This is a genomic window from Bartonella sp. MU37NMGALS (genome assembly GCF_042194015.1).
In the GTDB taxonomy this organism is placed as follows: domain Bacteria; phylum Pseudomonadota; class Alphaproteobacteria; order Rhizobiales; family Rhizobiaceae; genus Bartonella; species Bartonella grahamii.
This window is the reverse complement of record NZ_JBHIML010000010.1, coordinates 1-57671: the sequence shown is the minus strand read 5'-3', so window position 1 is coordinate 57671 and position 57671 is coordinate 1. Positions and strand designations below refer to the sequence as shown.

At 37.7% G+C, this 57671-nt stretch carries 48 protein-coding genes and 1 pseudogene (1 of these 49 running past the window's edge); 16 read left to right on the top strand and 33 right to left on the bottom strand.

Annotation, left to right across the window (positions count from 1 at the left end; genetic code table 11):
• From pyrF to ACFIJP_RS06600, 3 genes are all read left to right on the top strand, one after another.
• Positions 1-362 carry the 3' end of an orotidine-5'-phosphate decarboxylase gene (pyrF, locus tag ACFIJP_RS06610; RefSeq protein WP_375626423.1) on the top strand. The gene continues 484 nt to the left of window position 1, outside the view, so the window shows 362 of its 846 coding nt (coding positions 485-846); its start codon lies beyond the left edge, outside the window; the stop codon is at positions 360-362.
• A 536-nt stretch (positions 363-898) separates the two neighbouring features.
• Complete coding sequence (hisS, locus tag ACFIJP_RS06605) at positions 899-2386, top strand: histidine--tRNA ligase (protein WP_375626421.1); 1488 nt, start codon at positions 899-901, stop codon at positions 2384-2386.
• Positions 2387-2957: 571 nt separating this feature from the next.
• Complete coding sequence (locus ACFIJP_RS06600; protein ID WP_375626419.1) at positions 2958-3503, top strand: replication protein; 546 nt, start codon at positions 2958-2960, stop codon at positions 3501-3503.
• A gap of 619 nt (positions 3504-4122) precedes the next feature.
• Here the strand turns inward: ACFIJP_RS06600 and ACFIJP_RS06595 are convergent.
• Entirely contained in the window at positions 4123-4644 is a 522-nt protein-coding gene (locus ACFIJP_RS06595) for a peroxiredoxin (protein ID WP_375626417.1), read from the bottom strand.
• A gap of 216 nt (positions 4645-4860) precedes the next feature.
• On the opposite strand from ACFIJP_RS06595, the gene ACFIJP_RS06590 reads away from it, so the two are divergent.
• Positions 4861-6489 carry an alpha-D-glucose phosphate-specific phosphoglucomutase gene (locus tag ACFIJP_RS06590; protein ID WP_375626415.1) on the top strand — a complete coding sequence of 543 codons (1629 nt, stop codon included), beginning with the start codon at positions 4861-4863 and terminating at the stop codon, positions 6487-6489.
• A gap of 1056 nt (positions 6490-7545) precedes the next feature.
• On the top strand, positions 7546-7881 hold the full coding sequence (locus ACFIJP_RS06585) for a zinc ribbon domain-containing protein YjdM (RefSeq protein ID WP_375618296.1): 336 nt from the start codon (positions 7546-7548) through the stop codon (positions 7879-7881).
• 1139 nt (positions 7882-9020) lie between these two features.
• On the opposite strand, the gene ACFIJP_RS06580 is transcribed toward ACFIJP_RS06585, so the two are convergent.
• From ACFIJP_RS06580 to murJ, 4 genes are all read right to left on the bottom strand, one after another.
• Positions 9021-9599: a NifU family protein gene (locus ACFIJP_RS06580; protein WP_015856727.1), complete on the bottom strand. Its 579-nt coding sequence runs from the start codon at positions 9597-9599 to the stop codon at positions 9021-9023.
• A 59-nt stretch (positions 9600-9658) separates the two neighbouring features.
• Positions 9659-10150, bottom strand: coding sequence for a universal stress protein (locus ACFIJP_RS06575; RefSeq protein ID WP_375626412.1), 492 nt, complete (start codon positions 10148-10150; stop codon positions 9659-9661).
• A 62-nt stretch (positions 10151-10212) separates the two neighbouring features.
• Positions 10213-11283, bottom strand: a complete 1071-nt coding sequence (gene trpS / locus ACFIJP_RS06570; RefSeq protein ID WP_375626410.1) for a tryptophan--tRNA ligase — start codon at positions 11281-11283, stop codon at positions 10213-10215.
• A 60-nt stretch (positions 11284-11343) separates the two neighbouring features.
• The gene (murJ, locus tag ACFIJP_RS06565) at positions 11344-12915 is read right to left on the bottom strand and encodes a murein biosynthesis integral membrane protein MurJ (RefSeq protein WP_375626433.1); all 1572 of its coding nucleotides are present in this window, start codon (positions 12913-12915) and stop codon (positions 11344-11346) included.
• A gap of 334 nt (positions 12916-13249) precedes the next feature.
• Between murJ and ACFIJP_RS06560 the strand changes: the two are divergent.
• Positions 13250-13481, top strand: a pseudogene (locus ACFIJP_RS06560) (integrase); the annotation flags it as partial.
• Positions 13482-13770: 289 nt separating this feature from the next.
• Here the strand turns inward: ACFIJP_RS06560 and ACFIJP_RS06555 are convergent.
• The 23 genes from ACFIJP_RS06555 to ACFIJP_RS06445 all read right to left on the bottom strand — a co-directional run bounded on the left by ACFIJP_RS06555 (position 13771) and on the right by ACFIJP_RS06445 (position 39185).
• A complete protein-coding gene (locus tag ACFIJP_RS06555) occupies positions 13771-14361 on the bottom strand; it encodes a hypothetical protein (RefSeq protein WP_375626408.1) in 591 nt (196 codons plus the stop codon).
• Between the two features lie 33 nt (positions 14362-14394).
• Complete coding sequence (locus ACFIJP_RS06550; RefSeq protein ID WP_375626431.1) at positions 14395-14577, bottom strand: BID domain-containing T4SS effector; 183 nt, start codon at positions 14575-14577, stop codon at positions 14395-14397.
• 14 nt (positions 14578-14591) lie between these two features.
• Positions 14592-15224: a Fic family protein gene (locus ACFIJP_RS06545; RefSeq protein ID WP_375626429.1), complete on the bottom strand. Its 633-nt coding sequence runs from the start codon at positions 15222-15224 to the stop codon at positions 14592-14594.
• A gap of 263 nt (positions 15225-15487) precedes the next feature.
• Positions 15488-15823 (bottom strand): hypothetical protein, encoded by a 336-nt coding sequence (locus ACFIJP_RS06540; protein ID WP_375626406.1) that lies wholly within the window; start codon positions 15821-15823, stop codon positions 15488-15490.
• Between the two features lie 97 nt (positions 15824-15920).
• Positions 15921-16961, bottom strand: a complete 1041-nt coding sequence (locus ACFIJP_RS06535) for a Fic family protein (RefSeq protein WP_375626404.1) — start codon at positions 16959-16961, stop codon at positions 15921-15923.
• Between the two features lie 316 nt (positions 16962-17277).
• Positions 17278-19071 carry a BID domain-containing T4SS effector gene (locus tag ACFIJP_RS06530; RefSeq protein WP_375626402.1) on the bottom strand — a complete coding sequence of 598 codons (1794 nt, stop codon included), beginning with the start codon at positions 19069-19071 and terminating at the stop codon, positions 17278-17280.
• A gap of 209 nt (positions 19072-19280) precedes the next feature.
• Complete coding sequence (locus ACFIJP_RS06525; RefSeq protein WP_375626400.1) at positions 19281-20564, bottom strand: BID domain-containing T4SS effector; 1284 nt, start codon at positions 20562-20564, stop codon at positions 19281-19283.
• A 342-nt stretch (positions 20565-20906) separates the two neighbouring features.
• On the bottom strand, positions 20907-21737 hold the full coding sequence (locus tag ACFIJP_RS06520) for a BID domain-containing T4SS effector (protein ID WP_375626398.1): 831 nt from the start codon (positions 21735-21737) through the stop codon (positions 20907-20909).
• Positions 21738-22060: 323 nt separating this feature from the next.
• Positions 22061-23368, bottom strand: a complete 1308-nt coding sequence (locus ACFIJP_RS06515; RefSeq protein ID WP_375626396.1) for a BID domain-containing T4SS effector — start codon at positions 23366-23368, stop codon at positions 22061-22063.
• A 315-nt stretch (positions 23369-23683) separates the two neighbouring features.
• Positions 23684-25282 (bottom strand): BID domain-containing T4SS effector, encoded by a 1599-nt coding sequence (locus ACFIJP_RS06510; protein ID WP_375626394.1) that lies wholly within the window; start codon positions 25280-25282, stop codon positions 23684-23686.
• A 1154-nt stretch (positions 25283-26436) separates the two neighbouring features.
• Positions 26437-28353, bottom strand: a complete 1917-nt coding sequence (gene traG, locus ACFIJP_RS06505) for a Ti-type conjugative transfer system protein TraG (RefSeq protein ID WP_375626392.1) — start codon at positions 28351-28353, stop codon at positions 26437-26439.
• Positions 28354-28507: 154 nt separating this feature from the next.
• Positions 28508-30142, bottom strand: a complete 1635-nt coding sequence (locus ACFIJP_RS06500) for a BID domain-containing T4SS effector (protein WP_375626390.1) — start codon at positions 30140-30142, stop codon at positions 28508-28510.
• 10 nt (positions 30143-30152) lie between these two features.
• Positions 30153-30368, bottom strand: coding sequence for an antitoxin VbhA family protein (locus ACFIJP_RS06495; protein WP_015856714.1), 216 nt, complete (start codon positions 30366-30368; stop codon positions 30153-30155).
• Between the two features lie 65 nt (positions 30369-30433).
• Positions 30434-31504, bottom strand: a complete 1071-nt coding sequence (gene virB11 / locus ACFIJP_RS06490) for a P-type DNA transfer ATPase VirB11 (RefSeq protein ID WP_015856713.1) — start codon at positions 31502-31504, stop codon at positions 30434-30436.
• Complete coding sequence (virB10, locus tag ACFIJP_RS06485; protein ID WP_375626387.1) at positions 31501-32661, bottom strand: type IV secretion system protein VirB10; 1161 nt, start codon at positions 32659-32661, stop codon at positions 31501-31503. Before virB10 ends, virB11 begins: the two co-directional genes overlap by 4 nt.
• A complete protein-coding gene (gene virB9, locus ACFIJP_RS06480) occupies positions 32654-33520 on the bottom strand; it encodes a P-type conjugative transfer protein VirB9 (RefSeq protein ID WP_375626385.1) in 867 nt (288 codons plus the stop codon). Before virB9 ends, virB10 begins: the two co-directional genes overlap by 8 nt.
• A complete protein-coding gene (locus ACFIJP_RS06475) occupies positions 33517-34221 on the bottom strand; it encodes a virB8 family protein (protein ID WP_273788313.1) in 705 nt (234 codons plus the stop codon). The genes virB9 and ACFIJP_RS06475 overlap by 4 nt, the downstream gene beginning before the upstream one ends.
• Complete coding sequence (locus ACFIJP_RS06470; protein ID WP_375626383.1) at positions 34175-34477, bottom strand: type IV secretion system protein VirB7; 303 nt, start codon at positions 34475-34477, stop codon at positions 34175-34177. The genes ACFIJP_RS06475 and ACFIJP_RS06470 overlap by 47 nt, the downstream gene beginning before the upstream one ends.
• Positions 34478-34687: 210 nt before the next feature.
• Positions 34688-35674 (bottom strand): type IV secretion system protein, encoded by a 987-nt coding sequence (locus ACFIJP_RS06465; RefSeq protein WP_375626427.1) that lies wholly within the window; start codon positions 35672-35674, stop codon positions 34688-34690.
• Positions 35661-36182, bottom strand: coding sequence for a type IV secretion system protein VirB5 (locus ACFIJP_RS06460; protein ID WP_375626381.1), 522 nt, complete (start codon positions 36180-36182; stop codon positions 35661-35663). Before ACFIJP_RS06460 ends, ACFIJP_RS06465 begins: the two co-directional genes overlap by 14 nt.
• Positions 36179-38533, bottom strand: a complete 2355-nt coding sequence (locus tag ACFIJP_RS06455; protein WP_375626425.1) for a VirB4 family type IV secretion/conjugal transfer ATPase — start codon at positions 38531-38533, stop codon at positions 36179-36181. The genes ACFIJP_RS06460 and ACFIJP_RS06455 overlap by 4 nt, the downstream gene beginning before the upstream one ends.
• A 22-nt stretch (positions 38534-38555) precedes the next feature.
• Positions 38556-38864, bottom strand: a complete 309-nt coding sequence (locus ACFIJP_RS06450; protein ID WP_212112790.1) for a type IV secretion system protein VirB3 — start codon at positions 38862-38864, stop codon at positions 38556-38558.
• Entirely contained in the window at positions 38865-39185 is a 321-nt protein-coding gene (locus ACFIJP_RS06445) for a TrbC/VirB2 family protein (RefSeq protein WP_375626379.1), read from the bottom strand.
• Between the two features lie 399 nt (positions 39186-39584).
• Between ACFIJP_RS06445 and ACFIJP_RS06440 the strand changes: the two genes are divergently transcribed.
• Positions 39585-40325 carry a hypothetical protein gene (locus ACFIJP_RS06440; RefSeq protein WP_375626378.1) on the top strand — a complete coding sequence of 247 codons (741 nt, stop codon included), beginning with the start codon at positions 39585-39587 and terminating at the stop codon, positions 40323-40325.
• A gap of 1046 nt (positions 40326-41371) precedes the next feature.
• A complete protein-coding gene (locus ACFIJP_RS06435) occupies positions 41372-41608 on the top strand; it encodes an EexN family lipoprotein (RefSeq protein ID WP_375626376.1) in 237 nt (78 codons plus the stop codon).
• A 1030-nt stretch (positions 41609-42638) separates the two neighbouring features.
• Here ACFIJP_RS06435 and ACFIJP_RS06430 read toward each other — a convergent pair.
• The gene (locus tag ACFIJP_RS06430; protein WP_375626374.1) at positions 42639-42998 is read right to left on the bottom strand and encodes a helix-turn-helix domain-containing protein; all 360 of its coding nucleotides are present in this window, start codon (positions 42996-42998) and stop codon (positions 42639-42641) included.
• Positions 42999-44189: 1191 nt separating this feature from the next.
• Here ACFIJP_RS06430 and ACFIJP_RS06425 point away from each other — a divergent pair.
• The 3 genes from ACFIJP_RS06425 to ACFIJP_RS06415 all read left to right on the top strand — a co-directional run bounded on the left by ACFIJP_RS06425 (position 44190) and on the right by ACFIJP_RS06415 (position 47697).
• The gene (locus tag ACFIJP_RS06425) at positions 44190-45035 is read left to right on the top strand and encodes a TIGR01459 family HAD-type hydrolase (protein ID WP_375626372.1); all 846 of its coding nucleotides are present in this window, start codon (positions 44190-44192) and stop codon (positions 45033-45035) included.
• On the top strand, positions 45035-46036 hold the full coding sequence (locus ACFIJP_RS06420) for a bifunctional riboflavin kinase/FAD synthetase (protein ID WP_375626370.1): 1002 nt from the start codon (positions 45035-45037) through the stop codon (positions 46034-46036). Before ACFIJP_RS06425 ends, ACFIJP_RS06420 begins: the two co-directional genes overlap by 1 nt.
• Positions 46037-47448: 1412 nt before the next feature.
• A complete protein-coding gene (locus ACFIJP_RS06415; RefSeq protein ID WP_375626369.1) occupies positions 47449-47697 on the top strand; it encodes a hypothetical protein in 249 nt (82 codons plus the stop codon).
• Here the strand turns inward: ACFIJP_RS06415 and ACFIJP_RS06410 are convergent.
• Positions 47694-48023, bottom strand: coding sequence for a TIGR01244 family sulfur transferase (locus ACFIJP_RS06410; RefSeq protein ID WP_375626367.1), 330 nt, complete (start codon positions 48021-48023; stop codon positions 47694-47696). The two genes, ACFIJP_RS06415 and ACFIJP_RS06410, sit on opposite strands and share 4 nt — an antisense overlap.
• Before the next feature lie 339 nt (positions 48024-48362).
• Complete coding sequence (locus ACFIJP_RS06405) at positions 48363-48506, bottom strand: hypothetical protein (RefSeq protein WP_375626365.1); 144 nt, start codon at positions 48504-48506, stop codon at positions 48363-48365.
• A 478-nt stretch (positions 48507-48984) separates the two neighbouring features.
• On the opposite strand from ACFIJP_RS06405, the gene parA reads away from it, so the two are divergent.
• From parA to ACFIJP_RS06385, 4 genes are all read left to right on the top strand, one after another.
• A complete protein-coding gene (gene parA, locus ACFIJP_RS06400; RefSeq protein WP_375626363.1) occupies positions 48985-49611 on the top strand; it encodes a ParA family partition ATPase in 627 nt (208 codons plus the stop codon).
• Positions 49611-49841, top strand: a complete 231-nt coding sequence (locus ACFIJP_RS06395; RefSeq protein WP_015856697.1) for a plasmid partition protein ParG — start codon at positions 49611-49613, stop codon at positions 49839-49841. Before parA ends, ACFIJP_RS06395 begins: the two co-directional genes overlap by 1 nt.
• A gap of 1188 nt (positions 49842-51029) precedes the next feature.
• On the top strand, positions 51030-51212 hold the full coding sequence (locus ACFIJP_RS06390; RefSeq protein ID WP_375626361.1) for a hypothetical protein: 183 nt from the start codon (positions 51030-51032) through the stop codon (positions 51210-51212).
• 176 nt (positions 51213-51388) lie between these two features.
• Entirely contained in the window at positions 51389-51607 is a 219-nt protein-coding gene (locus tag ACFIJP_RS06385) for an EexN family lipoprotein (RefSeq protein WP_375626359.1), read from the top strand.
• A gap of 3341 nt (positions 51608-54948) precedes the next feature.
• Here ACFIJP_RS06385 and ACFIJP_RS06380 read toward each other — a convergent pair.
• Positions 54949-55377 (bottom strand): hypothetical protein, encoded by a 429-nt coding sequence (locus ACFIJP_RS06380; protein ID WP_375626357.1) that lies wholly within the window; start codon positions 55375-55377, stop codon positions 54949-54951.
• 38 nt (positions 55378-55415) lie between these two features.
• Between ACFIJP_RS06380 and ACFIJP_RS06375 the strand changes: the two genes are divergently transcribed.
• The gene (locus ACFIJP_RS06375) at positions 55416-55820 is read left to right on the top strand and encodes a flagellar protein FlgN (protein ID WP_273788300.1); all 405 of its coding nucleotides are present in this window, start codon (positions 55416-55418) and stop codon (positions 55818-55820) included.
• Positions 55821-56793: 973 nt separating this feature from the next.
• Here ACFIJP_RS06375 and ACFIJP_RS06370 read toward each other — a convergent pair.
• On the bottom strand, positions 56794-57671 hold an 878-nt coding region (locus ACFIJP_RS06370; RefSeq protein WP_375626354.1), incomplete at its 5' end, for a tyrosine-type recombinase/integrase.

The window sequence follows — 57671 nt, the reverse complement described above, 5'->3', positions numbered from 1 at the left end:
ATGCGCGCATTGGTGATCAAACAGTTTCTGTTCATTTGGCACAGCGTATTTTTGAATATAATAGCCAATCTTCAAGTCAATATCATCATGTTGGTCCTATTGGGGCAGTGATTGGAGCAACATTGGGCAATGAAGCAAAAGATACAATCGAACAGTTAGAAAATAACTTATTTCTCGTTCCTGGTATTGGGGCTCAAGGGGGAACAATAACACAATTAACTCAGCAGTTTCCTCAAAGGCTATGGCAGAATCTTATTCCTTCCATTTCAAGATCGATTACACAGGTTGGTCGAAATAGTGTTGATTTAAAAAATGTTATTCATGATTTTGCCGAGCAATCTAAAAATACGCTTCTATCTTAAAGTTTTTTGCTAAGTTATCAAAGAAAAAAAGCTCTTATAAAAAAAGCTCTTATGAAAGAAGGGGGCTTATCAAATTTTAAGTCAGATACTTCTTTCAAAAAGTGATTTGCTTTATCTAAAGTCAAGAGTTGTTTTTGATCTTTTCAAAAAGTGTTCATGTATTTCTTATTTTCTGTTGGGATTGGGAGGACCAAAAACGGGAAGCAAATGTTTGAAAAAAAATGCAGAAATCTTGAGAATATATGAACAATTGTTTTAATGAAGTCGGGATAAAGGAAGAAAATGCAAGAAATACCTGAACAGTGCTAAAATATGAGCCATCAGAGGGCTTAGAGAGTGTATTCGTTTTGGGGACGTTTTAGTTTAAAGGCTATGACTCATCTTAAAGGGTAGGCTCTTTGAGAATATTGTTTTTGTAAAATAAAGGACTCTAACATGTTATTAAAAGTTTCTAGGTTGATAAAGTCATTGCAGCGTTTGTTTCTATAAGATAGACACACGTTATCTGTGAATACATATTGTTGTTAGAGAATAACATGTCATTGAAACAAGAAAAAAACAAAGCCCGTTTACCCCGTGGTTTTATGGATCGTACAAGTGCACAGTTGTATGCAACTGAAACAATGATTACAAAAATTCGTGAAGTTTATGAACTTTACGGCTTCGAGGCACTGGAAACACCAATTTTTGAATATACGGATGTCTTGGGTAAGTTTTTACCTGATGAAGATCGTCCAAATGCGGGCGTTTTTTCGCTACAAGATGATGATGAGCAATGGATGTCTTTGCGCTATGATCTAACTGCTCCTCTTGCTCGTTATTTTGCTGAAAATTTTGAAACGTTACCAAAGCCTTATCGCAGTTATCGTCTTGGTTTTGTGTTTCGCAATGAAAAACCTGGACCAGGGCGCTTTCGGCAATTTATGCAGTTTGATGCGGATATTGTTGGAACACCAACGGTAGCAGCGGATGCCGAAATTTGTATGATGGCAGCAGACAGTTTGGAAAAGTTAGGGTTTCACCAGCATGATTATGCCATTCGCTTGAATAACCGAAAAATTCTGGAAAGTGTTTTAGAATTGATTGGTTTAGGGGAAAGGGAGCAGATTGAAAGGCGCTTAACTGTTCTTCGAGCAATGGATAAACTGGATAAATTTGGTCCTGAAGGCGTGCGTTTGCTCTTGAGCAAGGGGCGTTTGGATGAAAGTGGTGATTTTACAAAAGGGGCCGAGCTTAAGGATAAAGAGATTGAGTGTATTCTTTCTTTACTGACTGTAAATGCAAAAACGGCAGAAGAAATCCTTGATGTTCTCAGACAAGTCGTTGGTCAGAGTGCTCAGGGGCTTGAAGGGGTTCGCGAGCTTGAGGAAATGCAAGCAATCTTTGTCGCTAATGGTTATCACAATCGCATTAAAATTGACCCTTCGGTGGTTCGTGGATTGGAATATTATACGGGACCTGTTTTTGAGGCGGCATTGCTTTTTGATGTTCTCAATGATGATGGGCAAAAAGTTGTTTTTGGCTCCGTTGGTGGTGGTGGGCGCTATGATGGATTGGTGGCACGCTTTCGTGGTGAAAATATTCCGGCAACAGGTTTTTCAATCGGTGTTTCACGCTTGATCGCTGCTTTGCAAAATCTTGGAAAGTTGCCTATGAAGGACACAACAGGGCCGGTTGTGGTACTGAGGATGGATAAAGAACCAGAGGCGGTTGCTGGTTATCAAAAAATGGTGATGCAATTGCGAAATGCGGGAATTCGTGCTGAGCTCTATTTGGGGGCATCGGGAATTAAAGCGCAGATGAAATATGCAGATCGACGTCAAGCGCCTTGTGTGGTTATCCAAGGTTCACAAGAGCGTGAGAGCGGGAAAATACAGATTAAAGATTTGATTGAAGGAGCGCGTTTGTCTCATGAGATCAAAGATAATCAAACATGGCGTGAAAGCCGTCCTGCGCAAGTGATGATTGATGAAGAGCAATTGGTTCAAACAGTACAAGATATTTTGGCAGCCCAAAAACGATAATGATAAAAATTTTGTGAAAGAAATTGTTAGGAAAAGCTTGAACATTTCTTCTTCAATTTTCAGAATTTGTATTTTACTTGTTTAGATATTCTTAAAATCGTGTTATTTTTTTTAAAGTTCCTGCGGCATAAAAGCAATTTTTAAAGGTGAAAATGCTTTTGAGGACGCGAGGTAAGCACCTTCGTAAAGCAAAATACTGGACACTGAAGCATTTGAGGTCCTTGACGCAACCCTGTTTAGAAAAATTGATGATCAATAACAGAAACCCAATAGTTTATAGCAATATTGATCATCATTCATTCATATGGATTTAATTTTTGAATTCTCATTTGCTGATATCATATTTTCTACTGTTTTATTGTCGGCAGTCTACAATCTCACATCCATGAGAGATGAAAGAAATCTCAAGAGTTTTATTTTAGAAGATTTTTTTAGTTTCAAAAGCAACGAATAACTTAAATCAGACAATTTTTAAAGGAAAAATATGGGAGGCATTATAAGAGATTATAATGAAAACCATTTGAAATTATTCATTTATTATAACAAATCAATTTTTTACGGAGAAATGAAAATGGCCCAATATGATTTTACAGTGTTATATGAAAGAAATCCCTTTATTTTGAAAAAATCTGAAGATATTGGAAAATCATTTAAACTTCCTCCTTCAAATTTCGGATTTGAAGATCTTCCGCAAATTACGTTTTCAGGAGCGTCCGATAGCCGGCGTATGATTTTTGGGCTGTCATTTAGTGGTATGAAAGCATTTTTTGTGATGTTGTGGCAAGTAGGGAAAATGTCAGATGAAGATGATGTGGATTTATGGTTTGATCAGGTAAGATTAGATGAGGATACTCTCAATGAATTTTTGATTTGTGATCTTTCAATTCAAGAACCAGAATATCTTAATTTTGAAAGTTTTAAAGAAGGTATCAAAGAATTAGAAGAGAATAAAATTGTAGCGAAGGGGACAAAAAAATATTGTTATTTCATTAATCCAGATATTTTTGGTCTTCCTGAATGTGATGAAGATTTTGAGCTCGATGAAGAGGAAGAGATAGAAGAGGAAGAAATGAAAAAACACTTTATGGTAGAATATCCAAATAGACGCCTTCTTTAACTGTTTTTCTCTTAGAGAAAAATAAAAGCTTAGAATAAATGACTATTAAAACAGCAATGAATCTGTTTATTGTATGTGAATTGGAATGTTTACGGGATCTGTTTTTATTTAATATTCTTCATGAACGGTTATTTATGCAGAGCCGTTTTTATACCATATTTTTTTCTTGATGCTTTTGTGAAGCTTGCAGTAATGATGTTCATAGCTTTTGTGTTTTAGAGCGTTTATGAGACGCATTTATACTCTTTTTAACCGTTTATTCATATGCCAATCTCACGTGCTAATGAGCAAGAAAATAGTTTTAAGAGATTCAATATAAGAAGGGATAAAATAAAACAATCTTATGATATTCAGTGCCTCTCATTCGACATGAAAAATTATAAATTATCTTTATAAATCAAATTATTGTTTGACACAAAGTTTTTTCAAAGCAGTTAAAACGTGAAATACCTATTAAAAATTTATTGCTGGGATATTTTCTTACCGAAAACGCTCAACCAAATTATAGTGTCTGCTTTGACAAATAGATGTTTCAAAAAATACAAACGACACAAATTTTCTTTACTAAGGAAATTTGTGTCGTTAAATTTTGTTTAAATGGACGACTTTGGGGGCGGAATTAGCTTTTCAAAGCTTTTAAAACATTTTGTGGTGAAGAGACTTCGTAAGGATCTGTCATGCAATTGTCTGAAAAACCCGCTTCTTCAAACCATTGCTCAACCACACCATCATTAATAACGGCAGCATAGCGCCATGATCGCATGCCGAAACCAACATTGTCTTTTGCAACCAGCATACCCATTTTGCGTGTGAATTCACCAGAGCCATCAGGAATTAATTTCACGTTTTTGATATTTTGTGTTTTTCCCCAAGCGTTCATGACAAAAGCATCATTGACGGAAAGGCAATAAATTTCATCAATACCCGCTTGTTTAAATTCATCATAGAGTTTTTCAAAGTCAGGCAGCTGAAAGGTTGAGCAAGTAGGGGTAAATGCTCCAGGAAGAGAAAAAAGAATAACACGCTTTCCTTTAAAGTAAGAATCGCTGTTAACTTCTTGCCACCGATAAGAATTATTTTCACCCACTTCATCTCGGACACGTGTATGGAATGTTACATTGGGAACAGTTTTTTTCATCATAAGGATGCTCCTATATTTTTTACAAAAATTTCGTTTTAAAACAGCTTTTGTCTTTAAAAGCATATCGGAAAGAACGGTTTAAATAAAAGGGATTCTTTAAAAATTCTGACTTCTAACGAGTGTGCAAATATTTCACACTTCCGTCAAGTAGAATTAATGGTCGACTTTGGATACTCTTCACCTTAAAATTAAAGGAAAGAATATGAAGGTATTTACATGACCATAAAGACAGTTTTGACCACGGCTTTTGAGGGGCAAAAACCGGGAACGTCTGGTTTGCGCAAAAAAGTGTCTGTTTTTCAACAACCTCATTATGTAGAAAACTTTATACAGTCTCTTTTTGATAACATTGGACCTCTTGAAGGAAAAATGTTGATTCTTGGGGGCGATGGGCGCACTTTTAATCGTACTCTCCTTCAGATTGTGTTGAAGATGGCAGCGGCGCATGGTGTTTCTTGTGTTAAAATGGGAAGGGGCGGTATTCTTTCTACACCTGCTGTTTCGCATCTTATTCGTAAAACTCATGCCCATGGTGGACTTATTCTTTCTGCAAGCCATAATCCTGGTGGTCCAGAGGGAGATTGTGGTATTAAATACAATGTTTCCAATGGTGGACCCGCTTCTAATTCTTTATGTGATGCTATTTTTGCAACATCGCAACGTCTTTCCTTTTATAAAATTCTTGAAGCACCAGATATTGATTTAGATAGGCAAGGTACGATCTTTATGGGAGCCATGCGGATTGATATTATTGATTCTGTCGCTGATTATGTTGCTTTGATGCAGGAGCTTTTTGATTTTGACTGTATTGCCAAGGCCGTCGCTCGAGGTCTTACTTTACGGTTTGATGCTATGCATGCGGTAACAGGGCCTTATGCTCATGAAATTTTTGAAAAATGCTTAGGATTTTCTGAAGGGACGGTGGTTAATGGTATTCCTTTGCCAGATTTTGGAGGCGGTCATCCGGATCCCAATTTGGTTTATGCCAAGGCTCTTTATGATTTATTGATGTCAGAGCAAGGACCAGATCTTGGCGCAGCCTCTGATGGTGATGGAGATCGTAACCTCATTATTGGTCGTGGGCAATTTGTCTCGCCTTCAGATTCTTTGGCTATTATGGCTGAGCATGCACACCTCATTAAAGGATATCGAAAAGGTGTTGTGGGGATAGCGCGTTCTATGCCGACGGGACGTGCTGCTGATCTGGTTGCGGAAAAACACGGATTAAACTTTTTTGAAACGCCAACGGGATGGAAGTTTTTTGGAAACCTTTTGGATGCGGGGAAAGTAACCTTTTGTGGTGAAGAAAGCTTTGGAACTGGCTCTCATCACATCCGCGAAAAAGATGGTTTATGGGCTGTCTTATTTTGGTTAAATCTTTTAGCGATAACAGAAAAAACTGTCGCACAAATAGTTCAGCAGCATTGGTACACCTATGGGCGTTTTTACACGTTACGGCATGATTATGAAGAAGTCGAAGCAGATAAAGCTTTGGAACTTATAGAACATTTGCGTACGCACTTACCACATGCAGGAACTGAAATTGCTGGATTTTTCGTCAAAAAAGCAGATGATTTTACATATCATGATCCTGTTGATCAGAGCGTTAGCACGCGGCAAGGTATACGTATTTTTTTCGAGAACGGAGCACGGTTGGTGATCCGTTTGTCGGGAACAGGGACGCTAGGTGCTACTTTACGACTTTATTTTGAACAGTATGAAAGTGATCCGCGCAAACACAATTTTAATCCGCAAGAAGTTCTCCAACCTTTGCAACAGGTGGCACTAAAACTGTTAAATATACAACAAGCATTGGGGCGAGATCGCCCTGATATTATCACCTAAGATCAGTGGAATGTTTTTTGTAAAGGTATGATGATTGATCACATGAGGTATGTTTTTAGGGACGTGATTTTATTGGCCATAAGGCAGAGCTTCCATTTTCAAGCTCGCTTTGTTTTTCCTCTTTTACATATCAATCGGATTCTTAAAACTGCGGGCTTCTTAAAACCGAATACTGTAGGTAATTATAATTAGGCAGAATCGGGGAATTTATGTCCAATGGTTTCTAATGGTTTGGTAGAAATGTTTGTTTAATAGGGGGGGCTCATACACAACAAAATACGATCATTGTTACACATTTCATATGTTTGTCTTAAAGAAGCATCTCTCTCAAAACGCTAAAAACGTATCTTATGCGTGTTACTTTTGAAAGGGATAACCGGCCATCCATTGAGCAGCACCATTTTTATGCTTATGAGAGAGTAAGACCAGCACCATCATTCACTTTGCCCGCTTTCAATGTTGGCTCTTATATTTGAGAGTATTTAGTATTTTGAATAATTGTTTTACACGGCTCTTCCTACTTGTAACATGCAAGGAAAAGGCTTTGGTTTATTCAATGTAAAAGAGGTTGAGAGAATCTCAGCTTATTTATTGGCTCTCATTCAATATACAAAACCATTAACTATGATCATAAATCAGTTTGTTCTCTAACATTATGAATGCTTTACTTAAATAAAAGGTCAAGTTGAGTCTATCATTTTCTTGTTTCTCAGTTTTTAGCTTTTTGGAAGCGTTTTTATTCAGAGATGTTCCTTTTCTAATTGTTTTTTATTCATTCGTTAATTGTATTGGTGATGTATAAGAAAATGATTTTGATTCATTTATGAGAGAGAATGAAGTGAGTAAATTTTATGATATGCGGGGGCTTATTTAAGTTATATAATGATCAATCATTTTTATAAACCCATGTATGGTATGTGATGATAGCATTCATGAACACAGTTGGCAGATGAAGGTTAAAACAAAGGGAAATGTTTTTCTAAAATAATGGACAATAAGTACTTCTTGCTTTATGACCAGTCATAACAAATGATTTTTCTTTTAAAAGGGGAATTTATGACCCAATATCCCAAATGTCCTCGTTGTGATTGTCTTTATACTTATGAAGATGGTGAGAATTTTGTGTGTCCTGAATGCGCACATGAATGGCCACAAAAAAACGATGATACTGTTCTTGTCAATACTGTTTATGATGCCAATGGTCAGATTTTAACAAATGGAGATACCGTTATGGTGATAAAAGATCTGAAAGTAAAAGGCGCTTCATCTGTTTTAAAAGGTGGTACTAAGGTAAAGAATATTCGCTTGGTGGATGGGGATCATAACATTGATTGCAAAATTCCAGGGATTGGTCAGATGAGTTTAAAGTCGGAGTTTGTGAAAAAAGTTTAGGCATTTATCCCCTTGCAATTGTTTTTGCATTTCGCTGGTTTTTTATTTTTACATTCTTCTCGAATGGGCTTTTTTTGTTGTTTCACAGATTACACCAATCAGATAGAGGCAATATATTTTCCTTTATTGCAAAGCCATGTATCGCAGAGGAATAGTGGCTCTGTCTTTTCTTTTAATACGCAGTTATGGGTGAAGTTGGATGTTGACGTACATGCGACAGTAAAAGTATGTGCTTTATGAGAAGAACAATGCGGTAAAGCAGACAAACTTATTCCTGCTGGATTGAAGAAATATTCTCATTTTTTATTAGATAATTTCTCAAACAATCATAATAGATCTAGCTTAAATGTATTTATTTTTTACAGGTAATTCCACCGTTTGCGTCATATTTATGGAAATGAGATTGAAAATGATAGAGGGGAAATTCTTGATTTTAAGAATAGAAAAAGGACGGTATGATCTTGATAAGGTCGTACGGTTATGCATTTTCCAGTTTTTAGTGCTGCAACAGTCTCTTATAAAAAGTGTGTATAAGAGCTATTAAAAATAGTTTTTGTTATTATCCAGTTTGTGCTGTGTAAGCGGACGATTTTGATTGATACAATAAAAACAGAATTGAAATAAGAAGAATGCCAGAATTCTCATTCAAGTTGCAAAATGTGATCTTTGTTGATTGGCTGCTACAAGAAGTATTTTGCGTGATTTTATCGTTGGGAGAAGTGAGAAAGATGGAGCAAATGGGCACTCTATCTTACAATGTTTTCTTTTTTGGGTTTTCTTTTTTTGTAACGGGTCGTGTTTTCCTAGTTAAAATTGCATGACAAGATTATGAAACAAAATAAATTTAAAGTGCATGCCCATGTTTTGTACTTCTGTGGATATCATTATTGGGTTTGTTGTGAAACAACCGATGCTTCTTAAAAGGGGCTTTGAAATCTTTTTAAGGCATATATGGAGGTGAAAGGTGAGTGAAGGTATTATTATTGGACAGACTTTTTTAACAGTACTGTATTTTTATGGCTACATAGCTTACTTTTAAAATTTCAGGAATAAAATGACGTAAGATTTTTGCACTCCATGTTTGAGCGCTGTTGAAGAGGGGCAATCGGTGTGGTTATTTTACCTATTGAGGTCAATATTTATTGTGGCATGGCTTCAACGCCTAAAACTTCAGGGATAAAATGGCGTAAAAGATTTTCAATACCATGTTTGAGGGTTGCCGTTGAAGAGGGACATCCAGCGCAGGCACCCCGCATATTGAGATAAACAATACCATTCTCAAATCCGCGAAAAGTAATGTCTCCACCATCATTGGCAACTGCTGGGCGGATACGCGTTTCAAGCAGCTCTTTAATGGTTAAGACAATATCAGCATCTTTTTCGTCATAAAATTCTTCGTTAAGGGCATGGGTTTGTGCTTGTATTGTAGCGTTGGTGGTGATCACTGGCTCATTGGATAGAAAATGTTCCATGATTGTGCCTAAAATGACGGGCTTGAGATGTTGCCATTCTCCTTCTTTTTTGCTTACGGTGATAAAATCATAGCCTAAAAAAACACCATTGATATTAGGAATATTAAACAGTTTAGCCGCCAAAGGTGAGTTTTTAGCTGCTTCTTCAGGGTCACGAAATTCTAATACGCCCTCAGAAAGAACCACGCGTCCTGGCAGAAATTTAAGTGTTGCAGGGTTTGGTGTGGTTTCAGTTTGAATAAACATAGACTCTCCTTTTATAATGAAGGATTAGGAAGATCTTACATTGTAGAATATTATATTTTTTAGGCAATAGATCTAATATCGTCATCGGCAAGATTGCTAGGAATAACAATGACAGGAATTGAAAAAGCTGTCCCTTTATTCCCGATTAATTGAACAAGGGGTCCTGGTCCTTCTGTATGTCCACTGGCTGCTAAAACAATTAGTGCAATCCTTTTATCTTCGTCGATCAGTTTGGAAATCTCATCAATTTTTTTTCCTTCACGCACCACTATTTCTGTTTCAAGCGCATGGGTGGTGCGGACTTCACTGGCAATGCCTCCTAATATTTTATGAGCACTTTGCGTTGATTCTGTGCGCATAACGTTGTTTACACCTAGAAAATGTTGAAATTCCACACTATCAACGACACAAAGTAATACCAATGTTCTATTGGTATTTTGGGCATGCTGTGCGGCAAACGCAACGGCACGCCGACACTCTGGTGTTTCATCAATAATGACTAAGTTCTTTTTCTTGGGTTCTTTTTTCGGATTTTTTGGTTTGGAAATCATGCACTTTCTCTATTTTGTACAAACGATTTTTTTGCTCTCTACAGTTTTTAGTTTTATTATCTTTATGTATCGTGCAAAAATCCAATAATTTCACGAATTTTTTTCATATTTTCTTCTGCGAGCATACTAGCACGTTTAGCGCCATCACGCAAAACAGAGTCGATATAATCACTTTCTTGATGCAGTCGACGTAATTCTTCTGTTATAGGGGCAAGCTTATGGACAGCAAGGTCGGCTAGAGCTGTTTTAAAATGCGAAAATTGTTGACCAGAAAATTCTAAAAGAATCTTTTCTTTGCTGACGTTAGCAAAGGCGGCATAAATACCAAGCAGGTTATCCACTTCTGGTCGTTCTTTTAAAGCGGTCAGGGTATCGGGAAGAGGAGCCGAATCCGTTTTGGCTTTGCGTATTTTTTTTGCGATAAGATCAGCATCATCGGTCAAATTAATGCGTGAAAAATCTGAAGGATCTGATTTTGACATTTTTTTCGTCCCATCGCGCAAAGACATAACGCGTGTGGCTGTTGTTCCAATAAGCGCCTCTGGGAGGGGAAAGAAGCATTGCCTTTTTTCTTCATCCGTTTGCATAGAGATACCAAAATTTAATTCGGCAATACGTTGTGCATAGTCGTTGTTAAATTTTTGTGCAATATCGCGTGTGAGTTCAACATGCTGTTTTTGATCTTCGCCTACTGGAACATGCGTTGCACGATAGACTAAAATATCAGCAGCCATCAAAGTGGGATAGGCAAAAAGCCCGAGGGATGCTTTTTCGCGATCTTTTCCTGCTTTATCTTTAAACTGTGTCATGCGTTGCAGCCAGCCGATACGGGCAACACAATTAAAAATCCAAGCGAGTTCAGCATGTTGAAAAACACGTGATTGGTTAAAAATAATGTGTTTTTGAGGATCAATACCGCAGGCTAAAAAGGCTGCTGTCACTGTTCTGATGGATTCGCGCAAAGTAAGGGGATCTGGGTTGACGGTGAGCGCATGCATATCCACAACACAATAGAGGCAGTGATGAGAGTTTTGCAGTTCAACCCAACGCTGAATGGCTCCAAGATAATTGCCAAGATGTAAATGACCACTCGGTTGTACGCCGGAAAAGACAAGCGGTGTGAAGGTATCCATAGGAGTGCTCTTTCTTCAATTAAGGTTATTCGTTTTATTGTTTTTGACAAAGTATAAATATTATGGACGTTTTTTCAAATTTTTAAGCGTGTGAAAAAATGAACGAGTGTTGAATAAAAAATAGACACTAAAATAGATCAAGAATATGCCAAGCATGATTCCAGCTAAGGTGCTGGCGCGCAAGAAAAAAGATGCTTGTGAGGATAAAGGAAAAGACCAAAACCCAAACACATTCAATCCGTAATAGAGGGCTAGTGCACTCAAAAGGGTTGCCATCATGAGACATAATATTCGCTTTATCAGTTGGAAGTCGTATTTCCAATAACCGCGTTTGAGAAGGACACCCCAAAGCAACAAGGTGTTGACCCATCCAGAGGTAATTTCAGCAATAACAATGCCTCGTGCAGAAAAAGAAGGAAATAATGTTAAGGCGAGACTGATATTGATGAAAACGCAAATACCTGTAAAAATCATCGGTGTTTTGGTATCTTCATGGGCAAAAAAATTAGGAATAAAGACCTTAATGAGAACAAAAGCTGGAAGTCCTAGTCCATAAAGTTCCAGTAATTGTGCCACATGATGTGTTGATTGACTGGTAAATTGTCCTCGCTCAAAGAGCAAACTGACAATGGGAGTGGAGAGCAACAAAAAAGCGATGGATGCTGGAAGTGTTAACAATAGCGTTAATTCAATAGAGCGGTTTTGTAAATGGTGGGTTTCTTCATGCTTTTTGCTTCGCAAAGCGCGTGTTAATTCTGGTAAAAGAACGGTTGCAACGGCAATGGCGATTACGCCTAGAGGCAATTGATAAAGACGATCAGCATACATCAAAGAAGAGACAGCACCCGATTGACTAGAAGCAATGTTGGTATTAATGAGCAAATTGATTTGTGTGATGCCACCTGTGATAGCCGCTGGGAATGCTAAAGTTAATAGCTTGCGAACATTAGAACTTAAATGGGGCCAGCGGAAGGATATTTTCATGCCACTTTGACGCAAAGCAAGGGCAATTAAGGTGAGTTGAAGAAGCCCTGCTGCCAATACACCCCAAGAGAGATTTAAGCCAATATGCCAAGCGTCAAGTTTATAAATCCAAGCATAGGCAAGTACACCAATCAGAATAATGTTTAAAAAGAGTGGGGCAATGGCGGCAATAAAATAGCGTCGCAGAGCATTAAGCATGCCTCCCATCATGGCAGCAAGCGACATGCAGGTTAAATAGGGAAACATGATCGCAGTAAAGTGAATTGTAGCGTTAAATTTTGTTGCATCTTCGGTAAAACCTGGGGCAATAATGGTTCGTACCAGAAAAGGCATACTCAGTTCCATCGCAATCGTTAACAGTAAGAGCAGCGAAAAGAGAACGCCAAAGACTTCTTCTGCAAATTTGCATGCCGTTTCTTGACCATCTTCAGTGATTTTTTTTGCAAAAAGAGGAATGAAAGCAGCGTTAAAGGCACCTTCAGCAAAAAAACGACGAAATGTGTTGGGAAAACGAAAAGCAGCGTTAAAGGCATCAGAAACAGGACCGGTCCCTAGCGCTGCTGCCATAAGCATTTCGCGTACGAAGCCAAAAATACGGCTCATAAGGGTTCCGGAAGCAACTGTTGCAATTTTTTTTATCAATGTCATAAAGATATATCGGTTTTGTTGTAAAAGAGAAGCGATGACAGGAGAAATAAACCGTTTTAAATCGTAAAAATCTGATCTGTATCCCAATCAAGGATACTTTTTGTAAGCGTTGTACGACGGTGTTTATCTTTCTGTCAACAATGGTGCTTGAAGACTTTTTTATGCTCCTTGTTTACTGTTGCATTACAATTTTTATTTTGCCATAAAATAATTAAAATTTCTTTTCAAACTGAAATATGGGAGCGATATCATAACAGTTTGAAGGGACATATGGGGATCTATAATGATAATTCCTCTTTATGGTGTGATGTCGTGAATAGTACAACCCAATACCCGTTCTGTTTTACGTGAGGGGCGTGACCCTATTAAAGAACGCAAATAAAATAAAAGCGTGAAGCAATGCGCAATCTTCATTATTTATCCATTATTTAAAAGACAGTACTTTAGATGTTTTTAAAAGTCGTAAGGCTGAGCTAAAAGGTGATGGCAAAGCTCGTGATTGGTTTTTACTTTTACAGCTTTATATTCTCCCCAAATTAGGCTGCCTTCCCGTTCTAGAGATTACATAAACAAAAGGATAGGAAGACATGATCTTTCAACAGCGTTTTGTCTGTTTTTAGCACGACAGGCAATGAAAGTGATTAATTATCATTTTCAAAAATGATTGATCCTTTCATTTTGCCTGTTCAGGTTTCTTTTCACAGTTAATGAGGATAAAATCTGAGGAAATAAGATAAATTTGTTCTCTCATGGTTTCCATTCTCGTTGAGGTGCGATTGATTTGCCAATGAAAGCAGGCGGGTAAAGGCTATCATTTTTATCAGAGAGGGCAAAAAGTTAAAGTTTATGAATCCTTTAGATATTCATTGCCATTGCTTTTGCGTGCTCTGTTTTGTGAGGTTGAATATTTTCTTGTCTTTTAGGACTCTGATTGACGGTTTCTGTCATTTTTTGCACTTTAATTGTTTCGTTACTAAGAGTGTTGGAACATTTTTTTTTATTATTTTTCTTTATAGATTGATGCTGGTTTGGTGCTAGGCGCTCATCGAATTTATGGTTATAAAAATACATGGGTTGTATATGCTGTTCTATCTCTTTTATTTGCTTGACTATTTCCATAATCTCTTTTGCTTTAACGGTTGATGTGCCAAGACTCTTCGCAAGTCTTTCAGGATTATTTTCCTTTATAGCTTCATGCTCGCTTGAGGATAAGCGCTCATTGATTTTTTTGAGATAAGTCCTTATCTCCCCTCTTAATTCAGGAGAGTTTGATAAGGTTTCTTGCTGTTGTGCTTTTGACAAGGAAAAGAGATTTTTCATCCAAGCCTTAGGCATTTCTACCGATTGTTCACACCGCCTTTGTTTTACATGATGGGTATGGAGAATGTCTCTTTCTGTTTGTTTAAAAATATTGATATAACGATCAATGGCTCTACAGAGGGGCAAAATATTTGCTTCAGCATGCGCGCGCGTTGTTTTTTATGCCAAATACATTGCTACCAGAAAGTTTAGAAATAGATTGGGGGAGGTGGCAATTTGATAGGTGAGCTGTTCTCCTTCAGTATGATTTTCATGGATCATCTCAATTCTTTCCCGCAAAATATGACGATTGCCATAAATGATTTGGCACAAAGTTTCGATTTCTTTTCTTCTTGCTTGAATGGATGCGTTGTTTTTTATCCTTGTGGTAATTTCATTGTTGGTAAGGGGGCTATTGTTTCTGCGGGGATAAGCACTTCTTGCTGGTTTTGAACTTTTGGTGCTGTAAAGGAGAGGGCGTCACCGATTTTTAATGTCTGTATTTGCTCTGGGGTGAGATCTTTTTTATTTCCCAAGATGAAAATCCCGTTGGCATCAAGCATGAAGCTATTGGGTCCACTGCCTCTGTAGAAGCCTTTATAGGTATGACCTTCTTTCGCTGTTGTAATAAGATGATGATGAATATTTTCAAACCCAAGATGTTTCATATTGTACATAAATTCTTTTAAAATAAGTATTTTTTTTGGATTTGAGATATCCTCAAGCAGATGTTTTATCTCTTCCTTATCATTATGTTTTAGCGATGCAATGCTGGCAAGATTCATGCGTTTTTCTGTTACAAGAGAAAAGTCGAGTGTGTGACCAGCAACTTGCCCAAGTTTTTCAAAAAACATTCGTTGTGTGCGTCCATTACCTTCTCTGAAGGGATGCGTATAGTTGAGCTGTATCAACATTTCAGTGACATATTCAACAAATGTTTCGCGGGTTAAGCCTTTTAAACTATTCGTTTCAGCAAGTGTTTTATCTAAATTTTCTAGTCCCTCTTGTATCTGTTTTGCTGGGGCAAAAAATACCAGCTTTTTTCATCATTGGCATATAAGCAACGGTAACATCTTCAAATGTAAATGGTTTTTCCCGTGTTTGTCCGGCCCATTCAAAAGTATTTTTAAATAGGGTGTGATGAATAATTGGAGATATGTGGAAGTTAGTTTTTGCGGTGGCGCTTCTTGGCGTAGATGAATGATTGCTTTTGTTGTATCATGGGCACATTGCACTTTTAATTTTTTATAGTCTTTTATTCCATATTTATTTTTTAAAGTGATACTATTAGGGCAAAAGAAATTACGGTACATTGTCTTATTTTCTTCGGTTTCAGGCGATGAGGATAATTTTTCTTGTAAGGTGAGAGGGACGGTGTTCGTTTTTTTGTACCAGTGTCCCAGTATGCCGTTGCTTTTTTGGGGGGCTGTTTTGTTCTTTCTTGATGATCAGAGCATTTTTCCTTTGTCATTTGGGCAGATATTGGATTATTTGTCGCTGTATTGCTGGTCTGTAAAATGTTTTTTTGGAAATCTTTTTGCATTTGCCTCATGGAGGAAGCAGATTGAGCAATTGGTTTGGTCATTTGTTCTTGCAAACTTTGGGACATAACTTCAATGCTGTCATGTAAAGCATGAGGGGCAATCCATGGTGAAAAATGAGCTTTTTCTTTGTTTGAATGGATGCGTTGTCTTTGCTCTTTTTAGTTATTTCATCGTTTGTAAGAACGGCTCTTTTTTTCTGGAAGCAATGTTTTTTGCTGGGTTTTGAGTTTTGGGCGCTGTAAAGGAGAGGGCGTCACCGATTTTTAATGTCTGTATTTGCTCTGGGGTGAGACCTTTTTTATTTCCCAAGATGAAAATCCCATTGGCATCAAGCATGAAGCCATTGGGTCCACTGGGTCCACTGCCTCTGTAGGTACCATGATAGGTTTCTCCTTCTTTTGCGACGACAGTGAGATAATAATTTTTTTCATCCAATCCAAGCGTTCTCATAGAGTTGGTAAATTCTTGTAAAATGAGCAATTTTTCTGGATTTGAGATATCCTCAAGCAGATGCTTCATAGGCTCTGGATCGCTATGTTCCATGGCAGCAGCGCGGACAAAGTCTTTACGTTTTTTGCTCACAAGAGAAAAGTCTAGCTCATGTCCTGCTGCTTGAGCGAGTTTTTCAACAAACAGTCTCTTTGTGCGCCTATTGCCCTCTCTGAAAGGGTGCAAGTGGTGCAAATCTATCATTATTCCAGCTGCTTGTTCAACGAATTCTTCGCGAGTTAAGCCTTGTAAATTATTCTTTTCAGCAAGCGTTTTATCTAACTTTTCTAGTCCCTCCTGTATTTTTCTGCCAATCGCAAAAGGTTTTGTAAATTCTTTTCTTTTCAAAATGGGCATAGAAGCAACAGTACCATCTTCAAATGTAAATGGTTTTTCGCGTATTTGTCCGGCCCATTCAAATGCACGGGAAAAGAGGCGTTGATGAAGATATTTTAGATAGGAGGAATTAAACTGCTCAGGTAGAGGTTCTTGGCGCAGTTTTATCATTTCTTTTTTTACATCATCACAACATTGTTCCTTTAATATTTCTTGCTCTTTGATGCGGTATTTATTTTTAAGCACTTTGCTATTGGGATAAAAGAAATTCTGCGATGCTTCATTGATTTTCTTTGAAATGGCTGCACTGATTGCAGGGTGTTGTTCTTGCAATTCTTCCTGTATGGAAGAGGCACAATGTTCTGTATTTTCTTTCATGTATATTTCCTTTCAAAGGATAACATTATTTTTTGAAAGCTTTTTTACATTTTTTGCCTTTTATTATTTCATGGTGTTTTCTTCAAAGAAGAATGCCCATTTTAATGATTGAAAAAAATTGACCTTATTCGCATGAAACAAAGTTAAAGTGTGTAATTTTTATGAAGTATTATCGTGAAATTTTATCAATGAATTCTGTAAAATAATGGGGTGTCTTATTCAAAGTCTGCTGTATTTCATACACCGTCTTTGATGCAATCTTGGCAAGATAATTGCATCAAAGTTTTGTATGAAAAGCCAACAATTAGGAGATTTATCACGACAAAGCTATAGCTTTTGATGTTTCGGCTCTGCGCGGTCGAATATGTGGCTGGTCTTCCTCTTGATGCCGCTTTGCTGTTGAGCGTTCAGGTAACTTCGGGGGCTGCGATAAGCTTTGCTGCTTTTGTAATTTTTTATCGAGATCGGTAAGTGGTTGATGACGTTTTTGTTTCTCTTCCTGATGGTTTTGCACTATAGTTTCTCTTAACTGTTTTATTGTATCAGCATAATCTTTAATGGCGGTACAAAGGGTAGGGATATTTTCTTCAGCGGCTTTGCGTGCTCCGTTTTTTATGCCAAGGGTTTTTCTACCAGCAAGTGGAGCAAAAGATGTAGAATCCTTTTCAATTTGAAATACAAGCTCTTCTCCCACCTCTGGAATTTTGTGCATATCTTCTAGTCTATATTGCAAAACAAATGGATCATCATAAACAATTTGGCACCAATATTGGACCTCTCTTTGACCATATTGAATCGATGGATCTTGTTGAACTCTGCGGGCAATTTCCTGATTTGAGAGAGGCTTTATTTTCTTTTCTGAGTTGAGCGGATTTTGTAAATGTTGATTTATTGGCTCTTCCTCTTGTGCTTGTCGCTGATGTTGTTGTTCCGTGTGAGAAGCTTGTGAAATCTTTTCACTTTTTGTATATTTTGAAGTATACACATAATCGTTAATTGCAGTACGTAGGGTAGGAAGATTTTCTTCAGCTTTTCTGCGCGCATGATTTTTTATGCCAAGAACTTTTCTACCAGCAAGCTTAGAAATAGACTTAGGCCGTTCTGTAATATCCCATAAGAGCTGTTCTCCCATATCGGGGTTTTCTTTGATTGCTTCTATTCTTTCATTTAAAATAAGCCGGTCGCCATAAACCTTTTCGCACAAAAATCGTATTTCTTCTTGATATGCTACGAGCAATAGCTCTCTTTCCATTGTATTAATGGATGTTTTTTGTCCGTGAGACGGTTTTGGCTGTTCAATTGCTGTGTGTGGAGAGGCAGGTTTTGGGATGACAGCATCGCTTTGTTTTCTGTTTTCCATACGGTGTGGTTTTCGTGAAGGAGGTACTGCATATGTTCCACTATCTTGTGATGATGAACTACTTTGTTGCCTGACTTTCATATGTGTTGGTGTTTTGGGGCTAACACTTGGGTAGAGTGTTTCAGAATTCTGGATTTTTGCATCGTTCTGTACTCTGTCTCTCATGCGTGGGGGAAGGGGTGGAGCCACTTTTGTCTGTAGGGAGGGGAGCTCTTGAACTGTTGGTTTGTTTTGTTGCCTATCTTTTGCACGCGGAGGTCTTTGTGGTGCTGCTTTTGTGTGCGGAGAGGAGTTTTCTTGGATTTTTGAACTGGGGATTTTTGAGCTGGGGATTGTTGTGCCAGTTTGTGTTTTTTCTCTCATGCGTGGAGGAGGGGGCGGAGCCACTTTTGTCTGTAGGGAGGGGGGCTCTTGAACTGTTGGTTTGTTTTGTTGCCTCTCTTTTGCACGTGGAGGTCTTTGTGGCGCTGCTTGTGTATGCGGAGAGGAGTTTTTTTGTGGGGGAGGCGTCTCTTGTTTTTTGGTGCTAGGAGGTATTGTGCTGGTTTGCACTGGGGTTTTCATGCGTGGGGGGGGCGGTGGAGCAACCTTTGGGTGGTGTGATAAATTTTCTGGGCGTTTTTGTACAGTTGGTTTTGGCAAACTTTGAGAAATTTGGGGAGGGGGGGTTCTGGTGGGGGATTGTTCAGTCTGTTGTTGAAATTTTTCCATCATTTCGGTGATAAAAGGGGAAGGATTTCTTTTTTTCATACATGTTCCTTTCAAACTCTTCCAATATTGTTTTTAAATACTATTTAAAAATATGCGTTGGTTTTTATTCTGTTTTATGCTTTTCACTTGCTTTTATGAGAGAGGATATGAAACTGAATGGTTCCACAATAATCGGTTCTCTTGGCGCAAATGATCTTTGCTATGTGTTGCGCCAAGATGTTGAATTCAATGTGAAAACTTATGTCTGTTTAGGTGGCAAAAGCCATCGCTTTTGGTATCGCAGTTTTGCGAGGACGAATATCTGTTTCTCTTTGTTGAGTAGAGGTTGTTGCTTTTTCACGAGTTACTGTTGAATGCTCAGTGCGTTCAACAGATTGTGATAAGCGTTGTTGTTGATGCAAATCTTGCGCCTGTTCAGAAGATGGTTCATGGCGCTTTTGTTTTGCCTGTTCGGTTTGCAAAATGCTCTCTCTTACTTGTGTTACAGCCGTTGCATAATTGTCAGCGGCGTCAATTAAGTGAGAAAGACCAGCTTCAGCATGTCTGCGTGCTTGATTTTTAAAGCCAAAAAGACTGACACCAGCGTACTTGTGAAAAGATTGAGGATTTCCGACAAGTTGCTGTGCAAGTGGTTCTATTGTTTCAGGGCTTTGAAAAAGTGTTTCCACTTGTGATTGCAAAATGTTTGCGTTACCAAAAACAACTTCGCACCAATATTTGATCTGGGCATAGTGCCTTTTGACTTTTGAATGTTGTTGAATTTTGGTAGAAATTTCTGCCTCTGAAAGAGTTTCTTTTTCACGTTGATCTGGTTTTTGCAGAAGTTCAGTGACTGCTGCCTTTCCCATTAAACGTTCATAGTTTTTGAGTTCTTGCTCTGGAGATTGCAATAGGCTCTCTCTTGCCTGTTTTACAGCTTTTGTATAACAATCAACGGTGACGCAAAGGGCGGAAAAATCTTCTTCCGCTTGTTTGCGCGTTCGATTTTTGAAGCCAAACGTGCTGGTGCCTGAAAGTTTAGCAATACTTTCAGGATGGGCTGCCATGCGCCATGAGAGCTCCTTTCCTGCAGCAGGATTTTTTTGAATTTCCTGCATTTTTTCTTGCAAAATATTTGAATCGCCATATGCACTTGCGGATAAACGTTGGATTTCCTCTCGATATGTTTGAACCAATGAATGGTGTGGAAGCAATTGAATGATTTCTTCCTCTGAGAGAATTCTTGTTGCCCTTTTTTGAGAAACTTGTGAAGTAACTGTTGAGTGTGTCGTTTCAAGTTGTTTCTGCCTTTTGGTAGAGTTGCCTCTTGTTAGAAGCGTTGTTGGATTTGTTGATGCATGTACAGTTTCTTCTTTTAAAAGAGATTGTCTTTCTTCATCTTTTTCCGGTATGGATGACAGCCTTTTGCTTTGTGAAAGCGTTTCTTTAGGGAGGGAGTCTCCGCCTGATACTTCTGCTGCTGCTTTTTCATAGAGCTCTATAAGTTCTTGTATTGAAGGAGATGGAAAAGGGTGAGGGTGATCTTTTTTCATGCATGTTTCCTTTCAAGAATTGTTTTAGAAAACTTCTTTGGTACACACTCTCGCCCTTTATGCTTTTATGGTTTTTATAAGAAGATATTAAAATTGAGTGGTCTCCAAAGATCTACGCTATTTATGATCATCGTAATGGAGCTTTGTGTCTTTTATACAGTTTTTTTATGAAATTTTATCAGTAAGTTATAGTCAATTACTGAATCCATTTTTAGGACTCTTTTTTGTAACATCTTAAAACAATTTTTGGCGCAACCGTAACGAAACGATTTGCGCCAAGAAACTCACTGAAAAAGAGATTAAACGAAAAATAACAACTATCGTCTTTATACTTATATCCCCTTACATGGCATAAGCCATACCGTGTCTTTGTCGTTGTGGGCTGTGCCCTGGATTCTCCTGGTTTTGCGCTCTTGTGTGATGATGACGATGATGGTGTCTCTCAACTTGCTGAGAGTTTTCTTGATGGTGTCTTTGCTCTGCTTGAGGGGTTTGCAAAAGCCTCTCCTTTGCTTCTGTTACAGCCTTTGTATAACCATCAAGAGCATCAACGAGCGGTTTAAAGCCGTCTTCAGCTGCTTTGCGTGTTTGACTTTTTAAGCCAAGTGCGGAGCGGCCAGCAAGTTTATGTATAGATTCAGGATTTTCAGCAAGTTGATTTGAAAGCTCTTTTCCTTTACGGGGATCTGTAAGTATTCCTTGCAAGTGTTGCTGGAAAAGGTTGTCGTTACCATAAACAACATTACCCCAATGCACGACCTCTTCTGCATATGCTTGGACATGTGGGTTTTTTAAAAGTATAACAGTTATTTGCTCAGCTTTGAGGGAAGATGAAGGCCTTCCTCTTTGTTGAGGAGCAACCTCTGTATAGTCTGTTTCAGAATCTTTCTGCCTTTGATGATGGTGTTTACCTTTTGAAGGAGAAATACTGCTCATGGATGCGTATGCAACCTCAGCTTCGCGTTTTGGGGGAGCAACCTCTGTATAGTCTGTTTCAGAATCTTCTCTTCTTTGATGATGGTGTCTACCTCTTGAAGGAGAAATACTGCTAACTGATGCGTATAGAACTTCTTCTGCTTTGGTTGGTCCGCGCTGGTTTCCTCTGTTTGGTTTATTAACTGTTGCATAGAGGGATTCTGGATTTGCAGAAGGGTGTGGATGATGTTTTTTCATGCATGTTTCCTTTCAATATTTTTAGAAAACCTCTTTGGTACATTCCCCACTTTCAGTTTTGATAACTTTTGTACAAAGGAAGATATCCAACTGAATGACCTCCAAAGATTTCGCGCTATTCAGGATCAGTGTGACGGACCTTTGTGTCTTTTATACAGTTTTTTTATGAAATTTTATCAATAAATTATGATAAATTACGGATCCACTTTTAGAACTATTTTTTGTAATATTTTAAAACAACTCTTGGCGCAATCGTAATGAAACGATTTGCGCCAAGAAATTCAATGAAAAATAAAAATTTATGTACTTTTATGGGGACTCACTTACATGGCAAAAGCCATTCCTTTTTCGGCATGTCTTTGTCGTTGTGGACTGTGCTCTGGACTATTTTGTTCTTGTCCTCTTGTGTGATGATGACGATGATGGTGGTGATGTCTGTGTTCTGGGTCTCTTTCTGGACCTTCGTGTTTTTGACCTCTTTCATGTTCATGTGTAAATTGTTTATGAAGCTTTTGTGTGTTATGTATATGTCTCTCAAGAGCTGAGCAAAGGTGGGTAAACTCCTCTTCAGCTTCTCTGCGGCTTGGAGATTTTACACCAAGTATTTTGTGACCTGCAAGCTTACCAGCGCTTTGAGGATTTTCTGCAAGGTCCCATAAGATTTGTTCTGCATTTTGAGGATCATCAAGGATCTTCGCAAGTGGTCCATTCAAAGCATGCTCGTTACCGTAAACAACTCTGCATCGCTCTTGGATTTCTCTTACACCATATTGAAAGTTTGTATTTTGTAAAAGCTTTGTTGTAACAACATCTTTTGGGGTTCTGGGAGGGGAGATTTTGCCTGAGCCAACGCCTTGATATATGGGATTTTCTAGTTGTTCAGACTCTTGCCCGCCTTCAGCTCCCATGCCAACCGTTGCATAGACAGATTCGAGTGATTTTTGGGGAGAGAGACTACCACTTTCAACAACTTCAAGCTCTGCATAGAGATGTTCTGGTTCATAGGAAGAATGTCTACCCTGTGCACTTCCACCAACTGTGTCGTAGGGGGATGTTTGCCAACCTTTTGCCTCCAGATCGGTTACTGCATAGGGATCTACGAGTTTGTCGGTACGTCGCCCATCACTTGATCTTCCACCAAGTCTGTCATAGGGATTTCCCAGTGGTTTTTGGGGAGCATAGATTGTTTCTTCTGGTTGTTGAAGTGTATATTGTTGTGGGTTGCGCTGTTCTTTGGGTGGTTTATTAACCTTTGCGTAGAGGTCTTCTACATTAGGAGCTCCTAGGTTTTGTTGTTCAAGTGGCTTTTTGGGAGCATAGACCGTTTCTGGTGGTTGTTGGAGTGTATATTGTTGTGGGTTGCGCTGTTCTTTGGGTGGTTTATTAACCTTTGCATAGAGGTCTTCTACACCAGGAGCTCCTAGGTTTTGTTGTTCAAGTGGCTTTTTGGGAGCATAGACCGTTTCTGGTGGTTGTTGAAGTGTATATTGAGGTGAGGTGCGCTGTTCTTTGGGACGTTTATTAACCTTTGCGTAGAGGTCTTCTACATTAGGAGCTCCTAGGTTTCGTTGGTCAACTTGTTGACTTGGTCCCTCTACATTGGTAGAAGCGGTTGGGTGACTTTTTTTCATGGCTGTTTCCTTTCAATATTTTTAGAAAACCTCTTTGGTTTTGGCGCATTCCCCACTTTTTGATAACTTCAAGACACAAGGAAGATATCGAATTGAATGACCTCCAAAGATTTCGCGCTATTCATATTGATATATAGTGGACATTTATGTCTTTCATACAGTTTTTTTTATGAAATATTATCAATAAGTTATAGTAAATTACAGAATTCATTTTTAGGACTATTTTTTGTAACATTTTAAAACAATTGGTTAAGTGCAATGGAGGCAAAATGATTTGCGCCAAGAGTTAGTTGGAAGGCAAAAGTTCATGCGTTTTTAGCCGGTAAGAGCAAGTAATGAAGAGCGATCAACTTTTAAGGTTGGAGCTTGATATTGTGCTTCTTTGGTGTTCCTTGCAGTATTCACAATTTCTTTTGCTTTGCTTTCCGATGTCCCAAGGAGGCAAGCTAGTCTGGTATAATCTTTTGCTTGTATGGCTTTACGATCGTCTGAGGATAGGCGATTGTGTAGTTGGCGCGAAAAGTAATGGAGTTCTTGTCGCAGTGAATGAGAATGCAATAAAGCTTCTCTTTGTTGTTCTCTTGGTAAGGCAAACAGATTTTGTAAATTTTTTCCAGGTGTTTTGACAGTGTGGCTCAGGCGTTTTTGTTCTCTTTGATGTTGCTCTAAAACTTCTTCTTTTGTTTGTTGTGTTATTGTGGCATAATTTTTAAGAGCTTGGCTGAGTTGTGGAGCAGTTTGTTCTGCCTGTCTACGATTTGAACTTTTCATGCCAAGTATTTTTCTTCCTGCAAGTTTAGAAACTGATTGAGGGTTTTGTAAAATCTCATCGGCAAACTGATTTCCTAAGCCTGGATCTGCCGTTAAGATATCCATTTTCGTCTTTAAGGTGTGGGCTTTACCGTAAACAATCTTTGATAAGTTTTCGATTTCTTTTCGGCATGCTTCAACATAAGGATCATTTGAAATTCTTGTGAATAACTCTTCATGTGTGAGAGGTGCTAATGTCTCTTTTGGAATCAGTGTTTCTTTTAAGTTTTGAACGTTGGTTTTTTGAAAGCAGAGGCGAGCCCCGTTTTGTAATGTTTTGACGCGTTCTGGGGGGAGATCATCTTTGTGGCCGACGACGAAAGCACCTTCTACTTCCATGACAAAACCTTCTGCTGAAAAACCTCTAAAGATGCCATCATAGGGGATCCCTTCTTTTGCGGCAACAACAATACGATTGTTAATTTCATCCAGTCCAGCATTTCTCATTTGGGAGATGAATCCTTTTAAAACAAGGGATTTTTGCGGATGCGTGATATCTTCAAAAAGATCTTTCATCGGTTGGGGATTGCTATATTGCATGGCTTCAATACAAGCTGCTGTCATGCGTCCTTTTGTGATGAAAGAAAAGTCAATGGTATGTCCTGCTGCTTGTCCAAGTTTTTCCATAAACATTCGATTGACGCGCCCATTCCCTTTTCTAAAAGGATGTGCGTGCTCGAGTGCCATAAAAACTTCAGCGGCACTTTCAGCAAATTCTTGGCGCGATAAACCTTTTAAATTGTTCTTCTCATTAAGTGTTTTTTCGAGTTGTTTTAGTTCTTTTTGAATCTGCGGTCCGATAGCAAAAGGAACTTCATAACCTTTGGGACGCATCGCCGGCATATGGGCAGAGGTGCCGTCTTCAAATGTAAAGGATGTATCGCGGGTTTTTCCAGCCCATTCAAAAGTTTTGTGGAAGAGGCTCCAGTGAATTAATTTTAAATAAGTGGAATCAAATTTTTGTGGAAGGGGTTCGTGGCGAAAATTGACGGCTTCTCTGGCGGTATCATGGGCACAGCGTTCATACAGTTTTTTGGGGTCTTTTATGCCATATTTATTTTTGAGTGTTAGGGTACCTTTATATAGATAATTTTGCTCTAACATATAATCTCTCCTAGGTAGGGTGGTGGTTGATAAGCGTCTTAAACGCTGCATGTGAAAAATTCCCCTTCGCGTATTCTTTTGAGATTTTTGGTGTTATGAGAGGAAGCGCTTTTTCCTCAAGTGTATGGATAGTTGTATCAATCGTTTTGTGATACTTTTGAAAGTTTTTTGGTGTTTCTTTTTGTTTATTATCCTGTTGTGCTGTAAAATACTGGTATTGAAGGTGCTGGTATGAATCCCATGAGTGGTCAGAAAATGGATTATCTACAAGTTGACTCTGGAAAAAACTCCATTCTTTGAGGTGTAAGGAAGAGGTCAAAAAGAAAAACGTTGCTTAAAATTGTTGGTTTTTTTCTTTTGATAAAGTTATTTGTAAGAGCGCTTTGATGAAGATCGTGGATATGGCGGGTGCAATCGCTCTTGGTTTGCGGATGGAGTTGGTACTTTTCATACACAGTACTTAGATTAGTGAATCTATGGGCAAAAGCAGTCATCAAGAATCTTTCTCCATTATGTTTTTCTTATTGCTCCATACGAACATCTTGCCATATGAACGTCTCGTTTGCGCATGTTTAAAACAAATTGTTTTTTATTTTGATTGTTGCTCTTATCGTATTGTGCTTCTTTAAGATCCATAAGAGAGGAATCCCTTTCTTTGGTTGGGGAGAAAGGCCTTTTTTCAGCGCTTTATCATTAAAGTAGAACACTTTATGATATCGTAAAGGGGGAAAAGCTTGTATAAGGATGATTTATTCATTTTGATGTATATCTAAAATGTTTTTTTTGGAAAAGTCGATGTTCTTGAATGTAGGTGTCTTGAGAGTTCTTATCTCAAAGATTAAATTTTGGGTTGTTTGTAGGGGACAAATTATACACAAAAAGCTTTGGAGGAATGTATTTGCAGACTTTCCTCAGTGGAGATGTTGGTTTAGTTATAGGTGATTTGATGAGGGGATTGGTGTTTTTTATAAAGACGATGGGCGCTGGTAAAATGATACACAAAATACAAAAAGGAAAAAACACGGATTTTTTTTTATCATGTTTTCCCTATGTGTGTGAGGAAGCGGGTAAAAACTTTTTGTTAACGGGCTTTTAAAAAACAGAAATGTATATTGTTTTTGTTCTTTTCATAGTCAAGATCTCATAAGAGGAGGTTAGTTTTTCTTTTGTGGGGCAAAGCGGTTTTTTGCAGCTGCGGCTAACATTTCTTTTCTTCTGAAATAGATAGCGCGACCACATCGCAAAGGAGGTTGTCCTTGCATAAGGATAATTTGTTCGTCTTGACGCATTTCTTGAATAACTTCATGGGGTAAAATCAGAGCTCTTTGTTGGTAATTGACGTTGTATGAACCCTTTCCTAAAGATAAGCCTCTTGATTTGCTTGTTCCGGTTACTTCAACGGTCATTTGTCCACAGCGTTCTGAAATGTCTTTGGCAGTTTGGAAGTCTTTAATGGCAGCATAGCTGACAAAGGAGCAGCTTTCAAACCATGAACGTGCTCCAGCTTCTCCAAAGTGATTGACCAACTGACCAGAAGATTGATAAAAAAGCATTAAGGATGTACCGTATTTACGTCCACGATCGCGCGCTTCTTCTAAAATATTCATATAGCCTAGAAGATCAACTTCATCTAAGACAAATAAAACACGCTTTTTATAGTTACCGTCTGCTGTAACCATGGCATTGAGAAAGGCGCCAATAATCACGCGTCCAATAGCTGGATAACTGTTTAAAATGCTTGCGGGGAGATTGAGAAAAACATCTGTATTGCCATTTGTAATATCTGAGGAAAAAAAATCATCTCCGCAGACAAGATCTGCGTAATTGGACAAAGAAAGCCATTGAGTGTCTTTTGATGCGGTTGTATAGACTCCTGAAAAGGTTTGCTCTGCCATTTCTGTAAAAATGCCAACCATTTCGCGAATAAAAGGAGAAGGTGTTGTTTCTTGAATCATACGTAGTTGATTGACAACGGCTGTTTCTGATTGAGAGAGAATTCCACGCAATGTTTTTAAATTGCGCTCGTTGTCTTTATATTCATCAGAAAATATAACATGAGCAAGAAGAGCTGTTAAAAGGTTATGAGCTTGTGTCGAGAAATATTCCGCTGAAGAATTGTCTGATTTTTTATCTGTAAGAAGCAACTTAGAAAAGCTTACAATATTTGCTTCGCGTTGTGTTCGTGGTACGCTGTCGTCTAAAAGCCAATCGATGACATTAAAATTTTTTGTTAAAAATGAATTGGGATCGAGAACAATGACATTTCTATTCCCCATCTTTTGACGCGCAAATTTGACCATTGGGGCAACTTCTGTTGAAGGATCAAGACAAATAATAGACCCTGGATAGGTTAAGCACGTAGGAACTACTGTACTTGTGGTTTTATAGCCACCAGAACCAGCAAAAAAGATCATATGAGTTGAGCCAAAATCAAGATTAAAGGTTAGCAAAGGGGCCGTCCCACCCTTTCCCCATGTTGTTTTATTGCCAGGTGCAAAGGGAATTTTGCACACATTATCTTGATCAACACGGTATCTTTCACCCACAACAATTTGCCCATTGGCAGGAAAAATTTTCGCTGCCTCTCTTAAATTCATCCACGCGGATTCACCAAACACACCTTTTTTTGCTCGCCTGACCTTATTTTTAGGTGGAGAGGTTGTTATCAATTGAATAACGGAAAAAAAAACACCAATGATGATGCCAAAGACAACCATGGGGTCCATGAATTGAAGCGCATAGTTCCACGTTATTCCTTGTTGTCCAACATAGGGACTTAAACGTTTTATTTCTCCACCAATATAATAAAGAGCTGCGGTTCCAAAAAAGATAAGGGAAACGAAAGTAATTCCTTTACGTAAGTGCAGCTTTTGCGAGAGACTATAAAACAATGACACAGCAGCTGTTAGTGCTAAGACTAGTAAAGGTTCTGAACGAAGTGTCCAATAAATTTGATTGCTCTTTAGTCCATTTGTTATAAACAACAAAAAATGAGGAACAAAGAATATCGTTAAAGCACCTAAAGCGATTGGTGTTAAAATGAGTACCATTTGTGTCTTGGTATATTTCATTGTATTTACTTTCAATTCTATCAGACGATGCTGCGAAAAGCTCTTTTTTCAGGTGTGTGATATTAAACTCTCTCTTTTTTGAAAAAGCGCAGATGACGCCAAACAGTTCTCGTTTATGAGCCCTTCTTATAAAGGAGGAAGCTTTTATCCATTCTTAGCAAGCCATAGCAAATGCTTTGGAACGATGCATTGTGCATACTTGTGTTTGCTGATGTAGCTCTTTGGCTTGCTTAACGGTTTGTGTAATTTGTTTGGCTTTATTTTCTGATACACCAATGCTTTGAGCCAGTGTTTCATACTCATTATTTTTGACAGCTTTATGTTCAGTTAGTGAGAGACGGCTATTGATGTTTTTTACAAAGTCGGTAAGCTCTTTTTGAAGTAAAGGATTTTTTGCTAAAGCTTCTTGCTGTAATTCTTTTGGCAAGGTGAAGAGCTCTTGTAAGCTTTTGCTTGGCATTTTTACTATTTTTGCACGACGACTTTGTTCTGTTGCATGTTCTTGAGTAATTTCCTTCTCCGCATGTTTTACAGCATGGGCGAAATTTGCAACGGTAGTACAGAGCATCTCAAGATGATTTTTAGCGTTTGCACGTGCTTGATTTTGTAGTCCACATAAACTGAAACCTGCAAGATGAGAAACAGAGTGCGGTGCTCTTTCAATCTGGTTGGCGAGCTGTTGGCCTAAGCTTGGATTTTTGATGATCTCTAGCATCTGTTTATCTAATGTTTTTTCTTTACCATAAACAATTTTTGCCAATTTCTGGACCTGTTTTAAGCTTGCGTGGACGCAAGAATCTTCTGCAACCATTTCGGCTTTTTTATTTTCTGTCAAAGGAGCTAATCTTTCTTCTGGAATGAGAATGCTTTCAAGCTCTTTTGTTTTTGGAACTGTAAAGGTAAATTTGTCACCGGGTTTTAATGTTTTGAGTTGTTCTGGTGTGAGATGCTCTTTATTGCCGATGATGTAAGCCCCTTTCACATTGAATGCAAAGCTATCATAACCAGCACCTCTATACATTCCTGTGTAGGTTTCACCTTCTTTTGCAACCATAACGGGACGATCATTAACATTGCGCCCAAGTTCTTTCATGTTGTTCATGAATTCCTTTAAAAGAAGTATTTTATTGGGATTAGAGATATCCTCAAATAGATGTTGCATTGGTTCTAGATCACCATTTTCTGCTACAGCAACACTGGCGAGCATCATGCGTTCTTTTGTAACAAGTGAAAAATCAAGCTGATGGCCTGCTGCTTGAGCGAGCTTTTCAAAAAAGACCCGTTGTGTACGTCCGTTGCCTTCTCTAAAAGGATGGAGCTGGTTAAGGAAGTTAAATAAACTTATTGCTTCAGAGTTAAATTTCTCACGCGTTAAGCCTTGCAAATTATCTTTTTCGGCAAGTGTTTGATCTAATTTTTGTAAACCTTCAGGGATTTCATCACCGAGTGCAAAAGGATTTTCCCATCCTGTTCTTTTCATTTCGGGCATAGCGGCTGTGGTACCATCTTCAAATGTAAAGGGAAGATGGCGAAGATGACCAGCCCATTCAAAGGTATTTTTAAATAACTGATAATGAATAGAGCATAGATAGGAGGTATCAAATTTTTCTGGTAGGGGGGCTGCACGCAGATTAACCATCGCTTTTGCTGTATCATGCGAGCATTTCTCCAGAAAGGATTTAAAGTTTTTTATTCCATATTTATTTTTGAGTGTTGTGGTGTTCGGGTAGACATAATGATGAGGAGAAACTGTCTGTATATTTTTTGTTTTTTCTTTTGCTTTCGGCATCGTAGCTTCCTTATAATGTTACGTTGTCCATGAGAGTATTAAATTCCTCGAGTGAAATATTCCCCCTTGCATATTCTTCTAAAATTTTTAGCGTTTTGGAATGTAGCGCTATTCCCTCTATTGCATGGGTGCTGATGGCTGCTTCAACCGCTTCACGGCGTTGTTTTAATTCTTCTACTGTCATAGGTAAAAGGTTTTCGCTGTTTTCTGTTGCTTTGGTTTTCATGCATTTTTCCTTTTATGTGCAATCGTTGCTTTAAAAGAGCCTTTAGCAACCGATGTGATCTTCTTTTAGTCTCCTCCAAAGATGTTTCGTTGTTTGAAGGGATCATAATAAATTTCTGTGACCTTAAACTTTCCTTCAACCCGTTTGCATTGGATGATGATATCAATCATTGAAATCAACAGTCCTCGAATATCATCACGCTCTAAATCACCTCCTCCGTCACTTTCTTTGACCAAAAGGGTCATTTGCTCAAAGGCAGCAAGGGCTGTTGAGGCATGAACCGTTGTAATGGAACCTGGATGACCTGAATTGACATTGCGGATATAATAAAAGGCTGTACCATCTCGAAGTTCTTGCAAAAGAATACGATCAGGACGCATCCGTAAAGATGATTCAAGCAACTCTTTGGGACCAACAGAGGCTAAGCCTTGTCCATCTTTTGAATAGAACATCGAGACATGATTAGGGTGCGGTATCACCAATTCTTGTGTATCTTCAATGGTAATAATACGCTCTTCTTGAGGAATTTTGGCGATTAATGCTTTTGATAATGTTGTTTTACCCGAACCAGTTTTTCCTGCAATTAAAATATTTTTCTGGCATTTTACAGCTTGATTTAAAAAGGAGACAAAGTCTTTATTGCAGTAGGCATGAGCTAAGTTATGCTCGATGATTTTGAGTTCGTTAAAACGAGAAAGATAATCATTCAATGGCGTGAAAGATATCTGTTCACACAGTGAAAACAGACCTTTATTCGCGAGCTCTTCGAGAGAAAAACTCTGCGATGATGGTTTGCGAATTGTCATACTAATCGTGTTTTTTTCGACAGCCGGCGGAATAACAACTTGAATGCGCTCATTACCTGGCAGAGTAGCCGATAATATTGGATTCTTGTCTGATATGTTTTGCTTGGAATAGGATGCGACAACTTTCGCAATCCCCATAAGCTCATTAAAAGAGAGAGCCGGTGCTTCTATTGTTTTCCATCCATCAATACCTTCCGTCATTACTTGATAGGGACGATTGATAACAATTTCAAAAAGACTTTCATCTTTCAAAAAAGCACGGATGGGTTCAAGTTTTGTGAGAACAATCGCGATGGTTTCATCGCTCATGGTATGTAAGTTTGAGTTCATTTTAAAGGTATCACAGAATTTTTGTAAAAGTTTCTTGAAACAGCTCGATTGGTAATCTGTTTTTTATTTTCGATGACTTTCAATTTATAGACGCTGGAAAAATCCAAATCGCGGGCAACAAAGATATTCACCATTTCCCCTTGGTTTTTGGATAATGTTGGAGGAATATTGGCGTAATTTTCTACGAGAATGTTTGCGATGTTTTGTCCTGAAGAGATTGTTTCAGTTTCTTCTTTTTCCTGTTTTTTTGATAAACGTTTATTGGCATAGTTTGTCGCATCTTTTATCAGGGAGACAAGAAGCGCAGATCCAATCCTCTCGAGCCAATGGTTATCAATATCTCCATCTATACCAGAACGCCCTAAACTGTCTGTTGCAGGTGAAGCTAAGGATATAATGATACCATTAGGGGTTTTTGCTCTATTCCATAGCACAAAGAGACGTGTTTGGCCTTTTTTCAAGCCGGCGCGATATTCACCAACAATTTGGGTACCTTTATCAAGAAGGACAACACGACCATTGTCTGATAAGATATCTCTGGAGACGATACAACTGGCAAAACCTTGTTGATCACTGTTGATGGCTGTTTCTAAAATACAAGGGATAGAAGTTCCCATCGCGATGATGTAGTTTCGATTGCCAAGGGTTGAAGCACGAATACCTTCAAGCACTGTGGGTTTGAGAAGATGATTAAAACGTTGTGTCGTTTCATCAGGTTTACTTTCAAGTTGGTGAGGCAATACACCATTATTTGTTTGTGAATCTATTTTGCCTTGTTGTGTATTTGCATAAGCTAATACAGGAGCACGTTGTGCTGCTTCCAGAAGTGAGTCATCAGAATTTAATTGATTGATGTTTGGTGTTGGTAGCTCGACTTTTGGCAATAGAGCGTTATTTCGTTGAGGCTGTTCAAGGGGGGAGGGGGTAGGCTTTGCAGGGCGAAAAAGCTCTGTTTGTTTTATAACTTTTCCTTCTTTTGAAGATTCAATTGGTTGTTTTTTTTCTGTAACAAGTGTTGAATAGGCTAAATAAAGACAGACACTGAAAAGAATAATAAGAGCAATAGCTTTCCCTACATTGTTCTGTTGACTTTTTCCTTGAGCATTTTTTATTGTATCGCGATCATTGATGCTTTTTTCATCCACGGCGTTATTCATGGCTGCTTCCTAGGTTCACTTTACGTTGTACAGATGGTGATGTCGTACCTGTTTCAGGGTTAATTCCTTCTGGTACGAACCTTTTATTAAAGATGCACAATACTTCATTCCCACGCCGTAGCGTGAATTGTGCAGCTGTTGCATGAACAATAACTTTGTTGCCTTTAATCGATTTGGGAATAAGCGCTTCTTGCCCATCAGGCGATACAATGTAAATGGCAGGGATTTCAATGTTGCCTAAAAAGGTAAAGGTTGTTGTTTTTCCATTGTCATAGACAGACGCAGGTTCAATGAGGGATGAGCCTTGGGCTTCATAAGCCCAATTGCGTGGTCCAAAATCTTCATGGATATTTAAAACATCATTGACAAAGTTTTCTTCACGTTGTTTTGCTTTTTCTGCTTCGGCTAATTTCTTACGTAAGGCTTCATCTTCTGGATAACGAAACTTTACCAAGAAATACGTCTCATTGCCGGCTGAAACATCGCCTTCACGGACTTGCAGCTCGAATTGATAAGAGCGTTGTGTACCATCTTGGCGGCTTGTGACAATTTGTAAATTGGTCACAGGTTGGACTTCACGCGGCTTGAGAAAAACAAAGTGACCAGCCGGCGCAACTTGCCAAGCAACGGAATTTCCAATTCCTACATAGGTTACTTCTTCATCGTCGGCAAATTCTAGCTGAACTGAAGAGCGAATGGAGCCAATGATTTGCACAACATTGTAAGGGTCATAATTGACAAATCTGATGCGGTTATCTTTACGTGCACTGACAGGCGCTGTTTCCGCAAATGAGAGGACTGTGTGAAAGCTGAGAGTAATCGTAAAAATTAAAAAGATTGTTTGTAAAAGTCTGATCATTTTATCACCTCTGGATCAGATCTATATTCCGATACTTGAAAACCAAGTGGGTTGATGAGACGGTCAGATGTTGAAATGTGTGCGTTCACGTAGGAAAAATTTAAGATTGAAATCCAATGGGAAATATTTTCTTTTTCATTAAAGTCTCTGACCGTTTTATAGTAACGAACTTGGATAAGATCTTTGCTTATAAAAGAGATTGATTTGATTGTGACGGTAGCAATCATGTTATGATAAATATTTTGCGGACTTTCTGGATTATTGCCCGCGTACCATTTTGCAAAACGGTTTTGTTCTTTTGGAGAAGATAAAAGAGAAACTAAGCGAAAATTGTTTTCTGCTTCGGATGCTTGAAAACCTTCACGGGCACGAACATATTGGCTGGCAAAATAACGCGTTATCGCTTCATCATAGTCGTTAGGGGATTCTTTGAGGGCGCTTACAGTATCAATAATGCCTGTTGAGTTATCAACGCGGATAACAAAAGGCTCTACCGTTTTCAAAGGCGTCAAAGCTGCGACAGCTAAAGCCAGCGCAATCGTCATCAATCCAAAAAGCACTGTTAAAGCCATGGAAATTTTCATTCGCACGCGCATGCTATGCATGCGATCAATGTCAAATGAGCGGGCTTCTTTTATATATTCTTCAAGGGCATCACTTTTCACGCGTAACCTCCACAGTTTTATCAGATCGTGCTTCATGAATAACCGGCTTTAATAAAGCTGAATTGGCTGTTGCTTTTTCACTTTCCAAAGTATTGAGAATGATAGGAGTTGTAACAGTCTTTACGCTCTTTTCTGGGTGGACAACGTTTTGATTGTCCCAATTCCACTTATCTTTATTTAAAGCACGTGTATGTTTGCCATTACAGCGTGGTGGTTTTTTGGGGCCACTCAAAGAGGCGCAACCAGTAAGAGCGATTGTTAGGACCATAACAAAAGTTATTTTTCGTTTCATTTTTTGAACTCACAAATATCTTGGAATACAATGCATGAGAGCCTTTATTTTGGACACTTTTACAAGTCTATGTGATGCAAGACTTTGATTGGTTTTGTTGTAAGACCCGAGATGTTAGGTCTTATCTGGAACAGGACCATGGCGCGTGCGCCAAAGGGCGCACGCAAGGCTAAAACAAAAGTGCTTATTCTTTTAAAGAGGTGCTTTATCTTAAAACCGACCACGACCACCTCCAGATCTTCCTGCTTTTGCTGCCGCGCCTGCCGCACCTTTAGAAGCGTTACCGGCAGCACCTGAGATTTGTAAAGCGGCATTTTTTACTGTATTCGCACTCGTTCTTGCACCATTGGCAAGCATTGTGAAAACCTGTCCTCCTGAAGAGACACCAGTGTTAAAGTATGGTCCGCCAGAGGCCAGCGCTGTTGCAATACCGGGAAGCGCACGGAAGATAATAACCCCTATGATCGAAATGACGAGGACAGGGGGGAAAAGAACATAGATTGATTCATATGAAACTTTGAGAACCTGTAGGATAACTTGACATATAATTGTTCCAAGCATGATCACGAGAACCTGTAAAATGGTAAAATTGATCAAAGTTGTAATCCATGCATCGGTGTATTTTCGCGTTGCATTAAACAAATATAAACTAATGAATAGAGGACCAAGACCTATAATCATTACGAGTGCAACTTGTGCAAACATTTGCACAATAAAACCACCTATACAAAAAAGAATAACGGCTAAAAGCATGATAGAACCAAGAAGCCCCACAACGATCTTTTCAAAAAACCAAGCGTTGTATAAAACTTCTTGATAGCGAGTATTTGCCTTTAACAAAATATAATCAAAAACATTGGAGCTTGCAGGATTGCTGTTAAGCGCATTTCCAATAGCATTGGATAAATCTTTGAAGAAAATATCCTTGACATAAGTATTAAATGTATCCGCATTCGTTGCCATTGTTGTCACAACAACGATTTTAACAACATTATTGAGAAGACTATGCATGGAAAGCGCAACGCGACCTGTCATAACATTATAGCCATAAAGAAAGATAAAAATGATTGCGGCGAGATTTAAGGGCGCTGAAATAGCAGAAGATAACCCTCTCACCGTTGTGTCCATCACATTATCGAGAGGGGTTAAAATATACCCAGAAATGCTTTCAAATGGAGAAAAACTAAAGTCTGACATTTGTACTCGTACTTTCAAGTTTTTCTTTTAATTGTTTTTCTTTTTCTTTTAATTGTGCCTCAAGGTATTTATGTTTTTGTTGTTCCTTTTCTTCACGCATTTCGTCTTTTGTTTTCGTATCTCTTGCTTGAATCATATCAAGAGACTGAAGTTTTAGAGAAGCCACTTGAAGATCGGCTTGAAGAAGAGAAAGTTTTACTTGAAGCTCTTGTTGAAGAGCTTGAAGCTTCTGCAATTCTTCAAGGCTAGGTTTTTTTACAGCTTCTGTTGTTGTTATATCTGTTTGTGACTTAAGTTGTTCAAGTTGATGACTTATTGCTTTAATTTTTTTTGCAGTTTCAGTTGCAGTTTTATATACGCTTTCAGCTGTTTCTGATTTTGCAGCATCTAATTTTTGTGTATTCTCGAGTGCTTGTTTATAATATTCATCCGCATCGGGTGTCGTTTGTGATATTGCATGAGAAATAAAAGAAAAAGATAACAGTGTAACTAAGCCATATTTTTTCATTGATTTTTTCTCCTTTGATAAAATATGGGCAGCCATTTGTCAGGGTCTGCTCCATATTCGTTGATAATTTCATTCATGAGTTCAATGTTTTTTGTTGTGCCGCTTAAAACGGCGATCTCATCATTCATTCCACGTAAGTTAAGTTCTGCAACGACGGAACTTTGTCCTTGTTTGACGAGAAAACGGCGAGATTCTCTGCTTAATTCTGACTGTATCAGTTCAAATTCACGCTCAGTAAGTTTGAAAGCTTCGACATAATCATTGTAATTTGCTTTTTGATTTGGAAAAAATATTTGGGTGGGGCATTGCTCAATAATTGTGTGCGCGATTGTTGAGTTCAAAGCATCTTTAGGGCTTTGTGTTGCAAAGAGCATCATGCCATTTTGTTTACGAATTGTTTTTAACCGATCTTGCGCAAAAGCTTTGAATGAATCATCTTCCAAAGCTTTCCAGAATTCATCAACGACAATAATGATGCGCCGCCCATCAATCAAATCAAGAATGCGGTGAAAGAGATACATCATTAAGGGGCGCCGAATTTCTTCATTGTCTAAGAAATCGGTCATGTCATATCCAATGAACTGTGCGTTTAAATTGAGATCATCTTGATCATTATCAAAAACCCACCCTAAATCATTGCCCCTAATCCAGCGTTGTAGTCGTATGGCGATACCTTCTTTTGATGTGTTGTCAAAAAACAGTTGAAGTGCACCAAGAGAACGTTGTGTTGGGGGTAAGTTTTCTAAAGAATCGATGGCTTTGGCGATATCTTGTCGCTCTTCTTCTGTTACGATTTGCCCTTCAGCGCTTACCAGCTTTAAGATCCAATTACGAAGAAAGATTTTATTTTTTTCAGTGTATTCCATGCCCTTTAAGGGAGAAATCCCTGTGGGCTGCCCATTTTTTAGAGGTTTATATTTCCCTCCTCCAGCTCGTACAAAAATCTCTGCTCCTTGATCTTTATCAAAAAAAACCATAGTTGGATTGTGTTTTTGTAATTGTGCAAGAAGAAAATTAACAATCACTGTTTTACCAGATCCCGATGGGCCACAAACAAACGTATTTCCAAGATCGCCATAATGAAAATTAAAATAGTAAGGTGAACCAGCCTGTGTTTTTAGCAATGCGACAGCAGCCCCCCAAACATTATCGTTCAGTTTGCCAACGGGGAAAGAATGGAAGGGCGATAAAGCGGCAAAGTTTCTGCTGGTAATGGCGCCTGAACGCGCACGATAGCTAAAGTTTCCAGGAAGCTGTGCCCACCATGCTGCTTCCAATCCTAAATCTTCTCTGGCAATTACGGCTCCCCCATTGGTTAAATGGGAACGTGCTTTTGATAAGTTTTCAGACAATATTTTGGGATGATCAGCAAAAACAGCTAAAGAAATGTGATGCTCGCCCAAAACAAAACGGTTTGATTCTAAATCATCTAGCGCTTCATCGAGTGCATCAATTTGTGAACTAGCACGGTCAGCTGCATTGATCATTTGATTTTGCTTGCGGCTCATAATCGCACCGGCGGCCGCCTTACTTTTAAAGACAAAGGATTGTGTTAAAATGAATTCAAATGGTACCGTAAGCAAACCATCAGTCATACCAGGGCGTGTTTTAGAAGGGTATTCTTTCCATCCAAACATGCCAGCAAAGCGTTCATTACTTTCATGGCGAATTTCGATAATTTCTTTCCCAAAAATAACACGATCCGAGTAAATCGTTGAAGCAATAGTTCCAAATGTGAGAGGAATACGCTCACGTCTTCCCCCCACCAGCTGGTGGAGAAATTCACTTTGTTCAGAAAATAAAATACCTTCATGTTCATAGATTGATAGCAGACGGACTTCATACTCTTCTAAACCTTGCATAAGGTCTTGACTTAACTCTTCGAGTTTACGAATAGCTTCCTCATCGGGTTCAGATTGTGTTTTCTTCGCTTTGCTCAAGCGCTGAAAAAATGAAACCAGCTTTTCTGTTTTATCCGCTGCCGGATTCCAAAGCAGTGAAATAAATAGATCATTTCTATACAGTTCTTGCGAAACCATTTTCTTTTTATATTTTTCATCTAATGTTGTTGCAAAAGATGAAAGAAAGTGACCTTCTGGGTATATCGTTTCACGGCGGCGGATGATGTGAGAATATAAAGCAAGCCGTTCGTCTGCGATATTTTTTAAAAGGGTGTTTAATTGGTTGTGTAAAGAATTTAATTGATCAATATCCGCAGTGTCAAAATTTATACCCTCAACAGCCATCACAACCATTAAACAGCGTGAATTTAAAGCAACGACATGTTGGTTGATGTAGCGTATATAGGGAATATATTCTTCAGGCAAAGTTTCCCGTTTCATTATTGACATCTGTTTCACCGGCTTGGCTCCTTCAGCTTAGTTCCTTATAAGTTCGGATAAGGCGCAAGGGGGAGGTCGAACCTCCTCCCCATCGGTTGAGGTTTTTTTGTTTTCCTCGAGTATTGAGCCATGCAAATAATACGCGAAATTGGTTGTGATCATACTTTGTCACTTCTCGCAAAATAAAGTGCATCCCAATCCCAAGACCAAACATGGTAAAATCACTCGTCAAAATAAAAAGAATGGATGTCGCCATGACATTAAGCGCCATCGCTTCCATTGTAACACCAGCAAACATGGCTGGGCGCGTACAGGCAAGGAAAAGAGTATCTTCGTTCATTTATGTTGTGCCCGCTAATTTACCAACGAGAGCAGGGGCACCAAAAACAATAGCAATCCCGAGAACACAGTAAGCTGCTTTGCGTAAGTCAATAAAGCCGTACATCCAACCAATCCCCACAGCAGCAACACATATAATTGCAATAAGCTTTGCCGTTGCACCCGTCATCATTGTGACAATGTTGCCTAAAACACCATCAAGATTTCCCAGACCACCTCCACTAGCAGCAGGAGCAGCATAAGAAAGATCAGATACAAAAACTGCCGTAAAAAGCAGCATGGTCACGATAAAAATGATGTTTTGGAATCTATTATCTGTCATTTTACCTCTCTTTAACAAATAATATTTGTTCATATGTCGACATTCCATTTCCTCTAACAAACTGGAGAATGCTGTCATTTGATAACAGTTTAATCTTCTCGTTTGTTTGTTTTAAAAGCCTTGATAGTGGATCTGTTCACTCTCAAACTCTTTTTCTTAAAGAGACAGAAGTCTTTTCAAACTTGGATTGTGTTACATGAAAATGGCAATTTTAAGTTGTATGTATTGGTAAAGACAATAATATTAAAACAATGCAAGTAAGGAATATTATTCTTTACAAAATGTAGTTAATATGCAACACAGATATTTGGATTTTTTTCTTTAAAAACAATGGGATTAGTGATAAATAATGTGAAAGGATAGAAAAACAATGAATTTTTTGAGCGAGCGTGTTAAGAAATGCTATTTAAATTGATTGTTATTATTTACATTATGGGTTCCATAGTGTGGGGATTAAGCCAGTATAAAGATAAAATAGATTTCAGTATTCTTAAAACATTTGAGATGCAAGATATACAAGATATTCTCAATTTTTATCGAAAAGAAAAAAATCGAGAAGAAGAAAAGTTGGTTAAATCTATCACCAAACAGCAATTAGAAAAAAATGAACCAGTTCTCGATTTGCAGAAGAGTGTTTCATCAAACGATGTTGCAAATAATGCTGTTGTTTTTCATGGTAAGGCCTCTGTTACAAGTGGGGTTACATTTAAATTACTGACGCCTGCTGCACAATCTTGGCGCTCATATATCACCCGTGATATTCATCTTTATGGTGTAGACACGTGCGCACCACGCCAAAAAGCACGATTAAATGATCAAGAATGGCCCTGTGGTGCGGTTACAACGGCTTGGCTTGTCACCAAAACACTTGGGCAGGATTTATCCTGTAAACAGGCTGTGATGCACAATGGTGTTTATTATGCGCAATGTTTTGTTCAAGGGGTTGATTTAGCTGAGGCAGGTCTTACAGAAGGTATGTTGGTCCTCTCAAAAGAGGGAAAAGATCCTATTCCAACTCAGTACTATCATGCGGAAGAAAAAGCACGCAACAACAAGATCGGTCTTTGGTCAAGTGATTTCACTGAACCTTTAAAATGGCGGCGAGATAATGGATCTTACAACCCCTTTGAAAATCCGTGATTGGCTTTAACGAACATATTTACTTAAATTTTTATAGAGAAAACTTTATCAATAAAATTGCACCAGAGCATAGGGCAAAAGACCATAGGGAAAGTTTGAATAAACCGTGAGATTATTTCCGCTTGTGAAGTAAATGGATAATATTTCCATTTTCAAGGGGGGGCTCTCAAAATCGCTCTTCTATTTTTACTTATGTGTTTTATAAAAGCAGGAAAATTTCATTGTTGGTGGCAAAACGTTTTTGAGTATTTGTGTTTGAAGGAGAAAATGAGACGATAAAAAACGCTCAAGAAATGGATTTCTAGAGCAGAGTTGATAAAAGTGAAAAATGAATAGATCCCAAAATGGCGTAACGTTTGATATAACGGATAGAATATTTTACAGTGCCTTAAAAGAATTCCTAGCAAAAGTTTTTTCATCAGAATTTTGTCTTCAGGATTGGATCACGTTTTTTTACTTCTTTAAGAGTGATCAAACTGTTTCATTCCTTGAAAAGCTTTCATAATTATCTGCTTCTAAATTCAGACTTCTAAAAGATGGATTTCAAACAGACTCCACACGAAGAAATCTTCGTAAAAATGATTTGCATTGTTGATTGTTTTCTATATATTACAAGACGTTTTTATTTAAGCATTCGATGGGGGAAACAATAATCAACATACGAATAGGTAAAAAGAGCTCATACTTTTTTGTAATGGCTTTGTAGTCTATTGATCGTGATACTAAGCGTTATAATGCTCATAGGCTTTTTATAGGGTGAGGGGCGCGGTTCCTATCGCAATGTCACTATTTGAAATCAGTTGGAAAAAAACATTAGTGCGTCTTCTGATTTTGTCATTTTTACTCAGTTTGGGCTTTTTTCTTCTCATTATATTTTATGACAAACTCATACGATGGCTGTCGTGAGTTCTTCTTACGTTATTTTACTCAGAGTGCTCACTTTGAAAGCAAGTAAGTGATAGTAAGGCTGTCTTCTCATACAGTATGAAAACTTAACACCCATTTGGGGGATGATGTTAACAGATAAGGTATTTAAAGAGGGTAAAATGAAAAAAATTATTTTATTATGCATGGCTCTATTATTCGCTGTGGGGTGTGAAAAAACTTATAGCGTAGAGGATTTTAAGAAAGATGCAAAATTAAGGGAAGAATGGGGAAAGAAGTGTTTTCTTTCAGGACAAGCTGTTAAGGAATCTAAAAATTGTAAAAATGTTTTACAAGCAGATACTGAAATGTTTTTCTCGCCAAAGCTTAATTCTACAGATCGTGGTCATGCGTTTTAACGGTTATGCATCTCAACAGTAAAGTGTTATATAAAAATTCTAAAATAAAGAAGTTACGTTTCAACGAATAGTTTCTTCTTTAATTTTTATAGCGGAGATTTTTATCATTTTTCATCTTTCAGATGAGCTCCCCAAATCATATTTGCAATCCTATTGTTTGTTTCATCTTTGTTAGATTGAGGATTATGATCATGAGAAAACAGGATAGCATTGTCTTATAGAAACATCTCTTAAGGCAACCAATCCCATTGCACGGTGATGTCCGTGAATGGTATAATGGTAGATTCATTGAGCACCACTATTTTTACGCTTCATAAAGGAGTAAGCCGGCGCATATTTGCTAGCTCGTGGGTGTTGCTACAGACCTTGGCACTTGAGACGGTTCATTAGGGGCATTTTTAATCCTTTCTTAATAGTTTTTTATCCACAGGGGCTCTTTCCGCTTGTAACTTGCAAGAGATATGTTTTTTGTTGATTCAACATGGAGCGGGGCTGAAATGAAAGAATCTTACGCTATTCTGGATTCTCATTTAACATACAAAACACTGAACACACTTTATAAATCAATGTGTTGCCTTATGGTGCAGTTGGTGTAGCATTGAGATTTTAGAGGAAAAATATGCCTTTAAGAATTTATAATAGATAGCAAGTTTTTATAGCAGGTATATTAAATGCAGATCATCTAAAATAAATGGAACGTCCACAGCGAAGAAGGGGCTAATTTTTTAAAATCCGCATGAATGCTTATTCTGTTGTGCTGCAAAAACATCATCGTTTGAGGTGTGGTGTAAGGCATAAAAACTTTATGCATGGGGTGTTTTGACAAGAGAGTGTAGTGAATATTCAAGAGAGGGCTTGCTTATATAATTTTGTGAAAGGAACCATATGAAATGGGAAGCTGAGAAGGAGCTGTTTTTGAGAAGGCGGATTATTCATCAACCGGTTTAAGGAGGGGGGCATCCTTTGAAGGTGTGGGGAGAAAGCCAAGAATAGGGCGTATAGTACCCTATAGCTATGCTTTTAAAGCGTTTTAATTTTGATCACAAATTAAGTTTAAAATCGCTTTCTGTTTGACAGATGTGAGGACTCTAAAACTTTTTAAAAGCAAATATTCCTCTTTGCTCGAGGCGATTTCATCATAATGGTACGGGGTGTTGTCTTTTTTGATGATATCAGTGTAAAAAAAGGCAAGTGGAACATTCAAAATATCGGAAATTTCCTTTAAACGTCCTGCGCTCACGCGATTTAAGCCTTTTTCATATTTCTGGATTTGTTGGAAAGTGACACCTAAATGATACCCTAATGTTTTTTGAGACATTTTTAGCATTTTTCGCCTAAAGCGAATCTTTTTGCCTACAAAAAGATCAATATTAAGATTTGGAGCTTGCACTTTTCCCCCACCGGTTGCGAGCGCCCTCGCATGAGTATTCCGGGAGTTAAAAGTACTGAACTCAAATCAGCATTTTGCTTTTAGTGCTGAGAAGCACTTGGACATAGCAAAATCTCCCGGAATTCCGGGATACCCGCAAAGCGGGGTCAATTCATGTTTGAGTTTTCAGGCTTTTAATCCCTATTGGTCGTTGCGTATGCGACCAAGACACTTTCTGACTCATAAAGTAATTTTAGGAGATTGGCAATAAAAATAGTTTTTCTTGAGACGGATAGATTTTTTTAAATGAGAGGTTGTTTGCCTTTCAAACTTTTAAGGTTTGCTTACTAAACGCATGACATCAGTTATGCATTTTACGAAGGTAAACCTTGGTTTTTAAGCTCAAGGCACCGCTTACGGTGTTGCTCTTAACCAATAACCAAAATGGCTTGTTTTGATGCGTCTGAGATATCATGATGATAGGGGAAAGCTTTTATGAGTAAAGAGCCCTCATGCAAAATAAACTCAAAACATTATAGATCTGATTGTTGTATATTCACACATTTTTTTAAGAAGATATTTCTCAATGTTAGCACCTATTTTACAATGGTGCTTCGTAAAGTGTGTAGTGTAAAAGCCTCTATGAATGGGATAAAAGCTATATTGCTATCTTTACTGAAAAAAAGATGCTCGGACGGCATATACTCTCGGCCAGTTCAAAATATTACGACAGTTTTTGCCTTTGAAGGGAACATAAGAGCTATTTTTTCTCTCTTCACGTGTTTTTATCTGTAGGCTCTCCGCTTATAATGTGCAAGTCAATAGTTTTGATTGATTCAATATAAACAGATTTGAAATGAGAAAATATATTGGGCTTTCTCATGATGCATGTTTTTAAGAGGGGGATACGTTTATTTTCTCAGTGAAGAATTTGAGTATTTTAGATAAAAAACTCTATCAACGTCGTTGTTGTTAGAATTAAAATTTTTATGAGAAAAATGAGCATTGGGGAATGATAAGCTTTTGCTATCAAGCATTTTAGAATTTTGCACAACTTAATGATAACTTAGTTATTTTATCATTTCTTATGATCTCTATAGACGATAAAAAGTTGGGATATGGTTTGAGAAAGCAGATGACACAAGTATTATCTTTCGGTAAGTAATTTTGAAGTAAAAGACAGCTTTAAATGACAAAAGAGATAGGTGCACCATGAATGAAGTTACCCATATTGAGACTATTATAGCGCATTATGATGCTGTTTTTTGTGATGTGTGGGGTGTTGTGCATAACGGTGTACATGCATTTGAACCAGCGTTGAAGGCGTTGTATAAAATCCGACAAATGGGAAAACCTGTCATTTTATTGACCAATTCTCCTCGGCTACGGGAAGATGTTGCTGCTCAATTACAAAGCATGAATGTTCATAGCGACTATTATGATGCCATTATCACTTCAGGGGATGTAACGCGCGATCTTATTCTGACTGCTCCACGTAAAGTTTTTTTCATTGGTTCACAACGTGATTTGGTGCTGTTTGAAGGGTTAGAGTGTAAATTTGTTGAAGAATGGGAGGCTTCTGTTGTCGTCTGTAGTGGTTTTCTTGAAGATTTTGACGAAGAACCCTCTGCTTATGAGGAGATGTTTCGTCGCATGCGGTCGCGGAATTTACCTTTTATTTGTGCGAACCCAGATGTGATTGTCCATTATGGAAATAAAGAATTTTGGTGCGCTGGTGCATTGGCTCGTCTTTATCAACAATTAGGGGGGGAGGTGCGCATTGCTGGAAAACCTCACGCGCCTATTTATGAATGTGCCTTTGAAAAACTTCAAAAAATACGGGGAACAGTAGAAAAAAGTCAAGTTTTAGCTATTGGTGATGGTCTTTTAACGGATATTAAGGGGGCGGCTCATTTTGGTCTTGATGCCCTTTATATTATGGGGGGGATTCATCATTATGATTATACGCAAAATGGTGTGGTTGATAAGCAAGCTTTGCATTCTTTTCTTGAACGTCATGGTTATAAACCACAAGCAATCATGTGGGCACTTCAGTAATGACTAATTTTTTGCGTCTTCAGGGAATTCATATGTTTCCCTCGGCTTGGCGGGAAGCAGTGTTGGCACTTGGAAATTTTGATGGTGTTCATTGCGGACATCTGGTGGTGTTGCAAAAAGCGCTTGATTTCGCGCGGATAAAAAAGAAACCAGCAGTTGTTTTAACCTTTGAACCCCATCCAAGAAGTTTTTTTCAACATTCAGCTCCTGTCTATCGTTTGACAGAGGCAGCTGAAAAAGCTGAAATTTTTAAAACCCTTGGCTTTGACGGTGTGATTGAACAGCCGTTTGATGCACAGTTTGCCGCTCTTTCAGCGGACGAATTTATCAAATCGATTTTAAAGGAAGTTTATGATGTTTCAGTTGTGGTGACAGGGGAGAATTTTCAATTTGGTCATCAGAAAAGTGGAAACGTCCAACTTCTTTGCCAAAGAGGAAAGAAATATGGATTTGAGGTTGTGCAAGTTCCTTGCGTTTCTCGTCCTCAAGATTCACAACAGTTGATTATTTCCTCGAGTTTTATTCGGGAGCTTCTCTCACAAGGGGAAGTGGACAAAGCGGCCCATTTGTTAGGGTATCACTATCGGGTATGCTCAAATATTATTCAAGGCGACAAACTTGGACGTCTTTTGGGGTTTCCTACCGCTAATCAAATGTTGCCTCCCCAAGTTCGCTTGGCTCATGGTGTTTATGCGGTACGTTTGCGTCGTGCTAACGGTGTTTTGTATGATGGTGTTGCAAGCTTTGGTTGTCGTCCAACGGTTGTTAAAGATGGTGCGCCACTTTTGGAAACCTATTTGTTTGACTTTAACGACGACCTTTATGGGGAAAGCTGTACTGTTTCTTTTTTCCAGTTTTTGCGAGGACAAGAAAAATTTGATGGGCTTGAACCTTTGATTACGCAAATGCACCGTGATGAAAAAAAGGCAAAAGAAATTTTAAAGACAGTACAACCATTATCAAAGTTGGATAGGCTGCTTACTTTTAAAAATATGCCCTGAACTTATCTGAAAAAGAGAGAAGAGCCGTAAAAATAGCACTTAAAGTGATTGTAATCACAAAGATATATTCCAAAACATCGTGGAATATATGTTTTTTCCGTCGTTGAGAGGGAGAATCGAATATCTGAATATCTGATTTTGGCATTATCTTTTTCAAAATTCATTTTATGGCTTTTGTTATCATTCAAAAGTCTACTGCTTTTTTCTTTCTGATCCGTTAAAATTCATCATAAAAGATGTAGTAAAGAATAAGCCCCAGCCTATTCGGCAATAATAGACGTGAAGAGGGAGAAAGGCTGTTTTTTAAATTTCTTGCGATTTTAAGCTTATAGTTTGATAAAATTTAATCGATGACTCTTTTATAATGATATTGGGTTTATCTAAAACCTTACGTATGTGATGTTTGATATCATATGATGAATATTTAAAAAAGTTCGTTTGTTGAGTCTTGTGAAGTAGAGCGGTGGACAGCAGCTGTTTTGTGCTAACCAATTACGTAAACGAGAATGAAGCTGATGTAAAATGCTTTAAGTCTTGTTTCTCTCGTATGTTGTGATAGGAAATTCACATTAAGGAGACTACGATTGATTGCAGATAAAAAGAAATCATTGCGAGAAAGCAGGTGTACTTGTTTCAAAATTTCTAATGCTTTTGATGATAAAGGTACAACTTTGTTGTCCTAATACGTAAATCTTTCAAATTCTCAAGCAACGAATTGTCCATATATCTCCTTTGTCTTTCACAAATATAACACCTATAATGTAGCGGGAAGGCAGTCTTGTAAGGATATGAAAACGCAACGCCAATAATGTATTGTTGTTTTTTGAATAGGATCAAGCCCCATAGGTAAAATAAAATGCTGGAATATACTTGTTTTGCTAATTTACGCGCTTGTTTTAAAGAAATATCTCTCAACGCTTCCATATCCATTTTCACGATGGCACTCATGAATGGTATCATGCAAGCTCCGTTGAGTGCTATCATCTTTATGTCTAATAAAAGGGTAATCCGGCATCATCAGTTATATTGACAAGCCTTCAGTTGCTGTACAGCCTTGGTTATTTGAGAGCGTTTATGAGAGTTTTTTTCTTAACTCGTTTTATTTCACACGAACACTTCCTGCTTGTGACATATAAGAAAAACGCTTTTGATTGTTTCACTACCAATAGACTTAAAATGAGAGAATCTTACGGTATTAGGGTTTCTCATTCAACGTGCAAAATAATTAATTACTATAAATCAATATCTTATAATTAACCATAGATGATGGCTTACGGCTTTTTTATAAAATACTCTGCATGCCTTTTATCCGGAATATGGGGGTTTTCTTAGTGGTTTTACTGTGGTTTTAGGTATCTGTGGCCTACGAATGAGCTCGTATTGGTAAAGGATAAGAAAAAGGATGTGGAGCAGTGATAAAAGGTGAGGTGAAAATAAATTTGCTTGATCATCATATGAATTTTCATGCATTTTTATGGCTCAGGTGCGCATGTTTGTTGTATATTGAGGAGCAAAGCTTGCTTGTAGAGTTTTATGAAGTGGCAAGCCAAGGAAAAGGCGCAAGACAAAGATTATTGCCAGATTGTTTTTTACAGATCGATGTGTATTTAAGAGTCTTTATTTTTAAAGGCGAGGAGGAAGCGTATGAAACCTGTGTTTAAAGATGCGCTAAACGATAAAGATGCAGCGAGCGTGCTCCTTGATGGCAATAGGCGAGAAGAGGTAGAGAGGCGGTTTTTAAAATTGTTTGCATAGCTTCAACAGCTGACTGTTCTATAGTTGGAGGAGAAATGGGAATGTGATAGGCTTTTATGCCATATTCATTTGCGACCGTTTTAATGCTAGAAAAGTCAGGTTGATGAAGCTCCTCGTGATCGGGGCGGTTACAGATAATTGTTTTAAAACCAGCTTGTGCTAATGTTTTGATATTTTCTATGCTAATTTGGGCGCTGATAAAAATATCAGGTTCAATTTGTTGTAAATTCATTTTTATTTATTCTCAATTGCACGACCTTCATGATACCCTCTGGTCTGGTATATAAAAGAACATAATGAAGGTAAGTTTTTCAATGGCATCTTAACAAAAATAATCTTTTTGTCGAGAAGATCTATTTGGGAAAAATGAGTTATAAGATGCAAAATATCTCACTCTGCCATATGTTCGTTATTCGATCTTATGCAAGACGGCTGTTTGGTCTTTATGAATAATCTATTGTGTTTACCAAGCATAGACATTCCATTGTGTTGCTTGTTCACATGTTTGCTAGAGGTATTCTTATTTCTCTTAAGCCCATTTTACTCTGTTGAGCGTATAAGAGTATAAAATTCATTGATCACTATCTTCTTTACGCTTATGAAGAAGGAAGTCAGCACCATTGTTATATTTGCCAGCCCCCAATGTTACTAGAGTCTTTGGCTCTTGAGACAATTCATAAGAAGCATTTTTCCTTTCTTGTACAGTTTTACCCACACGCCAGCCCCGCTTGTAACGTACACAGAGACATGATTTTGATTGATTTAGGCTCTCTCATTCAACGTGCAAAACAATGAATGCTCCTTATAGTTTGTTGTATATTCAGAGTGGAGCTTATTTGTAGAGTTGCATTAAGTGGACTGCATGAAGGGAGAAGCTTAAAAGGTAGGCGCGAGATAAGAAGCTGGATCATTTACAGAGCATTGTTTACAGATCGACATAGATCTAAGAATCTTTGTTTTAGGGTGGGGGAAGAAGAGGGCGTCTCTTGTTTAAATTTATTTTTATTATTCTCAAGAACATCATCTCCATAATGTTTTTGCTCATGCTAAAAGAATATTATAAAGACAAAATTACGGGCCGTCGTTTTTATCCTAAAAATAGGAGAAATGGTTATTTTGCACGTATTGGATGCTTGCTTCTTTTATTACTTTCTGTATAATCGTAAAAACGATAATGCTGAAAGGCGTAATAAATGATCATTGGACTTTTGAATCAAAAGGGAGGCGTAGGAAAAACTACGTTGAGTGTTAATCTTGCGGCCAGTTTTACGCGTACTGGTGCACGGGTATTGCTTATTGATGTTGATCCACAGGGTAGCGCGTTAGATTGGGCTGCTGCGCGTGAAGATGAACCTTTGTTTTCGGTTATTGGTTTACCGCGTGCAACGGTTCACAAAGAGATTACACAGATTGGCCATGGTTATGATCATATTATTATCGATGGTCCTCCGCGTGTGACTGATCTTGCTCGTAGTGCTCTTATGGCTTCGGATTTGGTGCTTATACCTGTTTTGCCTAGTCCCTATGATATTTGGGCCGCCGATGGAATTGTAAAGCTGATTGACGAAGCGCGTGTTTATAAAGAAAATCTTAAATCTGCTTTTGTTATTAATCGTAAAATAGTCAATACAGCGATAGGGCGTGATGTGAACGAAGCTCTTGGCATATACCCCGTGCATGTTCTTTCTTCTAGCATTGCGCAGCGCGTGATTTTTGCAGAAGCAGCAGCACAAGGGAAGGCGGTTTATGAAGTTGATAAGCAAGGACCAGCAACAGCAGAGATTGAAGCTGTTGCAGCAGAAATCAAGGAGTTAGCGTGATGAATAAAAAAATTAAAATTGGCACGAAACCAACGAATAAATCAATTCCTTTAACAGCAGATGCATGGGTGGGAAGTCCCAAAGGAAGCATGAGTGGAGGTATGAAGCGCCTCACGATTGATATACCAGAAAGTTTGCATCGACTGATTAAGGTAAGTTGTGCAAGTCGTGGAACTAAAATAGCCGATGAAGTGCGCGAATTGCTTTCACAAAAATACGGAAAAGTGTGAAACATGATATACGATAATAAGTTTTCGTTGGTATGAAGGCTTTTTCTAGAGATGATATCGGTTGTTTTTATACGAAGTTAATAATGACAAAAGCGCCCTTCCTTTTTCACGAGGGCTGTTTCATTTAAGTTGTTTTTCATAAGGTTCTGTATCATCTTATGAAAGAGCTATGAGTTTGCGAAAAATTCTCCGTTTCAAACTTTTCCCTATAAATGTGATAATTATCGTACTACTTGTGATCTTATCCGCTAGATGAATAGATAAGTTTATTCTTCCATAAAAATTGTCTTGATAATGATTTTAAACGTCAGGTTATTTTTTTGTTTATTTTAATTAATACATGCGTAAATAATGTAATTAAGAGTAGCATTGACTATTTTTTCTGTTATCCATCGATTTATTTGATTAAATTATATTTATGTTTATAAAGGGGGGATAAAAATAAATAAAATTTACTGATATTGGCGCGCTATAAGTTATTCATAATAAATAAAAGAATTCATTGAGCATATTATAGACATTATTTCTTACATTTACATGATTTTATAGTCTTAAATAGTTAATGCCAGTCGTAATGGTACGCAAGAAAATAGGTTTTTTGCTTCAATTGGAATGTATAAGATCGCTTTTTTAGCATTTCTATTGGCATTTAAAAAGTATAGGGGGACTTAAAGTTTTTTTTCTTTTCCGGTGGTTTAAGAAATGATAAGAGCGCAATCAGTTGATTAAAAGGTGTATTCTTTCGTTTGCAGGGAATTTGCAATGGATATAGGCATTACGAATTTTTGATAAAATTTTGTGCAACTTCTCATGATGAAGTGGTTTTTGAAAAAATAATTAAAAGCTTTTTGAAAAATGCCAAGATATCAAAATTACTGCTGAAGTTCAAATACAAAGAGCAGCTGTGCAAATAATGTTACAAATGCAAGTCTGATAAATGAAATCAGTTCTCATGATTTAACATGTTTGCATTGAAAGTGTGCGTATGTGCAAAGGAAAGTTAGATGCAAGGTTACAATATGGGAGGGGATGTGAACTCAAAGATATTGTTAATAAAAATAAAACAAAAAGAGGGGTTAAATCATGAACAAGGTCATTATAACAGCGCTATTGCTTTGCACGGGGCTTGTTACTGTTGGTTCACGAAAAAAACTACAGTGTTGAGGAATTTAAGAAAGATAAAAATTGATGCAAGAATGGGGAAAGAAATGCGATAAAATGGGGACCTCTGCTTTTGCAACCAAGAATTGTCAAAATGTCATGCAAGCCGATATGGAACTATTTCAAAAGCATTATAGAAATCTTGCAAAGGAACTTCGTGAAAGTGGCAAAAAGGGGAATGAAACTGAAAAAAAGCAGGACAACAATTAAATCATAAAAATATATTGATAGCGGTATTTTTCTTTGTACGCGATTTATCATCATAGGTTGGAAAAAAATTGCGTACAGAAGCCGATTTTAAAATTTTTGAATTACACAATGAACCGAGTGTACAATTTTAATCGGGTGCTAAACTTTGTAAATTTGAAAAAAGGGGAATTTTATTGATGAATAAAGCCATTATTATAACATTGCTGGTTTGTACTGGACTTGGCGTTTCTGGTTGCGAAAAAACTTACAGCGCAGCGGAATTCAAGAAAGATAAAAAATTACTGGAAGAGTGGGTAAAAAAATGTGAAAAAATGGATCCATCCTCTATAGAGAAATCTAAAAACTGTCAACATGCCAGACAAGCGTATATGGAACTTATGTTTGGCATTAATTAAAAACATACAATTCAATAAATTGATTCTATTACGCTTTTTAGGATCTCTCTAACTTTTAGGGAGTCTTTTGATGGCTTCAAGAATTAGCTGTTTACGATCTCTACTCTTTGTGTAAACGGATGCTATACTGTCATTTGTTCAGCCAAAAAGTGCTTTCAATTGTGATAATATTGCATCCGAATGAGTCGCTACGTGTTACTGCTAAGTTTTCAAACTATGTGCTGTTTTTTTAATGTTTTGGTTGCATGTATTTAAAACATGAGATCAAATCTATCTTTGGGATGTTTTTTTCTGCGTTTATCACAAATAAATGTTTTATCATACTAAGAGCGGCTTTAAGCGTTGCGGTTAATTTCGGAAAAATTGGCAGGAAACATCTGTTTGGAATTTACTTTTATCTGTTTTAAAAAGAGAAAAACATTCTGAATGGAATTATTATCGTTTTATACCCAAACTATTTTTAAAAAATTGCTTTTGATTTGAGAATATTATAGCATTAGCTAAGACGTGGGGCAGTTTTGCTAGAACGGTTTTTCCGGATGTATGAGGAGTTGAGTGCCCTCCACACCTTTTCATTTTTCTCCTCTCTTTTCTGAGTTTGCAAGGTTTTCCCTTGTTATGTTTTATTGTGTCGTAATATTATTATTTTGAGCGGTGGAGCTTATGTAAAACTTTGCGTATGAGATGCTTTTTGTTTTCGAGTGTGTGATGAATGTTATTTTGAATAACACTTTTATTTATAAAAATATTTTAATTATTTTATGTTGAATAAGGATCTCGTCAAAATCTGTTCTAGGTTGAATCAATTAAAACCATCTGCTTGCACGTTACAAGCACGGAGAGCCGTGTGGGTAAAGACTGTTGAAGAAAGAAGTAAAAATGCCTCTTATGAACTATCTCAAGTGCTAAAGGTTTGTTTGCAACATTTGGGGCTGGAAAAGTGTGTGATGCTGCTGGTTTATTCTCTCATAAGTGTAAAGATGGTGTTCAATGGATTTATCATAAGTTTCATGAAATATTATCCTTTAGAATTGTGATATGCACTGAAGGGGGAAGCAAGAGGACTTAAAGGAGACAAATTGTTTACAAATCGGATCTGGTAGAAAATTTAGTTTTTAAGGCGGGAATGAAGTTGAGATTTAAGGTAGCGTGAAAAGGCGGGCACTGATGGTTAAAAATGCACACAAAAAGCAGAGTTAACACTTAAATAGTTGCAAGTGGTGTTTGAAATTGGGTGTGTGATTTATCTGTAGAGTTAAAATTTTGCTTTGATCTCATGTAAAATTAAGATGATCGTTTGCGCAAATTACAAAAAGCCAAGAGAGTATGCTTAGTATATTTCTATTACGAGAACTAAAATAACAACAAAAGCATTCATGGCGATAATTAAGGTTGAATAAAGCACGGCGGCTTTTACGAGATCAGCCATAAAAACCTCTTTCTGTTCTTTTTGAGGTGATTTTATAAATAACAATATGTTACAATCTGTAGTATATGCTGATACAATATATTCAGCAAGCTTAAATCGCTCTTTTTTATAAAGGCTTGAGGAATTGGAGCACTGTAAATCCTAAAAAAGAAAATTTTAAAGAGGATATTCATTGATTTTGTAGGTTTTGATGTTGCAAAAAACTTTTTTATCCTGTGATGCTATAAAATACTGTCATTTATAGCGGTAATATGAGGCATATAAGTTTTCTTGGAACGTTTAAGTATTTTTTAGTGTCTAATGAATATTCGTAGGTTTATTTGTTGCGTTTTCGTTTAAGTGAATCACATGAGTGGAAAGTCAAGAGAAGATCGTTTGACAAAAATTCGGACTGCGTACAGAGCAGATTGAGTTTAGATCTTGGTTCTTTAAGGTGAGCGGAGGAAGACAAAAATGTTTTCTGATCGTTCATCTCATAGCAAGATTGGTTAATGCTGCTCTAATGGGACGTGTTTTTGCACAAAAGAATAGAACGTTCCAAACGAAATATACTTATGTTGTATATTAATATATTTGTATTGCATATTTATGTACTTTTTTGAAAGAAATATCTTTCAACGCATACGATAGACAGTTTATGATGACACTCATAAATGGTATAACTGTAAATGTGAATAGTATAACGGTAAAGCTCTCGTGAAATAATATAAAAATCTATAGAATGCTGCCCTCTTTACACTTATGAAAGAGCAAGTTACTGTCATCGTATGCTTGCTTCCAATGTTTACTGTAGCCCTTGGCATTTGAGAAGGTTCATAAGAGGCATTTTTCTTTCAGTGTATTTTATCAACACATCAGGGCGTTGTTTGTGATGTGCAAGAAAGTGATTTTAATTTGTTCCACATGGAATAGATTTGAAGTGTGATGAGTATGAAAGAGAAGAGCCGCATTTAGAAGATTGAAAATGAGAGAAAGTTCGTAACAAAAATTGTACCTTTATTATAAAATGATTGTTTTTCTCTGTTTTTATACCAGTAGCACATGTAAAGCTGCGATATTAAGAGCAAACTGTGTTATGGAGTGAAATAATCTATAGGAAGATGCTGTGAAAATTCTGAAAAAATCAATGTGGGAAGCGTTAAGCATTATGCATTGGATAATATTTTGATTTATAATGATAATCTATCGTTATTCAACTTGAATTAGAGTTCTGAATATCGTAAAAATTTTTCATTCCAAATCTGTTCTAGGTTTAATCAACCAAAACCATGTCTTTTGCAGTTACAAGTGCGGAGGGTCCATGCGGAGCGAAACTGTACAAGAAAGGTATGCTTTTTGAACCGCACTCAAATGCCAAGGATATCGCAACATGAGGGGCTAGCAAAATATGTGATGGTGCTGGCTTGCTTCTTTTATTAAGCGTAAAGCTGGAAAGTGCTCAATGGATTTTATACACGTCATGGGAGATTTATCATTATACCATTCATGGGACTCGGTGCGAAATAGGCTTGCGTTCACTTAAGAGATGTTTCTTTAAAACAAGCGCGTGAATATGCGATTGAAGACATATCGAACTGATTGGCTAAGAAACTCTTGAAAAGGTTCCAAAAATCTTATATAGTGGTTCATTGCAAAGAAAAGCGAATGATAATTTAAAAAAGGAAGATTGATGGCTGTTTAGCTGTTTAAGGTGTCTTTTTTAATATTGCCGTATGGCTGATCTGTTCAAAAGAGCGTTCTTTTCGTATTTTATGCGAAATGTTGCGTGTGTGTAGAAAGAGCATGGGGGGTATGTCTTTTTGAATGGGTGCAAACTAAGTTTGTAGGGTGCCGTCTTATAGGGTGCCGGAAGGTGCGCAAGTTTAGGTGCAGAGAAAGCCATAAGGTTATGGAGGGTAAGGTGCTGCTATCGTTAAAATGCTGAAATTTTTAATGAGCTTAAGTCTTTGATATGCTGCAAGATATGCTGTGGGTTTTTGTCGGCAGGTGGTCTTTTTATGGACAAAGTTCTCGTGAGAGCGTTGTTGTTTTCTGTTGAAGGCGTGCTGGTGACGAAATAGGCAAAGGTAAAATCGGCAAGGCGAAATAGATCGGAATAGACAGAGCAAATGTGGATTTTTCGATATTGCTGCGTAAGGTTTAAGTTTATAGCGTTTTGGTGAATTAGTAGAGCCGTAATGATGATTTTGGAGCAAAGCAAGAAGAATATTTGAGAGAATGCGTTGAAAGTTGAAGTGGTACACGCTTTGAAGGATTGTTGTGCTGTTGTTTGAGCGATGTTCGCGCCACGAGCTTTATTGAGTGTATCAGCATTGAAAAGAACCTGTTTAATCTCCCTCATTTGAAAGATTGAACAAGAGTGTTGAAGGGGAAGTAAAAATGTCTGTAGTGCAATATGGTGATGATAGTTTTGCATCAAAAGCAAAAGTTCTTGATAATAATCTTATTGATCGTGATTGGGCGATGACTAAATTTGTTGCTGCTGTTAAGGGATTAGCTCAAGTTGTTGATTATGAAAGCAATATGCTAGAGAGCAGTGGTGTTCCAGATTACGAAGAAATAAATTTATGTAAAATACGTGGTTTGCGTGATCTTAATAAATCCATGAGCGATGTGAAGCGCTACATGAATCAAGATATTGAGCATGAAGTTGAAAGTTTGTTGTCTGATTTACAAGAAAAATTACAGCGTAATAGTGAATTGCTTCAGACGCATTTAAATGCAGTTAATGATCTTTCTAGAGCTATGCAACTATCTGGACGTGTAAAAGAAACAGAGGAATGATTCAAATCTGATGAATATTGGTTGTTCTAAGTGATGACAATGATTAGGTAGATCAGTTTATTTGGATAAATAATGCGTTTAGTGAGTAGACTTGTTTTAAGCGCATTTTGGTATTTAAATTATTATTCTGTTGTATTGTAAAATGCTGTTATTAAAACAGTGTCTTTTAAGGTGTAGTGATGTGAACTGGATGCTGTGAGAGGCTAGCTGGAAGAGGACTAAGAGAAGGCGGATTATTTACAGAGCGTTGTTTGCAGACAGAGTTAATACGGGGACATTTTTTAGTTTAGGGAGGCGATCAAGGGGGTATTTAGACCAGCCGTGATGCCTTAAAAACAGCTTACTTGGGGCTATGGTAATGTTAAAGTTTTATGCATTAGTCTTTTGAGAGTATGTGATGAATACTGCCTATAAGCCTTATGGAGTACTGTCCTTTGAAGTGTGGTGATACGAAGCGGTTAGTTGTTTAAATCTATATGTTTGAGACAAAAATTAAAGTGGTTTAATATTTTCTTCTGCTGTTTTTAGTTTTTGTATGTCAGATTGGAGAGAGCATCCAGATTTGAGTGAATATATTGCGTATACCTTTGTTGGCGTAATATTTTAAATGGGGAGGCGATCTTATTGGGAAAGAATAAAGGGCTAGAAATCAGCTTTTCTCTGTACCACCATCCTTTAATTTAGCTTTATTTTTTTCAAAAGAATCTAAAGCACTATCTGTTAAATGATGAAGATTACGCATTATTTCACGCTTCTGTTTCTCTCGTTCTTTAATGGGGGCACGTCCCTCATGTAAAACAGAACGTCATTGTGTTGCCAATTCACGTGCTTTTTTTAAGAAATATTTCTTAAGGCACCTAATCCCATTTCACGGTGATGTTCGTGAATGGTATATAAAAAGCAAGTAAAATAAAATAGTTATGTCTAATATGGGGGAATAGGTGAATCTTGATTCTATTGAGTTTTTTTGCCTCTATCCCTCATCTTTTTGAAGCTTTTTTATCGCCTCTATAGCTAACCTTTTACGGTCTGCGCTCTTTGTGTAAAGAGATGCCATAGCATCATTTGTCCAGCCAAAAATTGCTTTGAGTTGTGATACTGTTGCACCAGAGTTAGCTGCGCGTGTTGCTGCTAATTTTCTTAATCCATGCGCCGATTTTTTAATTCCAGCCGCATTACAAGCGTCTCTAAATGTATCGCCAAAGCTTTCTTTGGAGAGTTTTTGATTAGTTTTACTACAGATGAAAGTTTCTGTTCCAATAGGACCAGCTTCAAGCGTTTTGGCTAATTCCGGTAAAATAGGTAGAAAGACATCTGTTTGGAATTTACTTTTCTCTGTTTTGAGATGAATAATATTGTCTTTGACATCTTTCCAGCCAATGCGAACCGCATCACCACGACGTAAGCCCGTATACAGAAGAATATCAATCCAAACGCGTTCATGGGTACCATGGGACCATCTTTGATAATATTTCTCAACATCTTCTTCTGTCCAAACAGGAAAGCCGCTTTTATTTTTAAGAGGAGGTTTTTTGACGCCTAAAGTTGGATTATTTTCCAAAAGACCTTGATCAATTGCCCAATTAAAAAGTCCATTAAGGGCTTTCAGAAAGTTTCTAGCCATTGCTGGTGTTTCTTTACGCCGTTCAACACCGGCTATAATATGCTTCTTTTCAATTGCTTGGTATGGAATGTTTCCTATAGTATCACATACCTTCATAAGGATGAGTTCTTTTTGTTTTTTTGTAGCTTTAGTGTAACTATGCCAATTAGAGCTGTTAAAGTATTGTTTAAGCAGCCATGCAAATGAACCTTCAACAAGTTTACCGGTTTTTGATTTAGGAAGTATAA

Excerpts from the sequence above, each read along its gene's own strand:
- hisS (WP_375626421.1), top strand. The coding sequence starts at position 899 with ATGTCATTGAAACAAGAAAAAAACAAAGCCCGTTTACCCCGTGGTTTT.
- ACFIJP_RS06600 (WP_375626419.1), top strand. The coding sequence starts at position 2,958 with ATGGCCCAATATGATTTTACAGTGTTATATGAAAGAAATCCCTTTATT.
- ACFIJP_RS06595 (WP_375626417.1), bottom strand. The coding sequence starts at position 4,644 with ATGATGAAAAAAACTGTTCCCAATGTAACATTCCATACACGTGTCCGA.
- ACFIJP_RS06590 (WP_375626415.1), top strand. The coding sequence starts at position 4,861 with ATGACCATAAAGACAGTTTTGACCACGGCTTTTGAGGGGCAAAAACCG.
- ACFIJP_RS06585 (WP_375618296.1), top strand. The coding sequence starts at position 7,546 with ATGACCCAATATCCCAAATGTCCTCGTTGTGATTGTCTTTATACTTAT.
- ACFIJP_RS06580 (WP_015856727.1), bottom strand. The coding sequence starts at position 9,599 with ATGTTTATTCAAACTGAAACCACACCAAACCCTGCAACACTTAAATTT.
- ACFIJP_RS06575 (WP_375626412.1), bottom strand. The coding sequence starts at position 10,150 with ATGATTTCCAAACCAAAAAATCCGAAAAAAGAACCCAAGAAAAAGAAC.
- trpS (WP_375626410.1), bottom strand. The coding sequence starts at position 11,283 with ATGGATACCTTCACACCGCTTGTCTTTTCCGGCGTACAACCGAGTGGT.
- murJ (WP_375626433.1), bottom strand. The coding sequence starts at position 12,915 with ATGACATTGATAAAAAAAATTGCAACAGTTGCTTCCGGAACCCTTATG.
- ACFIJP_RS06540 (WP_375626406.1), bottom strand. The coding sequence starts at position 15,823 with ATGTCCCAAAGTTTGCAAGAACAAATGACCAAACCAATTGCTCAATCT.
- ACFIJP_RS06535 (WP_375626404.1), bottom strand. The coding sequence starts at position 16,961 with ATGAAAGAAAATACAGAACATTGTGCCTCTTCCATACAGGAAGAATTG.
- ACFIJP_RS06530 (WP_375626402.1), bottom strand. The coding sequence starts at position 19,071 with ATGAAAAAAAGAAATCCTTCCCCTTTTATCACCGAAATGATGGAAAAA.
- ACFIJP_RS06525 (WP_375626400.1), bottom strand. The coding sequence starts at position 20,564 with ATGAAAAAAGATCACCCTCACCCTTTTCCATCTCCTTCAATACAAGAA.
- ACFIJP_RS06520 (WP_375626398.1), bottom strand. The coding sequence starts at position 21,737 with ATGAAAAAACATCATCCACACCCTTCTGCAAATCCAGAATCCCTCTAT.
- ACFIJP_RS06515 (WP_375626396.1), bottom strand. The coding sequence starts at position 23,368 with ATGAAAAAAAGTCACCCAACCGCTTCTACCAATGTAGAGGGACCAAGT.
- ACFIJP_RS06510 (WP_375626394.1), bottom strand. The coding sequence starts at position 25,282 with ATGTTAGAGCAAAATTATCTATATAAAGGTACCCTAACACTCAAAAAT.
- traG (WP_375626392.1), bottom strand. The coding sequence starts at position 28,353 with ATGAAATATACCAAGACACAAATGGTACTCATTTTAACACCAATCGCT.
- ACFIJP_RS06500 (WP_375626390.1), bottom strand. The coding sequence starts at position 30,142 with ATGCCGAAAGCAAAAGAAAAAACAAAAAATATACAGACAGTTTCTCCT.
- ACFIJP_RS06495 (WP_015856714.1), bottom strand. The coding sequence starts at position 30,368 with ATGAAAACCAAAGCAACAGAAAACAGCGAAAACCTTTTACCTATGACA.
- virB11 (WP_015856713.1), bottom strand. The coding sequence starts at position 31,504 with ATGAACTCAAACTTACATACCATGAGCGATGAAACCATCGCGATTGTT.
- virB10 (WP_375626387.1), bottom strand. The coding sequence starts at position 32,661 with ATGAATAACGCCGTGGATGAAAAAAGCATCAATGATCGCGATACAATA.
- virB9 (WP_375626385.1), bottom strand. The coding sequence starts at position 33,520 with ATGATCAGACTTTTACAAACAATCTTTTTAATTTTTACGATTACTCTC.
- ACFIJP_RS06475 (WP_273788313.1), bottom strand. The coding sequence starts at position 34,221 with ATGAAGCACGATCTGATAAAACTGTGGAGGTTACGCGTGAAAAGTGAT.
- ACFIJP_RS06470 (WP_375626383.1), bottom strand. The coding sequence starts at position 34,477 with ATGAAACGAAAAATAACTTTTGTTATGGTCCTAACAATCGCTCTTACT.
- ACFIJP_RS06465 (WP_375626427.1), bottom strand. The coding sequence starts at position 35,674 with ATGTCAGACTTTAGTTTTTCTCCATTTGAAAGCATTTCTGGGTATATT.
- ACFIJP_RS06460 (WP_375626381.1), bottom strand. The coding sequence starts at position 36,182 with ATGAAAAAATATGGCTTAGTTACACTGTTATCTTTTTCTTTTATTTCT.
- ACFIJP_RS06455 (WP_375626425.1), bottom strand. The coding sequence starts at position 38,533 with ATGTCAATAATGAAACGGGAAACTTTGCCTGAAGAATATATTCCCTAT.
- ACFIJP_RS06450 (WP_212112790.1), bottom strand. The coding sequence starts at position 38,864 with ATGAACGAAGATACTCTTTTCCTTGCCTGTACGCGCCCAGCCATGTTT.
- ACFIJP_RS06445 (WP_375626379.1), bottom strand. The coding sequence starts at position 39,185 with ATGACAGATAATAGATTCCAAAACATCATTTTTATCGTGACCATGCTG.
- ACFIJP_RS06440 (WP_375626378.1), top strand. The coding sequence starts at position 39,585 with ATGCTATTTAAATTGATTGTTATTATTTACATTATGGGTTCCATAGTG.
- ACFIJP_RS06435 (WP_375626376.1), top strand. The coding sequence starts at position 41,372 with ATGAAAAAAATTATTTTATTATGCATGGCTCTATTATTCGCTGTGGGG.
- ACFIJP_RS06425 (WP_375626372.1), top strand. The coding sequence starts at position 44,190 with ATGAATGAAGTTACCCATATTGAGACTATTATAGCGCATTATGATGCT.
- ACFIJP_RS06420 (WP_375626370.1), top strand. The coding sequence starts at position 45,035 with ATGACTAATTTTTTGCGTCTTCAGGGAATTCATATGTTTCCCTCGGCT.
- ACFIJP_RS06410 (WP_375626367.1), bottom strand. The coding sequence starts at position 48,023 with ATGAATTTACAACAAATTGAACCTGATATTTTTATCAGCGCCCAAATT.
- parA (WP_375626363.1), top strand. The coding sequence starts at position 48,985 with ATGATCATTGGACTTTTGAATCAAAAGGGAGGCGTAGGAAAAACTACG.
- ACFIJP_RS06395 (WP_015856697.1), top strand. The coding sequence starts at position 49,611 with ATGAATAAAAAAATTAAAATTGGCACGAAACCAACGAATAAATCAATT.
- ACFIJP_RS06390 (WP_375626361.1), top strand. The coding sequence starts at position 51,030 with ATGCAAGAATGGGGAAAGAAATGCGATAAAATGGGGACCTCTGCTTTT.
- ACFIJP_RS06385 (WP_375626359.1), top strand. The coding sequence starts at position 51,389 with ATGAATAAAGCCATTATTATAACATTGCTGGTTTGTACTGGACTTGGC.
- ACFIJP_RS06380 (WP_375626357.1), bottom strand. The coding sequence starts at position 55,377 with ATGAGGGAGATTAAACAGGTTCTTTTCAATGCTGATACACTCAATAAA.
- ACFIJP_RS06375 (WP_273788300.1), top strand. The coding sequence starts at position 55,416 with ATGTCTGTAGTGCAATATGGTGATGATAGTTTTGCATCAAAAGCAAAA.